The organism is Mycobacterium sp. ITM-2016-00316, from assembly GCF_002968335.2.
GTDB lineage: Bacteria > Actinomycetota > Actinomycetes > Mycobacteriales > Mycobacteriaceae > Mycobacterium.
In genome coordinates this window covers 3,191,954-3,247,330 of sequence record NZ_CP134398.1, presented here as the reverse complement: position 1 = coordinate 3,247,330, position 55,377 = coordinate 3,191,954, and the positions used below count along the sequence as shown (strand labels likewise).

61 protein-coding genes (2 of these 61 only partly in view) are annotated in these 55,377 nt (G+C 66.2%); 32 read left to right on the top strand and 29 right to left on the bottom strand.

Annotated features, from left to right (window positions below):
- The 8 genes from C6A86_RS15700 to C6A86_RS15665 all read left to right on the top strand — a co-directional run.
- Window positions 1–297, top strand: partial view of an iron reductase gene (locus C6A86_RS15700; protein ID WP_105366532.1) — the final stretch only. Its footprint begins 483 nt before the window's first position; the window shows 297 of its 780 coding nt (coding positions 484–780); the start codon falls outside the window, past its left edge; its stop codon occupies window positions 295–297.
- A 154-nt stretch (window positions 298–451) separates the two neighbouring features.
- Window positions 452–853 carry a PaaI family thioesterase gene (locus tag C6A86_RS15695; protein WP_199196453.1) on the top strand — a complete coding sequence of 134 codons (402 nt, stop codon included), beginning with the start codon at window positions 452–454 and terminating at the stop codon, window positions 851–853.
- A gap of 45 nt (window positions 854–898) precedes the next feature.
- On the top strand, window positions 899–1,201 hold the full coding sequence (locus C6A86_RS15690; protein WP_105366470.1) for an urease subunit gamma: 303 nt from the start codon (window positions 899–901) through the stop codon (window positions 1,199–1,201).
- 12 nt (window positions 1,202–1,213) lie between these two features.
- On the top strand, window positions 1,214–1,531 hold the full coding sequence (locus tag C6A86_RS15685; protein WP_105366469.1) for an urease subunit beta: 318 nt from the start codon (window positions 1,214–1,216) through the stop codon (window positions 1,529–1,531).
- Window positions 1,528–3,249 (top strand): urease subunit alpha, encoded by a 1,722-nt coding sequence (locus C6A86_RS15680; RefSeq protein ID WP_105366468.1) that lies wholly within the window; start codon window positions 1,528–1,530, stop codon window positions 3,247–3,249. The genes C6A86_RS15685 and C6A86_RS15680 overlap by 4 nt, the downstream gene beginning before the upstream one ends.
- Window positions 3,249–3,974, top strand: a complete 726-nt coding sequence (locus C6A86_RS15675; protein WP_105366467.1) for an urease accessory protein UreF — start codon at window positions 3,249–3,251, stop codon at window positions 3,972–3,974. Before C6A86_RS15680 ends, C6A86_RS15675 begins: the two co-directional genes overlap by 1 nt.
- A gap of 26 nt (window positions 3,975–4,000) precedes the next feature.
- On the top strand, window positions 4,001–4,681 hold the full coding sequence (gene ureG, locus C6A86_RS15670) for an urease accessory protein UreG (protein WP_105366466.1): 681 nt from the start codon (window positions 4,001–4,003) through the stop codon (window positions 4,679–4,681).
- A gap of 1 nt (window position 4,682) precedes the next feature.
- On the top strand, window positions 4,683–5,315 hold the full coding sequence (locus C6A86_RS15665; RefSeq protein WP_105366465.1) for an urease accessory protein UreD: 633 nt from the start codon (window positions 4,683–4,685) through the stop codon (window positions 5,313–5,315).
- Here C6A86_RS15665 and C6A86_RS15660 read toward each other — a convergent pair.
- From C6A86_RS15660 to C6A86_RS15650, 3 genes are all read right to left on the bottom strand, one after another.
- Complete coding sequence (locus tag C6A86_RS15660) at window positions 5,312–6,697, bottom strand: NAD(P)/FAD-dependent oxidoreductase (protein ID WP_311100751.1); 1,386 nt, start codon at window positions 6,695–6,697, stop codon at window positions 5,312–5,314. The genes C6A86_RS15665 and C6A86_RS15660 overlap by 4 nt on opposite strands.
- A 92-nt stretch (window positions 6,698–6,789) precedes the next feature.
- Window positions 6,790–7,716, bottom strand: a complete 927-nt coding sequence (locus tag C6A86_RS15655; RefSeq protein ID WP_105366463.1) for an LLM class F420-dependent oxidoreductase — start codon at window positions 7,714–7,716, stop codon at window positions 6,790–6,792.
- A 69-nt stretch (window positions 7,717–7,785) separates the two neighbouring features.
- Window positions 7,786–8,457, bottom strand: coding sequence for an SDR family oxidoreductase (locus C6A86_RS15650; protein WP_105366462.1), 672 nt, complete (start codon window positions 8,455–8,457; stop codon window positions 7,786–7,788).
- A 335-nt stretch (window positions 8,458–8,792) separates the two neighbouring features.
- Here C6A86_RS15650 and C6A86_RS15645 point away from each other — a divergent pair, with 335 nt between their 5' ends.
- The 3 genes from C6A86_RS15645 (at window position 8,793) to C6A86_RS15635 (ending at window position 10,542) form a co-directional block, all read left to right on the top strand.
- Entirely contained in the window at window positions 8,793–9,770 is a 978-nt protein-coding gene (locus C6A86_RS15645; RefSeq protein ID WP_311100750.1) for an alanine and proline-rich secreted protein Apa, read from the top strand.
- Between the two features lie 200 nt (window positions 9,771–9,970).
- Entirely contained in the window at window positions 9,971–10,234 is a 264-nt protein-coding gene (locus C6A86_RS15640) for a GlsB/YeaQ/YmgE family stress response membrane protein (protein WP_105362012.1), read from the top strand.
- 5 nt (window positions 10,235–10,239) lie between these two features.
- Complete coding sequence (locus C6A86_RS15635) at window positions 10,240–10,542, top strand: GlsB/YeaQ/YmgE family stress response membrane protein (RefSeq protein WP_105362013.1); 303 nt, start codon at window positions 10,240–10,242, stop codon at window positions 10,540–10,542.
- Between the two features lie 19 nt (window positions 10,543–10,561).
- Here the strand turns inward: C6A86_RS15635 and C6A86_RS15630 are convergent, their stop codons facing one another.
- The gene (locus tag C6A86_RS15630; protein ID WP_105362014.1) at window positions 10,562–11,338 is read right to left on the bottom strand and encodes a CPBP family intramembrane glutamic endopeptidase; all 777 of its coding nucleotides are present in this window, start codon (window positions 11,336–11,338) and stop codon (window positions 10,562–10,564) included.
- An 84-nt stretch (window positions 11,339–11,422) separates the two neighbouring features.
- On the opposite strand from C6A86_RS15630, the gene C6A86_RS15625 reads away from it, so the two are divergent.
- From C6A86_RS15625 to C6A86_RS15615, 3 genes are all read left to right on the top strand, one after another.
- Window positions 11,423–13,804, top strand: coding sequence for a CoA transferase (locus tag C6A86_RS15625; protein WP_105362015.1), 2,382 nt, complete (start codon window positions 11,423–11,425; stop codon window positions 13,802–13,804).
- Window positions 13,801–15,225, top strand: a complete 1,425-nt coding sequence (locus C6A86_RS15620) for an aldehyde dehydrogenase (RefSeq protein ID WP_105362016.1) — start codon at window positions 13,801–13,803, stop codon at window positions 15,223–15,225. Before C6A86_RS15625 ends, C6A86_RS15620 begins: the two co-directional genes overlap by 4 nt.
- Before the next feature lie 82 nt (window positions 15,226–15,307).
- On the top strand, window positions 15,308–16,783 hold the full coding sequence (locus tag C6A86_RS15615; protein ID WP_105362017.1) for an acetyl-CoA acetyltransferase: 1,476 nt from the start codon (window positions 15,308–15,310) through the stop codon (window positions 16,781–16,783).
- Here the strand turns inward: C6A86_RS15615 and C6A86_RS15610 are convergent, their stop codons facing one another.
- From C6A86_RS15610 to C6A86_RS15565, 10 genes are all read right to left on the bottom strand, one after another.
- A complete protein-coding gene (locus C6A86_RS15610; protein WP_105362018.1) occupies window positions 16,784–17,779 on the bottom strand; it encodes a malate dehydrogenase in 996 nt (331 codons plus the stop codon).
- A 23-nt stretch (window positions 17,780–17,802) separates the two neighbouring features.
- The gene (locus C6A86_RS15605; RefSeq protein WP_105362019.1) at window positions 17,803–19,026 is read right to left on the bottom strand and encodes an NAD(P)/FAD-dependent oxidoreductase; all 1,224 of its coding nucleotides are present in this window, start codon (window positions 19,024–19,026) and stop codon (window positions 17,803–17,805) included.
- A 21-nt stretch (window positions 19,027–19,047) separates the two neighbouring features.
- A complete protein-coding gene (locus C6A86_RS15600; RefSeq protein WP_105362020.1) occupies window positions 19,048–19,683 on the bottom strand; it encodes an endonuclease in 636 nt (211 codons plus the stop codon).
- A 39-nt stretch (window positions 19,684–19,722) separates the two neighbouring features.
- Window positions 19,723–20,055, bottom strand: a complete 333-nt coding sequence (locus tag C6A86_RS15595; RefSeq protein WP_311100747.1) for a TfoX/Sxy family protein — start codon at window positions 20,053–20,055, stop codon at window positions 19,723–19,725.
- Between the two features lie 4 nt (window positions 20,056–20,059).
- A complete protein-coding gene (locus tag C6A86_RS15590; RefSeq protein ID WP_311100746.1) occupies window positions 20,060–20,449 on the bottom strand; it encodes a nitroreductase/quinone reductase family protein in 390 nt (129 codons plus the stop codon).
- A gap of 48 nt (window positions 20,450–20,497) precedes the next feature.
- Window positions 20,498–20,974 carry an OsmC family protein gene (locus tag C6A86_RS15585; protein ID WP_105361865.1) on the bottom strand — a complete coding sequence of 159 codons (477 nt, stop codon included), beginning with the start codon at window positions 20,972–20,974 and terminating at the stop codon, window positions 20,498–20,500.
- Window positions 20,975–21,062: 88 nt separating this feature from the next.
- Window positions 21,063–23,387 carry an endopeptidase La gene (gene lon / locus C6A86_RS15580; RefSeq protein WP_105361866.1) on the bottom strand — a complete coding sequence of 775 codons (2,325 nt, stop codon included), beginning with the start codon at window positions 23,385–23,387 and terminating at the stop codon, window positions 21,063–21,065.
- A gap of 99 nt (window positions 23,388–23,486) precedes the next feature.
- Window positions 23,487–24,185 (bottom strand): HAD family hydrolase, encoded by a 699-nt coding sequence (locus C6A86_RS15575; RefSeq protein WP_105361867.1) that lies wholly within the window; start codon window positions 24,183–24,185, stop codon window positions 23,487–23,489.
- Window positions 24,186–24,222: 37 nt separating this feature from the next.
- Complete coding sequence (locus tag C6A86_RS15570) at window positions 24,223–25,149, bottom strand: alpha/beta fold hydrolase (protein ID WP_105361868.1); 927 nt, start codon at window positions 25,147–25,149, stop codon at window positions 24,223–24,225.
- Between the two features lie 162 nt (window positions 25,150–25,311).
- Entirely contained in the window at window positions 25,312–26,304 is a 993-nt protein-coding gene (locus C6A86_RS15565) for an Ig-like domain-containing protein (RefSeq protein ID WP_142406889.1), read from the bottom strand.
- A gap of 25 nt (window positions 26,305–26,329) precedes the next feature.
- On the opposite strand from C6A86_RS15565, the gene C6A86_RS15560 reads away from it, so the two are divergent.
- Together C6A86_RS15560 and C6A86_RS15555 are read left to right on the top strand one after the other, a co-directional pair.
- On the top strand, window positions 26,330–26,560 hold the full coding sequence (locus C6A86_RS15560; protein WP_142406890.1) for a hypothetical protein: 231 nt from the start codon (window positions 26,330–26,332) through the stop codon (window positions 26,558–26,560).
- Between the two features lie 48 nt (window positions 26,561–26,608).
- Window positions 26,609–26,917 (top strand): hypothetical protein, encoded by a 309-nt coding sequence (locus tag C6A86_RS15555; protein ID WP_105361871.1) that lies wholly within the window; start codon window positions 26,609–26,611, stop codon window positions 26,915–26,917.
- Window positions 26,918–27,138: 221 nt separating this feature from the next.
- Here the strand turns inward: C6A86_RS15555 and C6A86_RS15550 are convergent, their stop codons facing one another.
- Together C6A86_RS15550 and C6A86_RS15545 are read right to left on the bottom strand one after the other, a co-directional pair.
- Complete coding sequence (locus tag C6A86_RS15550) at window positions 27,139–27,558, bottom strand: hypothetical protein (RefSeq protein WP_105361872.1); 420 nt, start codon at window positions 27,556–27,558, stop codon at window positions 27,139–27,141.
- A gap of 69 nt (window positions 27,559–27,627) precedes the next feature.
- Window positions 27,628–28,401, bottom strand: coding sequence for an SDR family NAD(P)-dependent oxidoreductase (locus tag C6A86_RS15545; RefSeq protein WP_233212872.1), 774 nt, complete (start codon window positions 28,399–28,401; stop codon window positions 27,628–27,630).
- 262 nt (window positions 28,402–28,663) lie between these two features.
- Here C6A86_RS15545 and C6A86_RS15540 point away from each other — a divergent pair, with 262 nt between their 5' ends.
- The 8 genes from C6A86_RS15540 to C6A86_RS15505 are packed head-to-tail and all read left to right on the top strand — an operon-like array spanning window position 28,664 to window position 37,850.
- Complete coding sequence (locus C6A86_RS15540) at window positions 28,664–29,476, top strand: ABC transporter permease (RefSeq protein ID WP_311101227.1); 813 nt, start codon at window positions 28,664–28,666, stop codon at window positions 29,474–29,476.
- 3 nt (window positions 29,477–29,479) lie between these two features.
- Window positions 29,480–30,328, top strand: coding sequence for an ABC transporter permease (locus C6A86_RS15535; protein WP_105361479.1), 849 nt, complete (start codon window positions 29,480–29,482; stop codon window positions 30,326–30,328).
- 18 nt (window positions 30,329–30,346) lie between these two features.
- Entirely contained in the window at window positions 30,347–31,534 is a 1,188-nt protein-coding gene (locus C6A86_RS15530; RefSeq protein WP_105361481.1) for an MCE family protein, read from the top strand.
- Window positions 31,531–32,562, top strand: coding sequence for an MCE family protein (locus C6A86_RS15525; protein WP_105361480.1), 1,032 nt, complete (start codon window positions 31,531–31,533; stop codon window positions 32,560–32,562). The genes C6A86_RS15530 and C6A86_RS15525 overlap by 4 nt, the downstream gene beginning before the upstream one ends.
- Entirely contained in the window at window positions 32,562–33,644 is a 1,083-nt protein-coding gene (locus C6A86_RS15520; protein ID WP_311100743.1) for an MCE family protein, read from the top strand. Before C6A86_RS15525 ends, C6A86_RS15520 begins: the two co-directional genes overlap by 1 nt.
- Complete coding sequence (locus C6A86_RS15515) at window positions 33,644–35,101, top strand: MCE family protein (protein ID WP_105361921.1); 1,458 nt, start codon at window positions 33,644–33,646, stop codon at window positions 35,099–35,101. The genes C6A86_RS15520 and C6A86_RS15515 overlap by 1 nt, the downstream gene beginning before the upstream one ends.
- Window positions 35,101–36,318, top strand: a complete 1,218-nt coding sequence (locus C6A86_RS15510; protein WP_105361922.1) for an MCE family protein — start codon at window positions 35,101–35,103, stop codon at window positions 36,316–36,318. The genes C6A86_RS15515 and C6A86_RS15510 overlap by 1 nt, the downstream gene beginning before the upstream one ends.
- Window positions 36,318–37,850, top strand: coding sequence for an MCE family protein (locus C6A86_RS15505; RefSeq protein ID WP_105361923.1), 1,533 nt, complete (start codon window positions 36,318–36,320; stop codon window positions 37,848–37,850). Before C6A86_RS15510 ends, C6A86_RS15505 begins: the two co-directional genes overlap by 1 nt.
- 10 nt (window positions 37,851–37,860) lie before the next feature.
- Here the strand turns inward: C6A86_RS15505 and C6A86_RS15500 are convergent, their stop codons facing one another.
- Window positions 37,861–38,373 (bottom strand): hypothetical protein, encoded by a 513-nt coding sequence (locus C6A86_RS15500; RefSeq protein ID WP_105361924.1) that lies wholly within the window; start codon window positions 38,371–38,373, stop codon window positions 37,861–37,863.
- Between the two features lie 144 nt (window positions 38,374–38,517).
- On the opposite strand from C6A86_RS15500, the gene C6A86_RS15495 reads away from it, so the two are divergent.
- The 5 genes from C6A86_RS15495 to C6A86_RS15475 all read left to right on the top strand — a co-directional run bounded on the left by C6A86_RS15495 (window position 38,518) and on the right by C6A86_RS15475 (window position 41,271).
- Window positions 38,518–38,895 carry a hypothetical protein gene (locus C6A86_RS15495; RefSeq protein ID WP_105361927.1) on the top strand — a complete coding sequence of 126 codons (378 nt, stop codon included), beginning with the start codon at window positions 38,518–38,520 and terminating at the stop codon, window positions 38,893–38,895.
- Window positions 38,888–39,295 (top strand): hypothetical protein, encoded by a 408-nt coding sequence (locus C6A86_RS15490; RefSeq protein ID WP_105361928.1) that lies wholly within the window; start codon window positions 38,888–38,890, stop codon window positions 39,293–39,295. Before C6A86_RS15495 ends, C6A86_RS15490 begins: the two co-directional genes overlap by 8 nt.
- Before the next feature lie 78 nt (window positions 39,296–39,373).
- The gene (locus C6A86_RS15485) at window positions 39,374–40,096 is read left to right on the top strand and encodes a hypothetical protein (protein WP_233212878.1); all 723 of its coding nucleotides are present in this window, start codon (window positions 39,374–39,376) and stop codon (window positions 40,094–40,096) included.
- Window positions 40,093–40,698, top strand: coding sequence for a hypothetical protein (locus tag C6A86_RS15480; protein WP_233212879.1), 606 nt, complete (start codon window positions 40,093–40,095; stop codon window positions 40,696–40,698). The genes C6A86_RS15485 and C6A86_RS15480 overlap by 4 nt, the downstream gene beginning before the upstream one ends.
- Window positions 40,699–40,857: 159 nt before the next feature.
- Window positions 40,858–41,271 (top strand): VOC family protein, encoded by a 414-nt coding sequence (locus C6A86_RS15475; protein ID WP_105361925.1) that lies wholly within the window; start codon window positions 40,858–40,860, stop codon window positions 41,269–41,271.
- 44 nt (window positions 41,272–41,315) lie between these two features.
- On the opposite strand, the gene C6A86_RS15470 is transcribed toward C6A86_RS15475, so the two are convergent.
- From C6A86_RS15470 to C6A86_RS15450, 5 genes are read right to left on the bottom strand one after another with little or no spacing between them, the layout of a single operon-like run.
- On the bottom strand, window positions 41,316–42,515 hold the full coding sequence (locus tag C6A86_RS15470) for a lipid-transfer protein (RefSeq protein ID WP_311100740.1): 1,200 nt from the start codon (window positions 42,513–42,515) through the stop codon (window positions 41,316–41,318).
- Window positions 42,515–42,961 (bottom strand): OB-fold domain-containing protein, encoded by a 447-nt coding sequence (locus C6A86_RS15465; RefSeq protein ID WP_311100739.1) that lies wholly within the window; start codon window positions 42,959–42,961, stop codon window positions 42,515–42,517. Before C6A86_RS15465 ends, C6A86_RS15470 begins: the two co-directional genes overlap by 1 nt.
- Complete coding sequence (locus C6A86_RS15460; RefSeq protein ID WP_105361974.1) at window positions 42,958–43,569, bottom strand: PaaI family thioesterase; 612 nt, start codon at window positions 43,567–43,569, stop codon at window positions 42,958–42,960. Before C6A86_RS15460 ends, C6A86_RS15465 begins: the two co-directional genes overlap by 4 nt.
- Window positions 43,566–45,113, bottom strand: coding sequence for an FAD-binding protein (locus C6A86_RS15455; protein WP_105361973.1), 1,548 nt, complete (start codon window positions 45,111–45,113; stop codon window positions 43,566–43,568). Before C6A86_RS15455 ends, C6A86_RS15460 begins: the two co-directional genes overlap by 4 nt.
- Entirely contained in the window at window positions 45,106–45,633 is a 528-nt protein-coding gene (locus C6A86_RS15450) for a flavin reductase family protein (protein WP_105361972.1), read from the bottom strand. Before C6A86_RS15450 ends, C6A86_RS15455 begins: the two co-directional genes overlap by 8 nt.
- A 200-nt stretch (window positions 45,634–45,833) precedes the next feature.
- On the opposite strand from C6A86_RS15450, the gene C6A86_RS15445 reads away from it, so the two are divergent.
- The gene (locus C6A86_RS15445; protein WP_105361971.1) at window positions 45,834–46,460 is read left to right on the top strand and encodes a PadR family transcriptional regulator; all 627 of its coding nucleotides are present in this window, start codon (window positions 45,834–45,836) and stop codon (window positions 46,458–46,460) included.
- Between the two features lie 18 nt (window positions 46,461–46,478).
- On the opposite strand, the gene C6A86_RS15440 is transcribed toward C6A86_RS15445, so the two are convergent.
- Window positions 46,479–48,158 carry a 3-ketosteroid-delta-1-dehydrogenase gene (locus tag C6A86_RS15440; protein WP_105361977.1) on the bottom strand — a complete coding sequence of 560 codons (1,680 nt, stop codon included), beginning with the start codon at window positions 48,156–48,158 and terminating at the stop codon, window positions 46,479–46,481.
- Between the two features lie 134 nt (window positions 48,159–48,292).
- On the opposite strand from C6A86_RS15440, the gene C6A86_RS15435 reads away from it, so the two are divergent.
- Together C6A86_RS15435 and C6A86_RS15430 are read left to right on the top strand one after the other, a co-directional pair.
- Window positions 48,293–49,450, top strand: a complete 1,158-nt coding sequence (locus C6A86_RS15435) for a Rieske 2Fe-2S domain-containing protein (RefSeq protein ID WP_105361970.1) — start codon at window positions 48,293–48,295, stop codon at window positions 49,448–49,450.
- Window positions 49,447–49,725 (top strand): ferredoxin, encoded by a 279-nt coding sequence (locus C6A86_RS15430; RefSeq protein WP_105361969.1) that lies wholly within the window; start codon window positions 49,447–49,449, stop codon window positions 49,723–49,725. The genes C6A86_RS15435 and C6A86_RS15430 overlap by 4 nt, the downstream gene beginning before the upstream one ends.
- Window positions 49,726–49,856: 131 nt before the next feature.
- Here C6A86_RS15430 and C6A86_RS15425 read toward each other — a convergent pair whose 3' ends face one another.
- From C6A86_RS15425 to C6A86_RS15400, 6 genes are all read right to left on the bottom strand, one after another.
- A complete protein-coding gene (locus C6A86_RS15425; protein ID WP_105361976.1) occupies window positions 49,857–50,933 on the bottom strand; it encodes a hypothetical protein in 1,077 nt (358 codons plus the stop codon).
- 120 nt (window positions 50,934–51,053) lie between these two features.
- A complete protein-coding gene (locus C6A86_RS15420; protein ID WP_105361968.1) occupies window positions 51,054–52,028 on the bottom strand; it encodes an alpha/beta hydrolase in 975 nt (324 codons plus the stop codon).
- A gap of 11 nt (window positions 52,029–52,039) precedes the next feature.
- Window positions 52,040–52,930, bottom strand: a complete 891-nt coding sequence (locus C6A86_RS15415; RefSeq protein WP_311100737.1) for an SDR family NAD(P)-dependent oxidoreductase — start codon at window positions 52,928–52,930, stop codon at window positions 52,040–52,042.
- The gene (locus C6A86_RS15410; protein ID WP_311100736.1) at window positions 52,927–53,409 is read right to left on the bottom strand and encodes a polyketide cyclase; all 483 of its coding nucleotides are present in this window, start codon (window positions 53,407–53,409) and stop codon (window positions 52,927–52,929) included. Before C6A86_RS15410 ends, C6A86_RS15415 begins: the two co-directional genes overlap by 4 nt.
- Before the next feature lie 93 nt (window positions 53,410–53,502).
- Window positions 53,503–54,549 carry an acyl-CoA dehydrogenase family protein gene (locus C6A86_RS15405; protein WP_233213016.1) on the bottom strand — a complete coding sequence of 349 codons (1,047 nt, stop codon included), beginning with the start codon at window positions 54,547–54,549 and terminating at the stop codon, window positions 53,503–53,505.
- Window positions 54,546–55,377, bottom strand: the 3' portion of a protein-coding gene (locus tag C6A86_RS15400) for an acyl-CoA dehydrogenase family protein (RefSeq protein ID WP_105363558.1). 335 nt of this gene lie beyond the right edge of the window; only the last 832 of its 1,167 coding nucleotides appear in the window; its start codon lies beyond the right edge, outside the window; the stop codon is at window positions 54,546–54,548. The genes C6A86_RS15405 and C6A86_RS15400 overlap by 4 nt, the downstream gene beginning before the upstream one ends.

Sequence of the window (55,377 nt, the reverse complement as noted above, 5' to 3'; positions counted from 1 at the left end):
GCGCTGCCCAGTGAGGCGGCCCTGACGACCTGGGTGGCCCATCGCAGTCACCGGGCCCTGGCCCCGCTGTTCGCCAAGCTCTATGAGGTCAGTGGCGGCGCCATCTCGATCGCCTCGATGTGGAACATCGTGGGAGCGGCCGTCGTCGGCGCATCGACCCAGGTACCCCTGCTGGCCGGGTCCAGTGAGCTGACGAGCATGTGCCGCGGCCAGGCAATCCTCGACGCCTTGGTCGGGTTCGGCCTGCCGGTGCGCGGCGCCAGTAGAACTGCCGCAGGGAAGGTCTTGCTAAATTAGGGCAGCCTTGCCTATTATTTAGGTGCGAGGCTAACGGACCGAGCCGGAGTCCTGAGGGCTGCAGAGACCCCCGGTCCACTCGAAGGAAGGGCCCCACGCGTTACGCGTGGGGCCCTTCCGCATTCCGTGATCAGACCGTGTAGACACAGATCTCGTGACCGCATCTCTGCCTCCCGGCCTCGGCGCCGGCTTCGACAGCGAATTGGGACTGCAATACCTGGAGGTGACCCCCGACGGCGGACGCGCCCGTCTGGAGATCACCGACAAGGTGAAGCAGCCCTGGGGGATCGTCCACGGCGGCGTCTACTGCGCCATCGTGGAAAGCCTGGCCAGTGTCTCCGGACACGTCTGGCTTGCCGAGCACGGCGGCGGGACCGTCGTGGGTGTGAACAACAACACCGATTTCCTGCGTGCCATCAAATCCGGCACGGTGACGGCGGTTTCGACGCCGATCCACCGGGGCCGGCGGCAGCAGCTGTGGCTGATCACCATCACCGATGAGGATGACCGCACGGTGGCGCGCGGCCAGGTCCGGCTGCAGAACATCGCGGAATGACGTGAGCGCTGCTGATTCGCCCAAGGCGTGGCAGTATCGCGCACTATGCGTTTAACGCCGCATGAACAAGAGCGGTTACTCATCTCCTACGCGGCCGACCTCGCCCGGCGACGGCAGGACCGAGGGCTGCGGCTGAACCATCCCGAAGCCGTCGCGCTCATCACCGACCACATCCTGGAAGGCGCGCGCGACGGACGCACGGTGTCCGAACTGATGGTCAGTGGCCGCGATGTGCTGACCCGTGAGCAGGTCATGGACGGTGTGCCGGAGATGCTCCATGACGTCCAGGTCGAGGCGACCTTCCCGGACGGCACCAAGCTCGTCACCGTCCACCATCCGATTCCGTGACAGGGGTGTGGCATGTACCCAGGTGAGATCGTCTTCGGTGACGGCGATATCGGCCTCAGTCCGGGCGCGCCGCGCACCTCGCTCGACGTGGTCAACACCGGTGACCGGCCGGTGCAGGTGGGCAGTCATGTGCACCTGCCGCAGGCGAACTCGGCTCTGGAATTCGATCGCGACGCCGCGCACGGGCACCGTCTCGACATCCCCGCCGGCACCGCGGTGCGCTTCGAACCCGGCATCGCCCAGCATGTTTCGCTGGTTCCGTTGACCGGGACGCGTGAGGTGTACGGGCTTTCGCTGAATCCACCGGGCAGATTGGATGCGCCACAGTGACCTACCTCTCCCGCGACCGTTACGCCGCCCTGTACGGTCCCACCGCCGGCGACCGGATCAGGCTGGCCGATACCGACCTGTTCATCGAGATCACCGAGGACCGCAGCGGCGGACCGGAATTGGCCGGTGACGAGGCGGTGTTCGGTGGCGGCAAGGTGCTGCGCGAATCGATGGGCCAGAGCCGGGCAACCCGGGCCGACGGTGCGCCGGACACCGTCATCACCGGTGCGGTGATCCTCGACTACTGGGGAATCATCAAGGCCGATATCGGGATCCGCGATGGCCGCATCGTGGCGATCGGCAAGGCGGGCAACCCCGACATCATGTCCGGGGTGCACCCCGACCTGGTGGTCGGCCCGTCCACCGAAATCATCTCCGGCAACGGCCGCATCGTCACCGCGGGTGCGATCGACTGCCACGTCCACCTGATCTGTCCGCAGATCATGGAGGAGGCCCTCGGCGGCGGCATCACCACCATCGTCGCCGGCGGGACCGGGCCGGCGGAGGGCAGCAAGGCCACCACCGTGACGCCCGGCTCCTGGCACCTGGCACGCATGCTGGAAGCGTTGGATACCTGGCCGCTCAACATCGCGCTGTTGGGCAAGGGCAACACCGTCAGCCATGAGGCGATGTGGGAGCAATTACGCGGTGGTGCAGCCGGATTCAAGCTGCACGAGGACTGGGGCACCACGCCCGCCGCGATCGACGCCTGCCTGACCGTGTCCGAGGCCGCCGGCGTGCAGGCCAATATCCACACCGACACGCTCAACGAGATGGGGTTCGTGGAGGACACCCTGGCTGCGGTGAAGGGCCGATCCATCCACGCGTACCACACCGAGGGCGCGGGCGGCGGGCACGCACCAGACATCATCACGGTCGCCGGTGAACCCAACGTGCTGCCGAGTTCGACGAACCCGACCCGCCCGCACACCGTCAACACGCTCGACGAACATCTGGACATGTTGATGGTGTGCCACCACCTCAACCCGCGGATCCCCGAAGATCTCGCGTTCGCGGAAAGCCGGATCCGCCCCTCGACCATCGCCGCAGAGGATCTGCTGCACGATATCGGCGCGATCTCGATGATCGGCAGCGATGCCCAGGCCATGGGGCGTATCGGCGAAGTGGTGCTGCGCACCTGGCAGACCGCGCATGTCATGAAGCGCCGCAGGGGATTCCTGGAAGGCGACGTGCGGGCAGACAACAACCGGGCCCGTCGCTATGTCGCGAAATACACCATCTGCCCGGCGGTGGCGCACGGCATGGATCACGAGATCGGTTCGGTGGAGGTCGGCAAACTGGCCGATCTGGTGTTGTGGGAGCCGGCCTTCTTCGGTGTCCGCCCGCACGCCGTCATCAAGGGCGGCATGATCGCCTGGGCGGCGATGGGTGATGCCAATGCCTCCATTCCGACCCCGCAACCGGTGCTGCCCCGGCCGATGTTCGGCGCCGCGCCCGCGGCCGCAGCGGCAACGTCGGTGCATTTCGTGGCACCGCAAGCGCTCGAGGACGGTCTGGCCGACCGGCTCGACGTCAAGCGAAGGTTGCTGGCGGTGGGCAACGTACGGCAGGTGGGCAAGGCCCAGATGCCGCTCAACGACGCCTTGCCGCGGATCGAGGTCGACTCCGATACTTTCACCGTCCGCATCGACGGCGAGGTATGGCAGGAGCAGCCCGCCACCGAACTGCCGATGGCGCAGCGTTACTTCTTGTTCTGATGCTTGCCAATTCCCCGTCGCTTCGCTCGCCCGAGCCGATTCCCCCGTCGCTTCGCTCGCCTGAGCCGATCTCCCCGTCGCTTCGCTCGCCCTCGTCCCTGGCGACACTTCTCACGCTGGCCGATTCCCGGCTACCCACCGGCGGTCACGTGCACTCCGGCGGCATCGAAGAGGCGATCACGGCGGGGCGGGTCACCGGCGTCAGCACGCTGCGGGCCTACCTCTGCCGCCGGATCCGCAGTCAGGGCCTGGTGAGTGCGTCCCTGGCGGCCGCGGTACACACCGGCAGTCTGGCGGTCGACGCCGCCGACACCGAAACCGATGCCCGCACACCGTCTCCGGCATCGCGGGCGGCATCGCGGGCGCAGGGGCGTGGGCTGGTGCGGCTGGCGAAACGGGTGTGGCCCGAACACGATTGGCAGCCCGTCGGCATCAAACCTCACCTCGCGGTGGCGGCGGGCGCGGTCGGTATCGCCGGCGGGATGGCGCCCGAACACACGGCGCTGTCGATCGTGTACACCACGATGACCGGGTCGGCCACGGCGGCGCAACGGCTGCTGGCGCTCGATCCCGCCGATGTCGCGGCACTGACTTTCGAGTTGTCCGCGCTGTGTGAGCAGACCGCCGCGCTGGCCGTCACGGAACTCGCCGACCTGTCCGATCCGTTGCTCGATGTGTTGGCCGAGGCCCACGCAGTGCGCGAGCGTCCCCTTTTTGTGTCCTGAATTCCGAGAGCTGATGAGGTCCAGACATGCCACCACATTTCATCGACGGCGAACCGCACACCCATGCCGACCGGCCCAAGCGGGTGCGTCAGCCGGGGGAGCCGCTACGCATCGGCGTGGGCGGCCCGGTGGGGTCCGGAAAGACGGCCCTGGTGGCCGCGCTGTGCCGTCAGCTGCGCGATGAGATCTCGCTGGCCGTGCTGACCAACGACATCTACACCACCGAGGACGCCGACTTCCTGCGCAGGCATGCCGTGCTGCCCGACGAGCGCATCGCCGCGGTGCAGACCGGAGGCTGCCCGCACACCGCCATCCGCGATGACATCACCGCCAATCTGGATGCCATCGACGACCTGATCGCCGCCAATCCCGGTCTGGACCTGATCCTCGTCGAGTCCGGCGGCGACAACCTGACCGCCACGTTCTCCTCCGGCCTCATCGACGTGCAGATCTTCGTCGTCGACGTGGCCGGCGGTGACAAGGTGCCGCGCAAGGGCGGGCCCGGGGTGACCTTCTCGGATCTGTTGGTGATCAACAAGACCGACCTGGCGCCCATGGTCGGTGCCGATCTGGACGTGATGCGCCGGGATTCCGCCCAGGTGCGGGGAGACCGTCCCTTTGTGCTCATCTCCCTCACCGACGACCCGACCGCCGGCCCGGTGCTGCAGTGGGTGCACGAGCAGCTACGGGTACCGGTCGCGGGCTGAGATGCGTTCCGACGTCTTGTTGGTGGCCCGGCCCGGCCGCGGCCCGCACATCGAATGCGCGGGCGGGCTCGCCGCGCGTCGCACCGAGCCCGACGCCGTACACCTGCTGTCGGCCGCGGCGACACCGCTGGGCGGGGATGTCATCTCGGTGCGGATCGTCGTGGAGGCCGGCGCGCGGCTGCGGGTGCGCAGTGTCGCGGCCAGCGTCGCGCTCCCGGGTGCGGGAAGCGTGGTGTCGCACAGCTTCTGGGATCTGGAGGTGGCAGGTGAGCTCGACCTCGATCCCCAGCCCACTGTCGTGGCGGGCGGCGCGCGCCACCACACCAGCACCCGGTTGCGGGTGGGCGGGACCGCGACGGCACGGGTGCGCGAGAGCGTGCAGATCGGCAGAACCGGTGAGGACCAAGGGTTCTGGACCTCGGCGCTGCATGCCGATGCAGACGGCACGCCGCTGCTACGGCACCGGGTGGAGCTGGGCGCGGGATCGGTGGCCGACGACGAGCTGGGCACACCGCTGGCGTGTGTCAGCGAACTGCGTTATCCGGAAACCGGATTCGACAGCCCCGGCACCGTCCTGGAGCTGGCCGGTGGCGGCAGTCTGTCGACGTGGCAGGGACAGCGATTGGGCGGCTAGCTGGCCGCCTTCTCGCGTTCCTGTACCGAGGCGGCGATCTCCTTGAGTTCCTCGATCCTGGTGCGGGCGTAGGCCTGCTGCTCGGTGATGGTCAGCTGACCACGCTGGCGGCTCAGGAACGTCACCGCCCAGGAGAGCAGGGTGGCGATCTTGGTCTTGAAGCCGACCAGGTAGATCAGGTGCAGCCCCAGCCACGCGAGCCAGGCGATGAAGCCGCCGAACTCGAGCTTGCCGACCTTGGCCACGGCGTTCCACTTCGACACGGTGGCCATCGAGCCCTTGTCGAAGTACTTGAACGGCACCCGGGGCTTGGGCTTGGTGCCGTGGGCACGCGCAGCGGCCTCGTTCTTGATGATCGCGGCGACGTACTTGGCGCCCTGGATGGCGCCCTGCGCCATACCCGGTACACCGTCGACGAACGCCATATCGCCGACCACGAACACGTTGGGGTGTCCGGGGATCGACAGGTCGGGGTTGACCTTGACGCGGCCTGCGCGATCGATCTCGGTCTCGGACTGGGCGGCCAGATCCCTGCCCAGCGGGCTGGCCTGCACACCGGCCGACCACACCTTGGACGCCGACTCGATCCGGCGGATGGTGCCGTCCTTGTCCTTGACGGTGATGCCGTTGCGATCGACGTCGGTGACCATGGCGTTGAGTTGGATCTCGACGCCCATCTTCTCAAGTCGCTCCTTGGCCTTGAGGCCGAGCTTCTCGCCCATCGGGGGCAGGACTGCGGGGGCGGCGTCGAGCAGGATGACGTGCGCCTCGGTGGGATCGATATGCCGGAAGCTGCCCTTGAGCGTCTGGTCCGCCAGTTCCTGGATCTGGCCGGCCATCTCCACACCGGTCGGCCCGGCACCGATGACGACGAACGTCAGCAGCTTCTTGCGGCGCTCCGGGTCGCTCGACCGCTCGGCCTGCTCGAAGGCGCCCAGGATGCGGCCGCGCAACTCCAGTGCGTCATCGATCGTCTTCATGCCGGGGGCGAACTCGGCGAAATGATCGTTGCCGAAGTACGACTGACCGGCACCGGCGGCAAGGACCAGCGTGTCGTAGGGCGTGCGGTAGGTATGACCCAGCAGAACAGAGTCGATCGTCTGGTTCTCCAGGTCGACGTGGGTGACGTCACCGAGCAACACCTGGGCGTTCTCCTGCTTGCGCAGGATCAACCGGGTCGGCGGCGCGATCTCGCCCTCGGAGATGATTCCGGTGGCCACTTGATACAGCAGCGGCTGGAACAGGTGGTGGGTGGTACGGGCGATCAACTTGATATCGACATCGGCACGCTTGAGTGCCTGTGCGGTGTTCAATCCACCGAAACCCGAACCGACGATGACGACCTTGTGCCGATCCGATGCCGTAGCTCCCGGGTGGCTCATCTCTGCTCCTAGCGAAGTACTTTGTCAATACAACCCTAGGGTAGTCGGTGGCCATCCCACCAGCGCGGTGAGATGGCGCACCGACCAAGATTTCACCCGCCGATCACCGGCTTCAATGCCTCGGCCACCGCAGTGACGCCACCTGGTACATAACCGCCCATCGTCACCGGGCTGAGGATCACCCCGTCGACACCGGCGTCGTAGACCTTCTCCTTGACCTGCTCGGCGACCTGCTCGGGGGTGCCGAAGACCGCCTGCTGTTTGAAGTCGTCGGGGATCATGTCCGCGGTGAACTGCTCGCCGATCAAGGCCACCACCAGCATGCTGGTCTCCAGCGTGGCGGGGTCGCGGTCGATCTTCTCGCAGTTCTCCTTGACGACGGCCAGCTTGCGGGGCAGCTCGTCGAAACCGGCGATGATGTTGAGGTGGTCGAAGTGCCGCGCGGCCAGTGGGATGGTCTTCTTCTCGCCGCTGCCGCCGATCATCAGCGGAATGTGCTCGCGGAAGCGGGGATTGGCAAAGGCTTCCTGAGTCTTGTAGTACGCGCCGTCAACCGTCACGCGCTCGCCCTTGAGCATCGGCACGATGATCTGCAGGGCCTCGTCGAGCTTCTTGAAGCGGTCGGTGAAGGTGCCGAACTCGAAGCCCAGGCTGTCGTGCTCCAGCTCGAACCAGCCGGTGCCGATGCCGAGGATGGCACGGCCCTGGCTGATCACGTCCAGCGTGGTGATGGCCTTGGCCAGCACCGTGGGGTTGCGGTAGGTGTTACCGGTGACCAAGGTTCCCAGTTGGACCCGCTCGGTGGCGGTGGCCAGTGCGCCGAGTGCCGTGTAGGCCTCCAGCATCGGCTCCTCGGGCGCGCCGAGGCCGGGCAGTTGATAGAAGTGGTCCATCACGAAAACCGAGTCGAAGCCGGCATTCTCGGCTTCCTGCGCCTGCGCGACGACGGTGGGGAACAGTTCGGAGACGCTGGTGCCGTAGGAGAAGTTGGGAATCTGGAGTCCGAGTCGAATCGCCATGGGACTCACGTAACCACAACTAAGCGGAGCGGTCACCCCGTTTTAGCTCGGGGCGAACATGGGAATATCTCAGCCGAAGTTGGCGAGCGCGCCCTGGCTGACGTGCAGCGTCTCGCCGGTGATGTGCCTGGCCGCCGGGGTGGTGAGAAACAGTGCCAGACGGGTGATTTCGTCGGCGGTCGTGGTGGGGGAGCCGCCGAGGCCGTCGTAGCCGGGGTCGACGCCACGGCCGGCGGCGACGAGGTTGATCGTGATGCCGCGGACGCCGAAGTGGGCGGCTTGGCCGGAGGTCCAGTTCGACAGCGCCGCCTTGATGGCGGCATCGGCGCTGCCGTCGGCGGGATTCGACGCCACCACGTTGACGATCGAGCCGCCCGAACTCAGCTGGTCGCCCAAAATCGACACCGTCAGGACCGCGGACAAGACCGTGGTGTCCAGCGCGTGGCGCCAGGCCGACGCACGGTCGGTCAGCGTGTGGGTGCGGGGGTCGCCGGCGTCCCAGCGCGGGGCGGGCACATTGATGATGCCGTCGAGGTGCTGCGGGAAGGCGCCGCGGGCGGCTTCGAGGCTGGCTGGATCGTTGTTGTCGAAGACCACATAGTCGACATCGAGTTCCTTGGCCGCCACTTCGAGCTCGGCGCGCTGCGCACCGGCGATCACCACGTTGTGGCCCTCGTCGCGGAACCCGCTTGCGATGACACGGCCCAGTTCGGTATCGCCACCGGTGACGAGCAACTCCATGGGATCTCCTTGGTTCAGCGCTGAAGCCAGCGAGTGACGGTCATGTTACTGGACAGTAGCTAGGTGGGGGAAATCAGACGCGCCGGGCGTGCGGGTGGCCGGCAACGTCGCGTAACGGAACGCGGGGCGGCGGCGACGTACGGAGTGAGAACCCCACCGGGGCGCGGACGGCACACCCGAGCGCCATCGGTGGACTCCGTCGCGGGCTCGTAAATTCAGCAACGCTGCGCACCGGCGTCTGCGTAGGCTTTAAAGGTTCGCAGCAACATCTCAGCTTGGCAGTCAATGAGCAACTCACACTTGCGTCACGGCCGTAACACGGTAGTTTCTTCACCATGGATCAGTCGGACGTGAATTCCTCACACCGCAAGCGGCTCGGCAAGAGGCTTACGGTCGCTGTAGCGGTTGCGTCCGCGGCGGCCCTGACCCTTCCGGTCGCGGTGTCGCACGCGGAACCGGTGCCACCCGCGCCGGCCCCCGCCCCCGCTGAACCGACGCCGCCGCCCCCGCCGGCCGATCCCAACGCTCCGCCGCCGCCCGCTGCACCTCTGCCGCCGGGCGTGCCGCCCCCGCCGCCCGATCCGAACGCACCGCCCGTCGACCCCAACGCTCCGCCCCCGCCGCCGGAGCCGGAGCCGGGCCGCGTCAACAACGCTCCCGGTGGTTTCAGCTATCTCCTGCCCGAGGGCTGGAAGGTGGCCGACGCCACCCAGTTGTCCTACGGGCAGGCGCTGCTGACCAAGATCCCGCCGCCCGGTACCGAGCAGCCGCCGAACGACACCAGCGTGCTGCTGGGCCGCCTCGACATGAAGCTGTTCGCCGGTTCCGAGGCCGACAACGCCAAGGCGGCAGCCCGACTGGCCTCCGACATGGGCGAGTTCTTCATGCCGTTCCCGGGGACCCGGCTCGGCCAAGAGACCGTGCCGCTGACGGCTGGTGATCTCACCGGCACCGCCTCCTACTACGAGGTGAAATTCACCGACACCAGCAAGCCGACCGGACAGATCTGGGCCGGTGTGGTCGGTGCCCCCACCGCGGCTGCCCGCGGTCAGCGCGCACCCGAGCGCTGGTTCGTGGTGTGGCTCGGTACGGCCAACAACCCGGTGGACAAGGGTGCCGCGGTGACGCTGGCCCAGTCGATCCGGCCGTGGAGCCCGCCGCCACCGCCGCCACCGCCGGACCCGAACGCGCCTCCGCCGCCGCCGGATCCGAACGCGCCCCCGCCCGATCCCAACGCGCCGCCGCCGCGTCCCGGCGTCGGTGTCCCGGTGCCCGTCGATCCGAACAGCGCCCCCGGGATGCTGCCGGCGTAATTGCGCTGACCATCGCAATGTCGCTCTGAGGGCCGCGGCGCGGATATACATCCGCAGCGGCCTCCTCGGGGCGACATTGCGTTGCGTGTTCACTGCGGCGATGGGAGATCGTGCCCGTTTCGCGGGCATGATCGTTACCTTGAGTCGGTAATCCATAGATATGGGCCTGGCGGCCATGTCGGGCCCGGGGAGGATGTCTCATGGGCACCATCATCGGAACCATCATCTTTGGCGCAGTGATCGGCGTGCTGGCGCGTCTGGTCATTCCTGGCAAGCAGTCGATCGGGTGGGTGATCACCATCGTCCTCGGCGTCGCCGGTGCCCTCATTGGTTATTGGGCCTGGGGCCTAATCGCTAGCGAGGGGAACGCCAATACCGGCGGTATCGACTGGATCAGGTGGGCAATCAGCATCGCTGCTGCCGCGGTTCTTACCTTGGGCTACACCGCGGCGACCAAGAAATAGCCAGAATGAGTATCTTTGCCGCCCAAGAGTATTTGGCTTTTGCGCCGCCGACGGCTGTGAGCTGGCTGAGCTACATCGTCATCGGCGGGATCGCGGGTTGGTTGGCTGGCAAGATCGTGCGCGGCGGTGGTCAAGGCATCGTGCTGAACATCGTTGTCGGCATTATCGGCGGTTTCTTGGGTGGATTCCTGCTGGAAAGACTCGGCGTCGATGTCATTGAGGGCCGCCGCTGGTTCACCTTTTTCACCTCGCTACTTGGTGCAGTGCTGCTGTTGTGGATCGTCGGTCTCATCCGCAAAAAGTCCTGATCAGGCGCGGGTGCCGCGCTCAGGTGGACGCGTGCCACACGAGCGCGGCGGCCAGTGCGCCCATCCCGTTCAGTGACCAGTGCAGTGCGATCGGCGCGATCAGACTGCCACTGCGCCGGCGCAGCCAGGTGAACACGAAACCGGCCGCTGCGGTCGCGATCACCGCACCGACGACGCCGGCCACCATGCCGAACACGCCGCCACCGAGGATGCGGGAAAACCCGACATTGCCGCTGGTGAGTCCGAATGAGCTGGCGATGTGCCAGAGGCCGAACAACAGCGATCCGGCGGCGGCCACTCCGCGGACGCCCCAGGCGCGGTCCAGCGCACCGTGCAGCACACCGCGAAAGGCCAATTCCTCGGGGATGACGGTCTGCAGCGGGATGATCACCATCGACGCCAGCAGCGCGCCGGACAGCGTCGCGTAGTGGTTGTTCATGAACATCGGACGCGTCCACGGCAGCAGGGCGCCGATCGCGATAACCAGCAGCACGATCCCCACGACAGCGGCGGCGTAGCCGGCACCCGAGCGCCACTGCTCGCGGCCCAGGCCGAGCTCGGACCAGTCGAGACCGCGCGAGCGCACCAGGATGACCAGACCGACCGCGGCGGCGGGCACGATCACGACATTGGCCCACGGCGTGGTGAAATGCGCCACGAGATTGGTGAGGGCGAGCACCACCACGACGACACCCACATCGACGTAGACCCGGAAATGGTGCAGCGCCGACAGCTGCCCAACCAGCGGATGGGCAGGCATTTCGATCGGTGAAGCCACCGCGCCGGCGTCAGACATTGGTTGTAAGTGTACGTGCCGTGGTTGTCTACCTAAGTTAGCGAACTGACACGCTATGGTGTCGAGCGTGCTGAGGATGACGCGGTGACGGCGCAGGGGCCACTGCTGGGCGGCGTGCGGGTGCTCGACCTCGCAGGCGCCGATGCCGCGGCAGTCACCCGGCTACTGGCCGATCTGGGTGCCGACGTGCTCAAGATCGCACTGCCCGGCGACGACCGCGACCGGAGTGCCGCACCGTTGGTGGGTGACACCAGCGTGCCGTTCGCCCTCAACAACGCCAACAAGCGCTGCACGACGCTGGATCCCGCCGAGGAGTCGGACCGGCGCCGATTCGACGAACTGGTCGCAGGCGCGGACATCCTTGTCGCCGCCGGCAGCCACCTGACCGGTGCCTTCGGCGCTTCCTGCGCCGAGCTCGCCGACCGCCATCCCGATCTGGTGGCGCTGTCGGTCACCGATTTCGGGGCCGACGGGCCCTACCGGTCCTGGGTGGGCACCGACGCGGTGTTCTACGCGATGTCGACCGCGCTGTCGCGTTCCGGCCCGGCCACCGGGACACCGGTGCTGCCGCCGATCGGCATCGCGTCGGCGACGGCGGCGGCGCAGGCGGCGTGGGCGGTACTGGCCGCCTACTACCACCGGCTGCGCCACGGTGGCGGCGACTACATCGACTTCTCCCGCTTCGAGGCCGTGGTGCAGGCACTCGACCCGCCGTTCGGCTCGCAGGGGCAGGCGGCGTCCGGTCTGAAGCGCTCCGGCGGCTGGCGCGGCCGGCCCCGCAACCAGCAGATCTATCCGACGTTCCCGTGTCGCGACGGGTACGTCCGGATCTGTCTGCTCTCGGCGCGGCAATGGCGCGGTATGCGGGCCTGGCTCGGTGAACCCGAGGAGTTCAGTGGGCCCGAATTCGATTCGATCGCGGCGCGATTCGCCGCGTCCGTACCGCTGAATGCGGCGATAGCGGCTTTGTTCGCGCCCGAGACCATGGCCGATCTGGTGGCGCAGGGGCAGTCGCGGGGCGTGCCGATCGCCGCGGTGCAGACGCCGGCCGAGGCGCTGGCCTCCGAGCATTTCCGTGCCGTCGGTGCCCTGGCGCCGCTGCCGGTGGCCGGCGGCACCGTGGCGGTGCCGGTCGGCCCGTTCGTCGTCGACGGCACCCACCGCGGTCTGAACGCATCGGTGGCCGAGGACGCGGTGCCCGAGTGGTTGGGCCCGACCAACACTCTCGGCCGGCCGCGCAAGAGCGGGAAACGTCCGTTCGACGGACTGCGGATTCTGGATCTGGGGGTGATCGTCGCCGGCGGTGAACTCGGCCGGTTGTTCGCCGACCTGGGAGCCCGGGTGGTCAAGGTGGAGAGTGCGGCCTACCCCGACGGGTTGCGTCAGACCGCGCCGGGGCAGGCGATGAGTTCGTCGTGGGCGTTGACCCACCGCAACGAACTGAGCTTCGGGGTGGACCTGCGCCGACCGGAAGGTGCCGAGATCTTTGGCAGGCTGGTCGGGCGCACCGACGCCGTATTCGCCAACTTCAAACCGGGAACTCTTGCGGCACTGGGGTTCTCCTTCGAAGCCCTGCGCGCGCTGAACCCCACGGTGGTGCTGGCCGAGAGCAGCGCGTTCGGCGACACCGGGCCGTGGAGCGACCGGATGGGCTACGGCCCGTTGGTGCGCGCCACCACCGGTGTCACGCGGCTGTGGCGGGGTGCGGGTTCGCGGGCCGATCAGTTCTTCGATGCGACCACGATCTTCCCCGATCACGTGGCGGCCAGGATCACCGCGATCGCCACCCTGGCCGCACTGATCCACCGGGAACGCACCGGAAGCGGTGCGCACGTGCATATCTCGCAGGCCGAGGTGGCGGTCAACCAACTGGCCGTGGCATACGTCGCCGAGGCCGCTGCGCAGGCCGGGCTGCCGCTCACCGAGGACCCCGCCGTACACGCGGTGTGCCCGTGCGCCGGGGAGGACGAATGGTGCGTCATCTCGGTGCGCGACGAGCACGACCGCGCAACCCTGGCGGCCCTCATCGGTATCGACCTGCCCGCCGACGCCGCCGCGCTGAGCGCCATTCTCGGTGCGTACACCGTCAGCCGGGACAAGCACGTCCTCACCGAGGAACTGCAGGGCGCCGGCCTCCCGGCCGGGCCGATGAACCGGCCGGGTGATGTGCTCGACGATGTACAGCTGCAGTTCCGGTCGCTCTACACCGATCTGGAGCATCCGCTTTTCGACGAGCCGATGCCCAGCGAGACCGGACCCGCGCCGTTCCGCACGATTCCGCGCGGCGAACTGCGCCCGGCACCGGTGGCCGGGGAGCACACCCGCGATATCGCCCACCGGGCACTCGGCTTGGACAACGACGAGATCGACCGGCTCATCGCCGACAAGGTTCTGTTCGAAAGCGAAGGACCGTTCGAACCTCGCGTGCCTTCCGAGAGCACCACCGACCAGAGGAGCACACCATGAGTTCCGCGTCAGTTTTCATCGCTGGACAGTTCCGCACCGCATCCGAGCACGTCGCCGTGATCGAGGCGGCCACCGAGGAGCGGCTCGGGCTGGGCGCGGCGGCAACAGAATCCGAGATCAACGACGCCGTGACGGCGGCTCGCACGGCACTGCCGGGATGGGCGACCACCCCGGCCGGTGAGCGGGCCGGCGTGCTGCGGTTGATGGCCGATGCGCTGCAGAAAAGGGCCGCAGCCACCCTGGAACTGTGCTCGCGCGAGAACGGGATGCCGATCCGGCTGTCCAAGGGCGCCAACGGCATGTTCCCGGCGGTGCTGCTGCGCTACTACGCCGACCTGCTGGACACGACCGGGCAGGAGGAGGTGCGTCCCGCCGCGATCGGGCACACCATCGTGCGCCGCGAGCCCGTCGGCGTCGTCGCCGCGATCACCCCGTGGAACTACCCGCAGGCGCTGGCCATCATGAAGATCGCGCCGGCACTGGCCGCAGGATGCACCATGGTGCTCAAGGCGGCGCCCGAAACTGCCTTGGATGCCTTGGTTTTCGCCGAGGCAGCGGACGAGGCCGGATTGCCGGCCGGTGTGCTGAACATCATCGCGGGCGGCGCGCAATCGGGCGCCCACCTGGTGTCGCACCCCGGGGTCGACAAGGTGGCCTTCACCGGGTCGACGGTCGCCGGACGCATCATCGCCGAGACCTGCGGTCGGCTGCTGCGGCCGGTCACGCTGGAACTCGGTGGTAAATCGGCCGCGATCATCCTCGATGACGCGGATCTGGACGCCACCGTCAAGGGGCTGAAGTCGGCTTCGTTCGTCAACAACGGGCAGACCTGTCACCTGAGCTCCCGGATCCTGGCGCCGCGGTCGCGCTACGCCGAGGTGGTCGACGCGGTCGCGGCACTGGCCGACGGGCTGGTGGTGGGCGACCCGCTGCAGAAGTCCACCGATATCGGGCCCCTGGTCAGCCGCCGCCAGCAGGAACGCGTGCTCGAATACATCGAAGTCGGTAGGTCCGAGGCCACACTCGTTGCCGGCGGCGCGATCCCGGCCGATCAGCCGCGCGGCTGGTTCGTCTCGCCGACGGTGTTCGCCGATGTCGACAACTCGTCGCGCATCGCCCAGGAAGAGATCTTCGGCCCGGTCCTGACGGTGATTCCCTACGGCTCCGATCAGGAGGCCATCGACATCGCCAACGACAGCGAGTTCGGCCTGGGCGGCACGGTGTGGTCTCCCGATGTGGACCGGGCCACCGATATCGCCCGCGGGGTGCGTACCGGCACCATCGGCGTCAACGAATACCAGTTGGACGTCAACGCCCCGTTCGGCGGCGTCAAGGCCAGCGGACTGGGCCGCGAACTCGGACCCGAGGGGCTGGCCGCCTATCAGACGCTGAAATCGATCTACCGGGTCGGACCGGCCTGATTCGGCGCCAGCGTGCGTGTCCGTTGCCAGACACGCCGCGCGCGACACCAAGTTTCCGCACGCTCGTGGAGAGGACCACACAGTGACGATCGACCCCAGAACCCCGGTGCTCGTCGGGTACGGCCAGGTCAACCAGCGCGACGAGAGTTCGACGACCGAACCTGTCGACCTGATGGAGGCCGCCGCCCGCGCCGCCGCCGACCCCCGGGTGCTCGCCGCCGTCGACTCGGTGCGCGTGGTCAACCTGCTGTCCTGGCGCTACCGCGATCCCGGCCTGCTCCTCGCGCAACGTATCGGTGCCCAGAACGCGGCCACCCGGTACACGCCGATCGGCGGCAACGTGCCGCAGTCACTGGTGAACCAGGCCTGCCTGGACATCCAGCAGGGCCGCAACGATGTGGTGCTCATCAGCGGCGGCGAGACCTGGCGCTCGCGGACCCGGCTACGGGCCCGCGGTGAGAAACTGGTCGGCACCAAGCAGGACGAATCGGTGGCGCCGGCGCCCGGTTCCGATGACGAATTCCAGCTGGCCGGACCCGGTGAACTGCGCATCCATCTGGACCGACCGGCGTTCGTATACCCCATGTTCGAGCAGGCGCTCCGGATCGCGGCGGGTGTCAGCCCGCAGGAACACCAGCAGCGCATCGGTGAACTGTGGTCACGATTCAGCGCGGTGGCCGCCGGCAATCCGCACGCCTGGAGCCGGGAGGCGCTCAGCGCCGAGGAGATCGCCCAACCCGGGCCGAAGAACCGGATGATCAGCGCCCCCTACACCAAGCTGATGAACTCCAACAACATGGTCGATCAAGGCGCCGCCCTGATCCTGATGTCCGCGGAGAAGGCGACCTATCTGCAGATCCCGCAGCAACGATGGGTGTTCCCGTACGCGGGCACCGACGCGCACGACACCTATGAGATCAGCCACCGAGCCGAGTTCCACGGATCGCCGGCCATCCGCATCGGCGGGAAGCGGGCACTGGAACTCGCCGGACTGAGCGTCGATGACATCGCCCTCGTGGACGTCTACTCGTGCTTCCCGTCCGCGGTGCAGGTCGCGGCCAACGAACTCGGCCTTGGTCTCGACGATCCACAGCGGCCGCTGACCGTGACCGGCGGACTGACATTCGCCGGTGGGCCATGGAACAACTATGTGACACATTCCATCGCCACCATGGCCGAGCGGTTGACCGCCACACCCGGAGCGGTCGGCCTGATCACCGCCAACGGTGGCTACCTCACCAAGCACAGTTTCGGGGTCTACGGCACCCAGCCACCCAGCGACGGATTCCGTTGGGAGGATGTGCAATCCGACGTCGATGCCGAGCCCATCCGGGGCGCCGAGGTCGAATGGGAAGGCGTCGGCACCGTCGAAACCTGGACCACACCGTTCGACCGCGAAGGCGTGCCGGAGAAGGCGTACCTGGCTGTCCGGACACCGGCGGACACCCGGACGCTGGCGGTTCTCAACGATCGCTCCGAGGCAGCGGCCAGCGTCGCCGAGGACATCGCGGGTGCCAAGGTCACCGTGCGGGCCGACGGCACCGCCACACTGGGCTGACTACAGCAGGCCCAGTGCCGCGACGGCGTCGCGTTCCGCGCGCAGCTCGGCGACCGACGCGTCGATCCGGGCGCGGGAGAACGCGTTGATGTCAAGGTTTTCCACGATCTCCCAGCGGCCCTCGCGCGATCGGCACGGGAACGAACACACCAGGCCCTCCTCGATGCCGTAGACACCGGGGGAGGGCAGCGCCACCGATGTCCAGTCGCCGTCGGGCGTGCCGTGCACCCAGTCGTCGATATGGTCGATGGCGCCGTTGGCCGCCGACGCCGCCGAACTCGCGCCCCGCGCCTCGATGATGGCCGTTCCGCGGCGCGCCACCGTCGGGATGAAATCGTCGGCGAGCCAACGGGTATCGGCGGCGAAATCGGCACCGGAGCGGCCGCCTACGATCGCGTGGAAGATGTCCGGGTACTGCGTCGGCGAGTGATTCCCCCAGATGCTCATCCGGCTGATCTCGGTGACCGGCGCGCCGGTGTGCCGCGCCAGCGCCGCCACCGCGCGGTTGTGATCGAGACGGGTCAGTGCGGTGAATCGCTCGCGCGGAATGTCCGGGGCGTGCGCCGAGGCCACCAGCGCGTTGGTGTTGGCCGGGTTTCCGACGACGAGCACCCGGACGCCGGGCGACGCTCCGGCGTTGAGCGCCTCGCCCGCGGTCGCGAAGATCTGCGCGTTGGCGCCGAGCAGGTCGGCGCGCTCCATACCCTTGGTGCGCGGCCGCGACCCGATCAGCAGGGCGACGTCGACACCGTCGAATGCCCGCACCGGGTCGTCGTGGATCTCGGCGCCGGCCAGCAGTGGGAAGGCCCCGTCGTCGAGTTCCATCACCACGCCCTCGGCGGCACGGACGGCGCCCGGCAATTCCAGGAGCCGCAGTCGGACCGGGGTGTCGTGGCCGAGCATCGCTCCGGCCGCGATGCGGAAGAGTGCGGCATAACCGATCTGGCCTGCGGCACCGGTGACGACGACATTGATCGGTGATGGGGTCGGGGACATGGACCGACCCTAGTCAACGACTCCTAGACCAGTTCGGACAGCGGGACTTTCGGGTCGGCCAGTCGATCGGTGTCGATCTTCGCACCGGCGCGGATGATCGCCTTGATGTCATCGAGGCCTTCCCAGATGTTCACGTTCATCCCGGCAAGTACCCGCTTCTTCTTGTCCAGCCAGAACACGGTGAACTCGCGTTTGTCGACGTCACCCCGGAACACCACCGCGTCGTACTTCGGTGCGTGGCCGACGTATTCCATGCCGAGGTCGTACTGGTCGGTGAAGAAGTACGGCAGCTCGTCATAGCTGTCCGGGTTTCCGAGCATCCCGCTCACCGCGACGGCAGGTTGTTTGAGCGCGTTGGCCCAGTGCTCGGTGCGGATGCGCTCACCGAAGAGCGGATGCTGCGCGGCAGCGATGTCACCGACGGCGTACACGTCGTCGTCGCTGGTCTTGAGCGACTCGTCGACGGCCACACCGCCGTCGGCCAGCGTGAGGCCGGCTTTCTCGGCGAGTGCGATATTGGGTTCCGCGCCGACGGCGATCAGAACCAGGTCTGCCGGCACGGTCGACCCATCTCCGAGTCGGAGTCCACTCGCGGCGCCGTCGGCAGTGGTGGTGACCGCGTCGACCGTCGTGTTCAGCCGCAGATCCACACCGTGGTCGGTGTGCAGCGCGGCGAACACCTGCGCGACCTCGGGTCCGAGGGCCCCCAGCAGGGGCAGTTCTGCGTTTTCCACGACGGTGACCTGTGCGCCACGGGTTCGGGCCACGGCGGCGACCTCCAGCCCGATCCAGCCCCCGCCGACGATGGCGAGCCTGCTGCGCTCGGTCAGCACCGACAGCAGCGCGGACGCATCGTCGGCGGTGCGCAGTACGTGCACGCCGGCGGCGTCGGCGCCCAGCAGGTCCAGGCGGCGCGCCCGGGAGCCGGTCGCGAGCAGCAGCTTGTCGTAGTGCTCATGGCGGCCGTCGTCGAAACCGACGCTGTGGCCGCCCGTGTCGATGACCTGCACGCCGGTGCCCAGGCGCAGGTCCACATCATGCTCGCCGTACCACTCGGTGGGGTGCACGGTGAAATCCGCCAGTGACTTGTCGCCGGCGAGGTAGTCCTTGGACAATGGCGGCCGCTCGTAGGGCAGTTGATCTTCGTCCCCGAACAAGATGATCTTGCCTTCGAAGCCGTTGTCGCGCAGTCCTTCCGCGGCCTTGGCTCCGGCCAGTCCGGCACCGACGATGACGTATGTGGGCATGGTGTTCTCCTTTGATCAGGGCTATGCGGACAGCCGCTCGCGCAGCTCTTGGTCGAGCGATACGCGCACCAAGGCGGCGGCCAGCTCGGCGGGCCTGCCCTCGGACAGTTCGAGCAAGTGTTCGGGATCGCCGGGCAGTCCCAGGTCGCGGGCCGTCCTCAGTGCGCGGTCGTCGAAATAGGGCTGGGCCCACGGCCACACGTTCTGCACTTCGCGCAGGTAAATATCGGCTCCGGTGGGACCGATGCCGTCGAATTCCTGCAGGGCCGCAGCGGCGGCTCGGGTGTTCTGCCCGGCCTCCTCGGCCAGTTTGCGGAGGTCACCGGAGTAGCGGTCCTGCACGGCGGTGGCGAGTTCGGTGAGCCGGGTCGCAGAACTCTCGTCGTAGCGGGCGTAACCTGCGCGGCCGAAGGCGTTGATCATGGTCGGCCGGTCGGTGCGCAGCACGTCCGCCGGTGTGCGGAGCTTGGTACGGAACAGTTCCCTTGCTGCGGCGACCGCGACCGAGGCGGCGATGGGCTTGCTGGCCAGCATCGTCAGCGTCAGCAGCTGGAACAGCGGTTTGGGTGTGTTGCGCAGCGTGATGCCGGCCTCGTCGGCGTAGGTGGTGCCCGCCTGCTTGAGCAGGCGGCTGATCGAGGTGGGGGAGCCTGCCATGGGGGAGACATACCCCGGGGCTCCGGGGGCTAACCGGGCCTACTTGGGCGGCAGGCTCGAGGCGTGTTCGACACCGCGGGTCACCCACGGTTGCAACTGCCGTTTCGTGGTCAGGCCGACCGCCGCCACGCGGATCCAGCCCCGAGTTTCCCTGCCCGCCATCACCATCCGTGTGACGTGTGCGCGGGTGAGCAGTGTAGCGGTGTCCTCGGCCGGTACCCGCACCATCAGGCCCCCGGAGCCGGACACGCAGACGGCCATATGGCCGTGCACGAGGAAGGCCAGGCCACCGAACATACGTTTCTCGTCGACGCCGGCGGTGGTCGCCAGCAGTTCCCGGATGCGCTCGGCGAGGTCCTCGTCGTAGGCCATCGTGCTAGTCCAGGTCGATGCGGACAGTGAGGAGGTCGCTGCCCATCACCCGGACCATCGAGCTGTTGAGCTGGGGCAGGTGGGCCAGCCGGGCAATCGGGTCATCGGAGGGCAGCAGGTGCGCGGTGCCGGTGCGCCACCGCCCTCGGATACGCACCCGGACAGCAGGATTGGCTTTGATGTTCAGCACGTAGTGCGAATGCTCCCCGTGCTCGGACACCATCCAGAACTGGTCGTCGATGACCCGGCCGCCGACGGCGGTGCGCCGGGGCAGACCGGATGTGCGCCCGATCGTCTCCAGCATGGTGACGGGTAGCCTGCGCCCGATCGGGTTGACGACACGGCGCTGAACCGCGTGCACGACGCGGCGTTTGGTGGTGTTGAAATCGGCCATCGGGCTCCCCGAGTCGCTGGTCAGCCGAGTCTATGCGGTGGCCGGACCTCACACCTGGACAACGACACGCGGCTGGCAGCCGACGTCGAAATTCACCGAGTTGGCGATGAAACAGAGTTCGTGTGCGCGCTCGTGGATGTCGGTGAGGGTCTCGGCCTGGTGCGCATCGGTGATGTGCACGGTCGGACGCAGCACGACGTCGGTGAAATACCCGCCACCGTCGGCGGTCTGGGCCATGGTGCCCGACGGGTGGTCGGTGTAGCCGGTCACCGTGACACCGGCTTGGGCGCACAACGCCAGCACCCACAGCATGTGGCACTGCGACAGCGACGCCACCAGGAGTTCCTCGGGGTTCCAGCGCTCGGGCACACCGCAGAACGCCGGGTCGGCGGTGCCGGCGATGGTGGGTTTCCCCGGTGCGCTGATGTCGTGGGCTCGTTCGTAATCGCGGTAGCCGCTGGTGCCCGAACCGGTGTTTCCGGTCCAGGTGATGTCGAGCTCGTAGTGATGTGTCTTGTCGGCCATCGGGTCACCCTAGCGGCGCGAGCAGTCACAAATGGCCCACAGATCCGTCGGATCTGGGGCCATTTGTGACTGCTCGCGGGGGCAAGGGTCAGGCAGCCTGGGTGGCCGCCTCGGTCACCGGCTCCAGCGCCAGCGCGACGATCTCGGCGACATCGGTCATCGGCCTGACCTCCAGCGCCTGCAACACCTCGGCCGGGACCTCGTCGAGATCCGGCTCGTTGCGCTGCGGAATGAAGACCGTCTTCAGCCCCGCTCGTTGCGCGGCCAGCAACTTCTGCTTGACGCCGCCGATCGGCAGCACCCGGCCGTTCAGCGTGACCTCACCGGTCATGCCGACGTCACCGCGGACCTGCCGGCCGGTGGCCATCGAGACCAGCGCCGTCACCATGGTGACACCCGCCGACGGGCCGTCCTTGGGCACCGCGCCGGCGGGCACGTGCACATGGATCTGGCGATCCAGGGCCTTCGGGTCGACGCCCAACTGTGCGGCGTGGGCCCGCACGTAGGACAGCGCGATCTGCGCCGATTCCTTCATGACGTCACCCAGCTGTCCGGTCAGCTTCAAGCCCGGTTCGGCATCCACGGCGCCGGCCTCGATGTAGAGCACATCGCCACCCAGGCCGGTGACGGCCAGCCCGGTCGCCACACCGGGCACAGCGGTGCGTTCGTCGGAGTCCGGCGTGAACCGCGGACGGCCCAGGTACTCGACGAGATCCGGCTCATCGACGATGAGGTTGGTGATTCCTCCAGGTGCCAGCTTCGTGGTGACCTTGCGCAATGCCTTGGCCAGCAACCGCTCGAACTGCCGCACCCCCGGTTCGCGGGTGTAGTCCGCGGCGATCTTGCGCAGCGCCGCATCGGTGAGTGTGACCTCATCGGAGGTCAGCGCGGCCCGTTCGGCCTGTCGGGGCAGCAGGTAATCCCGCGCGATGGCCACCTTGTCGTCCTCGGTGTAGCCGTCGATCTGGATCAGCTCCATGCGGTCCAGCAGCGCCGACGGGATGTTCTCGATGACGTTGGCCGTCGCCAGGAACACCACATCGCTCAGGTCCAGATCCAGCTCCAGGTAGTGGTCGCGGAACGTGTGGTTCTGCGCCGGATCCAGCACCTCGAGCAGGGCCGACGACGGGTCGCCGCGGTAATCCGAGCCGACCTTGTCGATCTCGTCGAGCAGCACCACGGGGTTCATCGAACCGGCCTCGCCGATGGCGCGGACGATACGGCCGGGCAGCGCGCCGACGTAGGTGCGCCGGTGGCCGCGGATCTCCGCCTCGTCGCGCACGCCGCCGAGCGCGACCCGAACGAACTTGCGGCCCAACGCCCGTGCCACGGATTCGCCCAGTGAGGTCTTGCCGACACCGGGAGGGCCGGCCAGCACCATGACGGCACCGGAGCCGCGGCCACCGACGACCGACATGTTGCGCTGCGCGCGGCGGGCCCGCACGGCCAGGTACTCGACGATGCGGTCCTTGACGTCGTCGAGGCCGTGGTGGTCGGCATCCAGGATCTCGCGGGCCGACTTCAGGTCGGTCGAATCCTCGGTCGTGACACTCCAGGGCAGGTCCAGGACGGTGTCCAGCCAGGCGCGGATCCAGCCGCCTTCGGGGCTCTGGTCGCTGGAGCGTTCCAGCTTGCCCACCTCGCGCAGCGCGGCCTCGCGGACCTTCTCCGGCAGATCGGCGGCCTCGACACGGGCCCGGTAATCGTCTGAGCCTTCCGGTTCGCCCTCACCCAATTCCTTGCGGATGGCGGCGAGCTGCTGGCGCAGCAGGAATTCCTTCTGCTGCTTGTCCATCCCGGACCGGACGTCCTCGGCGATCTTGTCGTTGACCTCGACCTCGGCCAGGTGTTCACCCGTCCACTCGATGAGTTGACGCAGCCGCTGCGAGACATCCTCGGTCTCCAGCAGTTCACGTTTTTGCACATCGGTCAGGTACGACGCGTAGCCGGCCGTATCGGCCATGGCGGCCGGATCGGTGATCTTGTTGACCACGTCGACGATCTGCCACGCCTCGCGCCGCTGCAGCATCGCCAGCAGCAGCTTTTTGTACTCGGCGGCCAGCGCGCGGGTCTCCTCGGTGGCCTCGGCGTCGGCCACTTCGGTGACTTCCACCCACAGCGCCGCGCCCGGTCCGGTGGTCCCGGTGCCGATGTGGGCACGTCGTTCGCCCTTGACGACGGCAGCGGCACCGCCGCCGGGAATGCGCCCGACCTGCACGATCGAGGCCAGCACACCGTAGGTGGGGTAGCGGTCATCCAGACGCGGGGCGATCAACAGCTGTCCGGAGTCGCTGGACTGGGCGGCGTCGACCGCGGCCCGGGCGGCGTCGTCGAGCTCGATGGGCACCACCATTCCTGGCAGCAGGATGGGCTCACGGACGAACACGACCGGGACGGAGATGGGTTCAGACATCAATCCTCCAAAGTTGATTCTGTTGCACTCAACTCAGCGGCGGTTCGGATTGTTCCCGCGTCGGTCCAGCGGGTCATGCGCTCAGGCGCGCAAGAACCGTCAGCGGAGGTCGAGCAGGCGTTGCACGGGGCTGTCGCCGAGATGGGTGAAGAGGTCGAGTGCGTCGTCGAACACCACCTCGGCGCCGGCTTGCTCAAGCTCGCCGCGTGAGACACCCCCGCTGAGAACGCCGATGCAGGCCACCCCGGCAGCGACGCTGGCCTTTGCATCCCATACGGCGTCGCCGACGAATACGGCGCGCTGCGGACCGACCTGCGCGCGTTCCAGAGCGATCTGGACGATATCGGGCTCGGGCTTTGCCGTCTCGACATCCTGCGCTGAGGTCGCGGTGGAGATCAGGTCGTCACGGTCGAGCACGGCGCGTAGCGTGGCGAACTCATCTTCGGGAGCGGAGGTGGCCAACACGACTTGTAGTCCCAGAGAATCGATACGGTCCAGGATGTCGCGTGCACCAGGCAACGGAGACAGCAGGGATGCCGTCTCCTGGTAGTACAGCTTGTGGAGCTCTTTGAGCCGGTTGCGCGAATCTTCTTCTGCTCCAGCGGCCAACGTGTCCAGCAGCTTCTCGCCGTCCATGCCGATGGAACGGTGAATCTGCCAGCTCTGCACCGGAATTCGCAGATCGGTGAACGCACGGTGCCACGCGTGGACGTGCAGATAGTTCGAATCGATCAAGGTGCCGTCGACATCGAACAACACGGCAGGGGGATGTACGTCGTCAGGCACGCCTGCAGGCATGCCCACTCGGCGCACCGTCAAACCTCGTCCCGCCGATCTACGTGATGGACCAGAACTCGAGCAGGGTACGGATGGTCGCCACCAGCGGGAGCGGTTGGTCCAGCATCGGGTGATGCCCCGCCTCGGCGAGTTCGACGAACGGACCCCGCAATTGCAGCAGGGAACGGATCTGGTCGGCCATCGGCGGTGGCACCAGACCGTTCTCACACCGTAAATACCCTATCCGGCAGGGAATTCGGGCGAAGACGTTCTCCAGGATCTCCTCGTCGGCCGGCGTCTCCTCCAACCGCAGGCCGCCGAAGATCTCGGGGTCGAACTTCCACACCCATCCGCTGTCGGCCTTGCGCACCGACTGTGCGGCGATATGGCGTTCGATGAACGGCAGTGTCACCGCTTGGGTGGGCACCGCTCGGAAGCGGGCCAGGATCTCTGCCTCGGTGCGGTATCCGGGACTGTCACGGCGACGGTTGGCCAACCGCGACTCCTCGGGAACGCGGTCGCGCAGCGGTGAATCGATGACCAGCACGCTGTCAATCTGCTTCCCGTACCGGGTGGCGGCCGCCGCACCAACCCATCCGCCCATGCTGTGCCCCACGACAGCGGGCCGAGCCGACGACCCGGATGCCTCCGCCGCGGCGAGAACCTCGCGCGCCCACATCGACATGGAGTACTGCGGGCGCGTGCCGCTGTCACCGTGCCCGCTCAGGTCGAGAGCCACGATCCGGTGGGTGGCGGTGAACAGGGGAGCGAGGTGATCCCACCATCCGGAGTGTGCGCCGCCACCGTGGACGAAGACCAGCGGTGGTTTATCGGGATCGCCCCACATGCGCAGCTGGATGCGGCACCCGCGGACGTCGATCGCGGAATGCACCGGCCGGACAGCCAGGGCGGCACTGAACCACTCCGGCACGTCGACCACCGGTTCCGGGTCCGACGGGTTTCCGCGTCGGAACTTGAGACTCATCGTGACGAGTCTGTCTCATCGCCTGACCTGCCCGATATCCGGCCTGCGGGTCGCGGGTCGCCATCGTGTTCGCGCCTGTCTGGACACTGCGGTGTCTGTCGGTCCGGTACGCGAACGCCGTCGCGTACCGAGGCACGCGACGGCGTTCGGCAACAAAACACGTCAAACCGAGGTGCTGATGACGTTCAGGGTGATCGTCTTCACCGGATCGCCGTTGAAAGGCTTGAACAGCTTCAGGACGTTGAACCTGTTATCGGTCGCCACCACCTTGAACGAATCCGCACCGCCCTTTGCGGCTAACTCGGGATCGGGTGTGTAGGTGAAGGCCCCGGTGAGTTCGTCCACGGTGACCGTGCCGTGCGAGGGAGTTCCGACCACGACGTAGCGCACCTCCGGGCGGACCACCGTGCCGGTGAGGACGCCGTTGAGCGAGCCGTCCGGGTTGAAACTGCTCACGCTGGTTACGGTTCCGGTCACGCCTCTGAGGTCGCCGGTCCCGAGTTCGGGCACCAATGTCGCGAACGACTGCTCGCTGGCGCCACCTTCCAGCAGCGTTCCGTCGAACTTGAGGACGACATGACCGGTTCCGAGGCCGTCGATGGTCACCTCACCTGTTTCGGTTCCGCGGTAGAAGGCGACGCTGTAGTCCTCGGGGTTCAGGTAGGCGCAGGTGTTGTCCACCGCCGCCGGAGCATGCCAATTGTCGCCCGGCGCTCCTCCGAGAATGGCCGGGTTGGTGAACGACAGTCCGATCAAACCTGGCTCCGGGGCGCACCCGCAGTCGGTCGGCACCGCTGCGCCGGCATACACGCTGGAGCGAATCTGGACGGTCTTGCCGAGCTCGTCGGGGTCGACCGCGTCGATGTTGCCGGTGATGACGCCCGTGGAGCTCTGCGCGCCGATCTGTACCGATGAAATGACCGGTGACTGGTTGAAAAAGCCCCGCCGCACGAACGCCAGCAAGGCCCACGCGAACGGCGATTGCCCGGAGGGTGTCGGCGACGACCCGATGACGGGGCCCAGGACCGCATTGAAGAATCCGGTCACCACCTTGTTGATGAAGGCCAGCGGCCCGGTTGTCGGGAGTGCCGCGGGCAACGCGAGTTTCTGTGTTGTCGCTACGGCCAGCGCGGCGGGTGCTGCGGACTGGGTCACGGGCAACCCCGACGATGTCTCGACCGTGGCGGTGGCGGTGCTGCTGCTGATCGGTGCCGAAGGGGTAGGAACCGCGGCCAGGTGCCGGCCAGCGCGGCCAGAGGCGGCGGTCACAGTGGCCGTGATCGGCGCCGAGGTCGCCGTCATCGCCGACCGCCGCGATGCGGTGGGCCCCTTCCTGCCGGCGAGCGGTGCGGGCGGCGCGGTGACCGGACCGTCGGCGGACGTCACGGGTGCCACCGTGCCGGGAGCGTGATGCGGATCGATCTGTGCCTCGCTGTCGGTCGGCTCTTCCGTTGCCGCAGTGTCTGTTTCCGGCGAGGTACTCGATGACGGTGAACCCGCCGTGGCCGACCTGGGCTGTGTCTTTGGCGTCGAGGCCGTCATCGGCCGCTTCGGTCCGCTCCGCTGGGTGGGGCCGGACCCCGATGGCGATGTCTCGGTGGTCGCGGACGTCGACGTACCACCTGAGGATGTCGTCGCCGATGCCGCGTCGTCCGCGGCGGCCACACCGTGTCCGGTGGCGACCGCGGTCACGAGCCATGCGGACACCGCGATGCCGCCATATCGGCCGGCCCGAGCGGTGGTCTTGATATTGCGTGACATCCGTTGAGGGGGAGTGCTTCTGGGCGATCTTTTGGCCGACGATTGCGCGGCTGCGGCTGGTTGCATGATCCGGGACCCTTCGGTGAGAGATGTGATCGTCCACACAATGAAGGGTGAAAGCGAGTTATTGCACAAGGTGTTCTGGTGAGTGGACGTCGTTCGCGCAGGCGGAACCTGTTGGTTCACAAGGGTGAATGCTCATTTTGGGGGTACGTCCAGCGTGGTCGGTTACAGCCGTACGAGCGAGAACGGATAGGTGAAGGTGCCGCTGGGTGTGCCACCGCAACCGGCGGCGAAGGACGACGAGAGGGTGCCCTGCAGTGTCACGGCATCCCAGGAATAGATGTCCCGGGTGGGGATGACCGGGCCGTAATAGATGTTGTCGCAACGTAAACCATCGGGAACATCGACCGTCAGCGTGTACCGGCCATCCGCGAGATGGGCTTCTCCGGTGTATTCGAACGCCTTGGCCACCGGCATCGGGATCGCGCTGATGTGCGCGCAGTCAGCTGCAGCCGGGATGCAATGCGAGACTGCCCATGTCCAGGTGTGAAAGTCGTACCGATCCGGGATCAGCATCTGATAGTTGGCGAAGAACGGCTCTGCCTGGCTCATCGGTGCCGCCCCCAGGCCGGTCGTTGTCAGCATGGACAACGCCGCCAGCAGTCTCGTGAACCTCACTTCTGACTCCTTGTCTCGGGCCCGGACCGGGCGCGCCTACATGTGTGATCCACCGTCGATCCGAACCTCGGTGCCGGTGATGAAGTAGGCGTCGTTGCTGCCGAGCATCGCCACTACTCCGGCGACCGCATCCGGCTTGGCGAAGATCGCGCCGTCGGCCAGCGGCAGCATGGGTGCGACCTTGCCGAACAGTCCGAAGTCGGCATCCGCGGGCAGGCCGGGGCCGACGCTCTGCCGCGCCGACCCGGAGCCATCGGTCATTCCGGACGAAATCGAGCCGGGCTGAACGCAATTGAACCGGATTCCGGCCTTCGCGAACTCCATTGCCCAGGCGTGCGTCATGGACAGCACGCCGCCCTTGGATGCCGCGTAGGCCGCCATGTACGGGTGCGCGAAATGAGCGGAGGTGGAGCTGAAGTTGACCACCGACGGGCCGTTGCCATCATGCAGGGCGGCGATGGCTTCCCGGGTGACTAAAAAGGTCCCGACGAGGTTGATGCGGAGCACCTGCTCGAAGTCCGCCAGTGTGGTGTCTGCCAGGTGCGACGAGCGAAGGATGCCGGCCGCGTTGACGAGGGTGTCGAGGCCGCCGAGCGCTGCGACGGCTTCCGCGATGCCGGTACGCACCGACGCCTCGTCGCTGATGTCCATCACGAGAGTGGTGAGGCGTCCGGCGACCTCGCCTGCCTTGGCGGCGGTGTCCGCGAGGCCCTCCGGGCTGATGTCTGCTGCCACCACCTGACCACCCTCGGCCAGGATCCGCAGCACACAGGCTTGTCCGATACCGGAACCGCCGCCGGTGATCAGCACCCGTCGGTCGTCGTAGCGCGGGAGGGTGGGCCCGGAGTGGGCGGATACAGACACAGCGCAGCTCCTCATCAGGTGGTGAACTCTCGTTCTTCTCGACGGGACGCCAGGTTCCCGCCTGACCACCTTGCCGCGGTGTGACGCTTCCCGGTGGATGGGACGCAGTGTGCCGCAGATCATGCCCGGCTGTCACCGTTCTGGGGTCAGCGTGCCGACAGGCCGGTTGTGAGGTTCGGCGAAACCAGTCGTGGAGGTTCTTCGGTACATGGTCAGCAAGGCGCAGGACCGTTGGTCCTCGGGACTGCCGATCTTCCGATCGGGCGGATCGGGACCGATGCGAGCCATCGGCGGTCTGTTGGCCATGTCCGCCGATGCCGTCAAGTTCCTCTTTCAGCGTCCGTTCCAGGGCCGAGAGTTTCTGGAGCAGTCCTGGTTCGTGGCCCGGGTGTCGCTGATGCCGACGATCCTCGTCGCGGTTCCGTTCACCGTGCTGGTCAGCTTCACCTTGAACATCCTGCTGCGTGAACTGGGTGCGGCCGATCTGTCCGGTGCCGGTGCGGCGTTCGGCGCGGTCACCCAGGTCGGCCCGATGGTGACGGTGCTGATCGTGGCCGGTGCCGGTGCGACCGCGATGTGCGCGGACCTCGGGTCCCGGACGGTTCGCGAGGAGATCGACGCGATGGAGGTACTCGGCATCAACCCTGTTCAGCGGTTGGTGACGCCGCGGATGCTCGCTTCCGGACTGGTCGCCCTGCTGCTCAACAGCCTGGTGGTGATCATCGGGATCCTGGGCGGCTATGTGTTCTCCATCTTCATCCAGGGCGTCAATCCCGGCGCCTTCGCGGCCGGCATCACGCTTCTGACGGGTGTGCCCGAGGTGATCATCTCGTGCGTCAAGGCCGGGCTGTTCGGCCTGATCGCCGGGCTGGTGGCCTGCTATCGCGGTCTGATGATCAGCGGTGGCGGAGCGAAAGCGGTCGGCAACGCGGTCAACGAGACGGTGGTCTACGCCTTCATGGCACTGTTCGTGGTCAACGTCCTGGTCACCGCCATCGGCATCCAGATGACATCGGACTAGGCGATGACCCCTACACGAGCGCTTCGCCCGCACTTGGCGCGGGAACTGAACAGGCCGGTCAGCTCTCTCGGGCGGATCGGTGACCACACGATGTTCTATGGCCGTTCGCTGGCCGGTGTGCCCCATGCGGTAATCCACTACCGGCGTGAGGTCATCCGCCTGGTCGCCGAGATCAGCATGGGTGCAGGCACGTTGGCGATGATCGGCGGGACGGTGGTAATCGTCGGGTTCCTCACCCTCGCTGCCGGCGGCACCCTGGCCGTGCAGGGCTACAGCTCGTTGGGCGACATCGGGATCGAAGCGCTGACCGGATTTCTGGCGGCATTCATCAACGTCAGGATATCGGCCCCCGTCGTAGCGGGCATCGGGCTGGCCGCCACCTTCGGCGCCGGTGTCACGGCGCAATTGGGCGCGATGCGGATCAACGAAGAGATCGACGCGCTGGACGCCATGGCGATCCGTCCCGTCGAGTACCTGGTCAGCACCCGCATCATCGCCGGCATGATCGCCATCACGCCGCTCTACTCGATCGCGGTGATCCTGTCGTTCGTGGCCAGCAAGCTGATCACCGTGGGGCTATTCGGCCAGTCCGCGGGCCTGTACAACCACTATTTCTCGACGTTCCTCAACCCGGTGGATCTGTTGTGGTCGTTCCTGCAGGCGATTCTGATGGCGATCGCGGTTCTCCTGGTCCACACCTACTTCGGGTACTTCGCCAGTGGCGGTCCCTCCGGTGTCGGGGTCGCAGTGGGTAATGCGGTGCGCGCCTCCCTCATCGTCGTGATCTCGGTGACGTTGCTGGTGTCGCTGTCGATCTACGGCTCCAACGGCAACTTCAACCTGTCGGGATAGGGCGGAGCGCAGATGGCGATGAGTTCGAATGTCAGACGTCCCCTTGTGGGCCTGGTGACCGTGGGCGCGGGCGTCGCTGTCGTGGCGCTCTCGGTCGGGTTGTTCCGGGGGAGCTTCACCGAGACCGTTCCGGTCACCGTGCTGTCCGAACGTGCGGGCCTGGTGATGAACGCCGATGCCAAGGTCAAACTGAATGGCGCGCAGGTAGGTTCGGTTCAATCGATCGAATCTCTCGACGACGGTCGTGCCGCACTGCACCTGGCCATGGATCCGTCATATATGGAGATCATCCCCGCCAACGTCCGGGTGGACATTGCGTCCACCACGGTCTTCGGCTCGAAGTTCGTGGAATTGGTGTCTCCGCCCAACCCGTCGGCGCAGGCACTGCGGCCCGGACAGGTGCTCGACGCCGGCCACGTCACCGTCGAGATCAACACGGTCTTCGAACAGCTGTCGACGGTGTTGAAGAAGATCGAGCCCACCAAACTCAACGAGACCCTGGGTGCATTGGCCACGGCGATGGACGGCCGAGGCGACCAGATCGGCCAGATGCTGGTGGATTTCGACGAATTCCTCGCAAAGATCGATCCGAGCCTGCCGACCATGGAGCACGAAATCACCATTGCACCCGAGGTCACCGCGGCCTACGCGGATGCGTCGGCTGACCTGATCACGACCGTCGATGCCGCAACACGGATGAGCGAGACACTGGTCGACGAACGACAAAACCTCGACGCCCTGCTGGTGAGCGTCATCGGCCTGGCCGATACCGGCACCGAAGTGGTCGGTGTCAACCGGGAGGCGATCACCGACGTCATGCACCTGCTCGTCCCGACAACCGATTTGACCAACCAGTACAACCCGGCGTTGACCTGCGGGCTCGGCGGTGCGGTGCAGTTGGCCAAAGCCCCGGGCACGCCACTGCCCGGTGGAGTGCTCCTCCAGTCGATCGTCCTCGGGCAGGAGCGCTACCGCTATCCGCAGAACCTGCCCAAGGTGGCGGCCACCGGCGGACCGCAGTGCACCGACCTCCCCAAGGTGCCCTTCCAGAAGAGCCCGCCGTTCGTGATCGCCGATGTCAATGCCAACCCTGCCCAGTACGGCAATGAGGGGATCTTGCTCAACTCCGACGGCCTCAAACAGGCACTGTTCGGCCCGATCGACGGGCCGCCCCGCAACTCCGCCCAGGTGGGGCAGCCCGGATGAGCGCGCTTGCCAGGACGGCGATCAAGTTCGGAGCATTCGCCCTCACGATGGTCGTGCTGACCGCGGGGTTGTTCGCCATCTTCAGTCAGTACCGGTCGGGATCCACCGTGGGCTACTCGGCACTGTTCCGGGATGCATCTAGTCTGAAATCCGGTGACTCGGTCAGGGTTTCCGGTATCCGGGTGGGCACGGTCCAGGATGTGGAACTGCAATCGGACAACACTGTCCTGGTCGCGTTCGACGCCGATGACAACATCCGCCTCACCGAGAACACCAAGGTGGCCGTGCGCTATCTGAACTTGGTCGGGGACCGCTATCTCGAACTCCTCGATCAACCCGGATCGACGAGAATCCGGCCACCCGGATCGCTCTTCGGGGTCGATCAGACCGAGCCTGCGTTGAACCTCGACCTTCTGCTCGGCGGTCTCAAGCCGGTCATCCAGGGACTCAACCCCGACGATGTCAACGCCCTGACCGGTTCGCTGATCCAGATTCTGCAGGGCCAGGGTGGTGACCTGGAGTCGTTGTTCGCTCGGACATCGTCATTCACCAACGCGCTGGCCGACAACGGGCAGACCGTGGAGAGCCTCATCGACAATCTCAACGACACACTGGCCGTGTTGTCCAAGGACGGGGAGCAGTTCTCCGGTGTGGTGGACGGGCTGGAGCGTCTGGTCACGGGTCTCGCACAGGAGCGCGACCCGATCGGCGAGGCCATCACCGCACTGGACAACGGGACAGCCTCGCTGGCCGGCCTGCTCACCGAGGCGCGCCCGCCGTTGTCGGGAACGGTGGACCAGCTCACTCGACTCGCGCCGCTGCTGGCCAATGACACCGACCTGGCCCGTCTTGACCTCGTGCTGCAGAAGACCCCGCAGAATTACCGGAAACTGGTCCGGCTCGGCTCCTATGGGAGCTGGCTCAATCTCTATCTCTGTGGAATCTCGATTCGGGTGTCCGATCTGCAGGGACGTACAGCCCACTTCCCATGGGTCATCCAGAACACCGGAAGGTGCGGGGAACCCTGATGCTCAAATACCGTCAATCATCCCTGGTGCGTTCAGGATTCATCGGACTGGTGCTGATCGTGCTGATCATCGCTGTCGGGTTGCAACCCCAACAGTTGGTGGCGATGGCCACCTCGGTCCGGTACCAGGCCGTCTTTGCCGAAGCGGGCGGACTCACCGCCGGTAACAACGTCAAGATCTCCGGCGTCACGGTGGGCGCCGTGTCCGATGTCGAACTCGACAAGGGTACGGCGCTGGTGACCTTCGCTGTCAACAGCAAGATCCGCCTCGGCACCGACACCATCGCGCAAATCGGAATCGGCACACTTCTCGGCGAGCGGGTCCTGGTGGTCGAACCGCGTGGTAACGACCGCATGCGGGCCCTCGGAGTGATTCCGTTGGCGCGCACGTCGTCCCCTTACTCGTTGACCGAAGCGCTCAATGAGTTCACCGCCAACACCGCCCAGACGGATACTGCGGCCATCAACCAATCGCTGGATGTGTTGTCCGACACAATTGAACGGCTTGCGCCCCAGCTGGGCCCGACGTTCGACGGTGTGAGCCGGCTGTCGAAATCGCTGAACAGCCGCAACGAGTCGTTGAGCGGTCTGCTCTCGGCCGCCGCCGATGTCACCGGAATACTCTCGGAGCGAAGCCAACAGGTGAACAGCCTGCTACTGAACGCCAACGACCTGCTCGGCGTGCTGCAGGATCGTCGGTATGCGATCGTCAATTTGCTCGCCAACACAACAGCGGTAGCTCAGCAGTTGTCCGCCCTGGTGGATGAGAACGAGCAGGAACTCGCGCCCACCCTCGAACAACTCAACCGTGTCTCCGAGGTGCTCGAACGCAATCGGGACAATCTGACCAAATCGCTCAACGGGCTGGCCAAATACCAGCTGACTCAGGGTGAAGCGGTCAACAACGGGTTCTACTACTACGGTTTTGCATCGAACCTGTTGCCCGGACCTGCTGTTCAACCGTTCCTCGACTACGCACTCGGGTTCCGTCGCGGTGTCGACGCGGGGCAGCCGCCGGACAACGCCGGCCCCCGCGCGGAATTCCCGTTCCCCTACAACGGCATCCCCGGAGGTTCGCGATGATGGCTCTCGGTCCGCGGGCCAGAAAGGTGACCGTCCTCGCGATCGTCGCGATCCTGGTGACCGGCCTCGGCTTCGTTGCCTACCGGCAGTTCCTGAGCCCGAAGACGATCACGGCCTACTTCACGTCCGCGACTGCCATCTATCCCGGCGATGAGGTGCGTGTCGTAGGCGTCCGCGTCGGCACCATCGACGAGATCGAACCGCTGGGCACCCGAACCAGGGTCACGTTGAAGGTCGACCGCGATGTGCCGGTGCCGGCCGATGCCAAGGCCATCATCGTGGCTCCCAACCTCGTCTCCGCACGCTATGTGCAGCTGACACCCGCGTACGGCGTGTCACCGGAGTCCAGCGGTGCCACCATGGCAGACGGTGCCGAGATCGGCGAGGACCGCACGGCGATCCCGGTCGAGTGGGACGATATCAAGGAGCAACTGACCCGGCTCGCAGCCGAACTCGGCCCGGCTAGTGGCATATCGGGCACCTCCTTGGGCCGCTTCATCGACAGCACTGCAGATGCCATGGCCGGCAACGGAGACCGGCTGCGCGAGACCATCACCCAGCTGTCAGATGTCGGCAGAGTCCTCGGTGCGGGCAGCGGAGACATCGTCGATGTCATCAAGAACCTCCAGGTGTTCGTCACCGCCTTGCGCGACAGCAACACTCAGATCGTGCAGTTTCAGGATCGTCTCGCCGACGTGACCAGTGTCGTGGACGGCAGTCGAAGCGATCTGGATTCGGCCATCACAGAGCTGTCCATGGCCGTCGGCAAGGTCCAGCGCTTCGTTGCCGGATCACGTGACCAGACCGCAGAGCAGATCGAGCGTCTCGCGAATGTGACGCAGGTGCTCTCCGACAACAGCATGGCGGTCAAGAACATTTTGCACGCGGCACCGAACGCTCTGGTCAACGGCTACAACATCTACAACCCCGATTCCGGCGGCCCTCGTGGATCGTTCGCGATGAACAACTTCTCCAACCCAGTCGCAACGGTCTGCTCGGCGATCGCGGCCGTCGAGAACGTCACCGCCGCCGAGTCCGGAAAGGCCTGCGCGCAGTATCTGGGGCCTGCGCTGCGACTGATGAATTTCAACCATCTGCCGTTGCCGTTCAACGCTTATCTGGGGCCGGCGCCGAAGAATGTGATCTATTCCGATCCGAACCTGGCACCTGGCGGCGCCGGTGCAGCCCCCCTCCCGGCCGAGATAGCGCCTGCCGTATCGGCCTATACCGGTGCGGGCGACATGCCGCCACCGCCAGGCTGGACCGATCCGCCCCAGCCGCCGGGTGCGTATGCCCCGAACGGACTACCTGCCGCCCGCACGCCGGCGCTCTATCCGGGTGCGCCCATCCCGCCCGGTGCGCCCGCGCCGCCGGCCCCTGCTGCGTCCAATCTGACGGAGCTGCTGCTCCCCGCCGAGGCCGGTGCCGCGGCACCATCTCCAGGAGGCACCCCGTGATGGCACCCAAGGCAGCGCGCAGGTCGGCCGCGATCGCCTGTTGCGCGGTGCTGGTGTTGTCCGGGTGCTCGTTCAACGGCATCAACTCGCTGCCGTTGCCTGGCACGGTGGGGACCGCGTCGGACGCGACGACCTACCGGGTCCAGATCGCCAATGTGGCTACCCTCGAATCCAATTCGCCCGTCATGGTCGACGATGTCGTCATCGGAACGGTCCGCAGGATGACGGTGGACAACTGGAGCGCCGACGTCGAGATCTCTGTCAAGCCCGGCGCGTCGGTCCCGGCGAATGCCGTCGCCACCGTGGGCCAGACCAGTCTGCTCGGGTCCATGCATCTGGCGCTCGATCCGCCGTTGGGCGAGGAGCCGGCGGGCCGGCTGGAACCGGGCGCCACGATTCCCCTCAACAGGGCGTCGACCTACCCCTCGACCGAAGAGACGCTGTCCTCCCTCTCGGTGGTGGCCAATGGTGGTGGACTTACTCAGATCGGTGACATCGTCAGAAGTTTCAACGCTGCACTCGACGGCCGTCAGGTCCAGATCCGCGACCTGCTCACCCGGATGAACACGGTGATCGGTCTGCTGGACAGGCAGCAGGACAACATCATCGAGACCATCTCGGCGCTGAACCGACTCGCCGGGACGTTTGCCGGTCAACGCGGTGTGCTCACCAGCGCACTGAACCGTATCCCGGCGGCACTGGATGTACTCAACGAGCAGCGACCCCGAATCACCAGTGCATTGACGAAACTGGGCACCTTCAGCGATACCGCGTCACAACTCATCAACGAGTCGCAGGCCGATATCGTGCGCAATCTCCAGAACCTCGAACCGACGGTGCGCGCGCTGGCCGATGTGGGCCCCGACCTGGCGACGGCACTGACCTACCTGCCGACCTACCCCTACACGCAGGAATTCATCGATCGAGGCATCCGCGGCGACTACATGAATCAATTCATCGTGTTCGATTTCACGATTCCGCGACTGAAAAAGGGAATGCTCCTCGGCACCAGGTGGGGAGACCCTGATGCGTCGTTGGTTCCGGCCCCCGGCGATCCCTGGTATTCGACCTATACCCGCGATCCGCTGACGGCGCCCTTCACACCGATTCCGAACGAGGTGGCCGCCATTCCGCCGCTCATCGACGCCCCGCCAACAGATCCGGTTCAGTCCGCGCCGGTCGACCATGCCATGGCGCCGGCCGAAGGAGGCAACTGATGTTGACGCGTTTTGTCCGCAACCAGCTGATCATCTTCACGATCGCCTCGGTGATCGGTGTCGGCACAATGATTTTCGTCTACCTGCAGGTTCCCATGCTGCTCGGCCTCGGCCGGATCGAGATCACGCTGCAGGTTCCCGCGACGGGCGGCCTCTACCAGTTCTCGAACGTGACCTATCGGGGTGTCGAGGTCGGAAAGGTCACCGCGATCAGGCCGACTCGCGGCGGCGCCGAGGTGACGATGTCGCTGCAGCGATCACCGAAGATCCCCGCCGATCTTGCGGCCAATGTCCGCAGTGTGTCGGCGGTCGGCGAGCAGTATGTGGACCTGGTGCCACGCACCGAAGACGGGCCCTACCTGGAAGACGGCTCGGTCATCACCGCGGAGAATGCATCGCTGCCCCAAGCCGTCGGGCCCATGCTCGATCAGATGAGTGCGTTGGTCGACAGCATCCCGACGGGAAAGCTCGGCGATCTGCTCGATGAATCATTCAGCGCGCTCAACGGAACCGGCGATGATCTCGGCGCCCTGTTCGATGCCTCCGGCCAACTGGCGGCCGGGCTCAACGGTGCGGCGGACAACGCCCGCGACCTGGTCGAGGACGGCCGCCCGCTGTTGGACGGCCAGGCCGAGAAAGTCGATTCGATCCGGTTGTGGGCAAGGAGCCTGGCCGGGATCACCGGACAGATCGCAGACCGGGATCAGGATGTACGCACGATCCTGCACACCGGGGCGGGTGCCGCCAATGAGGCTTCGCGGCTGCTCAACCAGATCAAGCCGACGCTGCCGGTGCTGCTCGCCAATCTCACCACCGTCGGTCAGATCGGCCTCACCTACCATCCCTCGATCGAGCAACTCCTCGTGCTGCTGCCGCCGTATCTGGCAGCCACCCAGTCCTATGGGTCATCCCTGCAGAATCCGACCGGAATGGCACTGTCGGAGTTCACCTTGACCCTCGGCGATCCTCCGGCCTGTTCGGTGGGTTTCCTGCCACCTTCGTCCTGGCGGTCACCGTCGGACCTGACTGATGTGGACACTCCGGAGGGGCTGTACTGCAAGCTTCCGCAGGATTCTCCGATCGGCGTGCGCGGGGCGCGGAACTTCCCGTGCATGGCCAAGCCTGGAAAGCGCGCGCCGACCGTCGAGATCTGTGAGAGTGACCGACCCTACGAGCCGCTGGCGATGCGCCAGCACGCCACCGGCCCGTACCCGATCGACCCCAACCTCATCGCCCAGGGTGTGCCGATCGATGATCGGATCACCTTCGAGGACCAGATCCACGGTCCGATGGAGGGCACCCCCATGCCGCCACCGGATGCAGCCGAAGTCGTGACACCGCCTGCTGAGGGAGGTGCCGTGCCGGCGGTTCCCAGTGGCGCGCACTCCTCGACAGAGGGGGGACCCGCGGTGGCCTTCGCGACCTACAACCCTGCGACCGGACAATATGCGGCCCCGGATGGCAAGGTCTACACCCAGCCAAATCTGGTGCAACCGGCCCCGCAGAGCTGGGAAGAGCTGATGCCCAGGTGATTTGCCCGGCTCAGTTGATCTTGACCAGCTTGAACGGCATGTTGATGTACACCGGTTTGTTCACCCCGCACGCTCCACTGGGGCCGGTGGTGACATCCTCGCCGACCAGAGTGTTCGAGTTCGGATCGACGGTGGCGCCTTCCGGCGTCATCGGCTTGAACCGGAAAACCTGGAGCCCGGGTGCCGCGCTGCCGTCGGGGCAGGGGATCCACCCCTCGACCGTGTGCTTGACGTACCAGACCCCGCTCTTCTGATAGATCGGCGCGGTCCAGCCGAAATCGCTGACGACGGTGCCCGTGCATTCTCCGGGGTAGCTGCACTGTGCCTCGACCGTCCAGGTGCTGCGCAGGCTCGCCTGGTCGTAGAAGACCTCGTTCTTGCGTGCCCATTCGCCATTCGACGTGGCGGTGTAGGTGCCGTTGAGACCCCAGTCCGAGGTGTCCGCCCCGGCTGATGTGCTCGTCGCGAGGCCGGTCAGGGCCACGGCGGCCGTGAAGGTCACGATTACGGGTACACGCGGCATCGCCTGCTCCTCGAACTGGGTCCGCTGCCGGGAAACATGCAGCGTGCAAAGTAAACACCTGACGGCATGGCGCCGCCGATAACGTGTCCGCTCAGTGGGTCATGGCCGTCACCGCACGTGAGCGGGGTGACAGAGTCCCGAAGCGTGAAGCTTCGTGCGGTTCTCGCGACGGCCGCTGTGGCCGGGGCGTTGTTGAGTTCAGCTCCCGCACAGGCCGACCCGCCCTTGTGTGACGGACCGGCGTGTACGCCGGGCATCGCTGCAGGAGTCGTCCTGGGGGCGTACTGCCCCGACACCGCGTACTACGTGTTCGGCACGACATCCTGGGGGCGGATGGTCTTCTGCGGCTCGCCACGTCGATACGAGCCCCGGTACTTCCGATCGCCGTCGATGGCCGGCGTGAAGGAGCTCGATACCAGTTGCGCGGGCTACGAGAACTGGGTCGCGCAGGCGCCCGACGGACTCTTCCTCAGCTGTCAATCCAAGGATGGCGGACCTCTGTGGAGTCGTGGCGATGCCTAGACTCGTGCTGTCAGCGCTGTGTGTCGGCGCCGCAGCGTTCACGACCCCCGTTGCGGCGCAGGCGGAGCCGCCACCGACTCGCCACATCACCTACACCGTGACCACAGAGACTCCGGTGTCGGCCGACATCTACTACCGCGAAGCAGATCCGCCGACCTGGGCGGACTACAGCCACAATCCGTACATCTTCAGTCCGAAGGTCAGCGTCGAGCTCGGTCCCGGCCGGCCGTGGGTTCTGCACACGAGCTTGGTGGACCCGGACAGGTGGGCGATGGTCTCTGCCAGTAGTGGACGGACGCCGGGTGATCCGATATTCCATTGCGAACTGGCGGTTGACGGTGTCGTGGTCGCGAAGGCACACGGGCCGAAAGGCGCGCTCTGCGCGATCCGGCACTGGTGACCGATCGGCCGATGTGACGCCGCCCACTGGGTGGGAAGCGCTCCTGGCGGGACCGGCTGTTCGCCATACCGTGCCGGTATGTCGAGAACCGAGACGTTGCCCGATTGCGGGGCTGAGGGCGCAGCGCGCGGCGGTGAGCACGACCTTGCCGACCTGACCGCGCAGGAGTTGTCAGAGCTGGCGCACCAGGCCGAGACCGATGCCACCGAAGCCGAGAATCTGGCGGCTGCGGCCAGGGCCCGCGCCCAAAGACTGCGACAGGGGCAATCCGGGGTCGCCGGTGCCGTGCCGCGCCGGCTCGTGTCGAGACGTCTGCGGCTGGGTCGACGGCGAATCGTGGCGCTGGCTGCGTTGCTGTGTGCGGCCGCGTTGCTGGCAGTCAGCGGGTATATGGTCAAGACACAGCAGGACATCCAGGCCGACCAGCGCAACAGGGCCGAATTCGTCGCTGCGGCAAAGCAGGTCGTGGTGACCCTGATGTCCATCGACTTCAATGATCCGCAGGAGAGCGTGCAGCAGATCGTCGACAATTCGACCGATCCTTTCCGTGCGGAGTTTCAGGGCGCGGCAGACGATTTCATCAAGGTCGCCAAGGACGCCAAGGTGACCACCAAGGCGGCCGCGAACGCCGCCGCCGTTGCGTCGGTCACCGCAGACTCCGCGGTGGTGTTGGTTTCCGCGTCGTCGACGGTCACCAACGAGGCGGGTGTCAACGAGGAGCCGCGGCATTGGCGTCTCACCGTCGATCTGAAACGCGAAGGAGACCAGATCAAGATGGCGAAAGTGGAGTTCGTTCCGTGAGCCTGCATGAACCGTCGACGGGTTCGCCGGTCGAGAATGAGAAGCCCGAGCTGGAAATGGCCGAGCAGACCTCTGAATCGGGCTCAGCGGCCGTCGGCGGCGCACGGTGGTCGAAGGTGGCCGTGCGGTGGAAGGGCATCGCGCTCACCGTGCTCGTGCTGGCCACGGCGGCGTTGGCGTCGGTACTGTACGTCACCGAGTACCGACCCAGTCAGCAGACGGACCCAGCGGCGCAGCAGACGGTGATCGACGCAGCATCGACGGCCACGGTGGTGTTGCTGTCGTATGCGCCCGAGACACTTGACCGCGATTTGGATCGCGCTCGGACATTGATGTTCGGCGACTTCCTGACGTACTACGGGAAGTTTTCCAGCGAGGTTGTCGCCCCAGCCGTGCGGGACAAGGGAATCAAGGCCAGCGCCCAGGTGGTGAACGCCGCACTGATGGAGATGTCGACCGATACCGCGAAGGTGTTGCTCTTCCTCAACCAGGAGACCATGAGCCGGGACAGGCCGGAGCCGGCACTCACCGCCAGCAGTGTGGTGGTGACCTTGGACAAGGTCGACGGACACTGGCTCATCGCGGCCCTGGACCCTGTCTGACGGTGGCCAGGAAGCTGTCACTGCCGCTCAATTCCAGTTCGACCTTGCACGAGTTCAGCGGTTTCCACCCACCGACCGCGATGGTCGCGCTTCACTGATCTGACAAAGGGCGAAGCGTTGTCCGACAGGACGGCCGGCCCGATCAGCGAGGAGTAGCGAATGGCCATCGATCTCTTGTCCGAGAACGTCGAGATCGGTGTCGTGACCACGAATATGGGCCCCATGGTGGAGTTCTACGAGAACTTCCTGGGTCTCCCGCCGCAGGGGGAACTGGCGTTCTCGCATGGCATTCAACGACGGTATGCGCTGGGTCAGGGCGTCTTGAAGCTGGTGGCCTACGACGAGGCGCCCGCTGAGCGTGCCGTCGCAGGTGGTGGCCGGGCGCAGGAGGGCATTCGCTACTTCACCCTGTTCGTCAAGGACATCGCCGCCGTCGCCGTCCTTATCGAGGAATCGCCGTATGAACTCGTCGAACCGCTGACCGAATTCGCTCCCGTGCCGGGGTGGTCCTGGTTGTTCGTGGCAGATCCCGACGGCAATTGGATCGAACTGGTTGGGCCACAGGAGCCGTAGCCCGGCTGGTGGACCTGCCGAGCGAGGGCGCCTGTGGCAGAACGCTATCGGGCGACGATGACTGAGGAGCCGTGGCCGAAGAGGCCTTGGTTGGCGGTGACGCCGACGGTGGCGTTTTCGACTTGGCGGCCGGTGGCTTGGCCTTTGAGTTGCCAGGACAGTTCGCAGACTTGGGCGATGGCTTGGGCGGGGATGGCTTCGCCGAAGGAGGCCAGTCCGCCGGAGGCGTTGACCGGGATGCGGCCGCCGATGGTGGTGGCCCCGGAGCGCAGCAGCTGTTCGGCCTCGCCTTTGGCGCACAGGCCCAGGTGCTCATACCAGTCGAGTTCCAGGGCGGTGGACAGGTCGTAGACCTCGGCCAGGGACAGGTCTTGGGGGCCGATGCCGGCTTCGGCGTAGGCGGCATCGAGGATCTGGTCTTTGAACACGCGTTCGGGGCCGGGCACCACGGCGGTGGAGTCGGTGGCGATATCGGGCAGTTCGGGCAGATGCTGGGGGTACTGCGGTGATTGCAGACTCACCGCCCGCACCGAGGGGACCCCGGCGACGCTGCCGAGGTGCTTTTCGGCGAAGGCTTTGGAGGCGACGATGAGGGCGGCGGCGCCGTCGGAGGTGGCGCAGATGTCGAGCAGGCGTAGTGGGTCGGAGACCACGGGGGAGGCCAGGACGTCTTCGACGGTGGCTTCTTTGCGGTAGCGGGCGTTGGGGTTGTTGAGGCCGTGGCGGGCGTTTTTGACTTTGACGTGGGCGAAGTCGTCGACGGTGGCGCCGTAGAGGTCCATGCGTCGGCGGGCCAGGAGGGCGAAGTAGACGGTGTTGGTGGCGCCGATGAGGTGGAAGCGTTGCCAGTCGGGGTCGTTTTTGCGTTCTCCGCCGACGGGGGCGAAGAAGCCTTTGGGGGTGGTGTCGGCGCCGATGACGAGGGCGACGTCGCAGAATCCGGCCAGGATTTGGGCGCGTGCTGATTGCAGGGCTTGGGAGCCGGAGGCGCAGGCGGCGTAGCTGGAGGTGACGGGTACGCCGTTCCAGCCGAGTTTTTGGGCGAAGGTGGCTCCGGCGACGAAGCCGGGGTAGCCGTTGCGGATGGTGTCGGCGCCGGCGACGAGTTGGATTTGGCGCCAGTCCAGTCCGGCTTCGGCCAGGGCGGCGCGGGCGGCGACGACGCCGTATTCGGTGAAGTCGCGGCCCCATTTGCCCCAGGGGTGCATGCCCGCGCCGAGAATGTAAACGGGTTCCGGCGACATCAGGGGATCCTCCAGGCGTGGGTGGTGCGGATGACGCCGGCGTCGTCGGTGTAGAGGGCCATGGTGGTCAGTTCCATTTCCATGCCGACGGTCAGGTCGGCGGCCAGGGTGCCTTCGACGACTTTGCCGAGCACGATGAGGCCCTCGTCGGCCAGTTGCACGGCGGCGACGGCGAAGGGTTCGAAGGGCTCTGGTGAGGGGTAGGGCGGGGGTGGGGCGTAGCGGTTTTCGGTGTAGCTCCACACGGTGCCGCGTCGTGAGAGGGGGACCAACGCGAGGGTGTCGCTGTCACAGGCCGGGTTGGGGCAGTTGGTTTCCCGGGGCGGGAAGACATAGGTGGCACACGCGGTGCACTTGCCGCCGATCAGATGGGTGTCGCCGTCGTCATCGGTGGCGAACCACCCCTCGAACCCGGGCTCTGTGGGTGGTGGTGTCTCAACGGTCATGACTTCCCTCTCGGTCTGATGAATATGCCTTCGGCCTGGACTGTCACAACCCCGTCGGGGTCGGTGATCTGGCCGACGGCAATGGTTTTCGATTCGCTTTCACTCTCTACCCACGCATTCACCCGAAGATCGCCGAGTCGGGTGGGCGCCACGTAGCGCAATGTCAGTGTCCCGGTGAACGCAGGCTTGCCTGGACGGTGCGCGGTAGCGCCGAGTATGTGGTCCAAGAGCAGCGCGCATACTCCGCCATGCACGTGGCCGGGCGGTCCCTCATAGGGCGCCCCCAGTGTCACATCGGCTGCGGCACTGCCGTCCTCCCCATGTACCACCTGCAACGGGGGAGCTATTGCGTTTCGCATACCGATCGCCACATTCCCCCAGGTGAGGATGCCGCCATCGGTGGTGGTGCGCACACCGAACGGTTCGGAATCGACCTGTGAGCCCAAAAGGTGCGCTGCCTGTTCGATCAAGTCGTGCGCCTGTCTGACATTCTCGTCATCGGCCTCGCTGCGGATGACGAGGTCGATGAGGTTGCGCACGGATTGCGTGAGCGGGGAATACAGGCTTTCGAGGTGGCGAGCTTCGTCGGCATCGACCGGCTGGTTCACCGGACGGCTTCCCTGGCAGCCATGTCCAGCGCCGCGAGGTGGCTGAACAGCATCGAGGCCCCGATGGGGTTGCCGCCACCGGGATACGTGGTGCCCGAGACCGCTGCCATGGTGTTACCCGCGGCGTACAGCCCGGCGATCGGTGCACCGTCGGGGCTCAACACCCGAGCGTGGGTGTCTGTGCGAAGTCCGCCCTTGGTCCCCAGATCCGAAAGGCCGAAGGCAGCAGCGTGATACGGCGGGGTATCGATGGGAACCAGCGGTGACTGGCCGTCGGTGAACACCCGGTCGTAGGCCTCGTCGCCGCGGCCGAAGTCCTCGTCGACACCTGATGCAGCGAATCTGTTGAACCGTTCGACGGTAGCTTCCAATTCTGCTGCCGGCGCCCCGATTTCGCCCGCCAGCTCGGCGATGGTGTTCGCGGTGTGCCAGAGACCGGCGTTGCGGTACTGCCCCGAATCGACCATGGACACGTTTGTGGCGTTGACCGGTGGGACGTCACCGGCCCGGTTGTCATACACCATCCAGAACGGCAATGTGGAGCTGCCCTCGTCGATCTGGCGGATCACATCACGGCCCAAACGGTCGTAGGGTGCCGATTCGTTGACGAATCGGCGGCCGTCCTGATTGATGAAGATGCCGCCGGTGAACCAGAGCGCGAATGCGGATCGGCCGTCGGGGTGTGTCATCCCCGGGGACCACCACGCCTGGTCCATCAGGTCGAAGTCGGCTCCCGCGGCGATGGCCGCGCGGTGGGCTCTCCCGGTGTTGCCCGGTGCGCCCATCGTGTCGTGAGCATCACCGGGCACGCCGTATTCGGTGCGCATGGCGGCGTTCTGCTCGAAACCGCCGCTGGCCAGCAGGACACCGCGGCGTGCCTGTACGCGCACCGTGGCACCGTCGTGATCGACCACCGCGCCGATGACGTTTCCGTCCGCCATGATCAGCTCCAGCAGCGGGGTGTTGCGCCAGCATGTGACGGTGGGCAACTTGTCGAGCGCGGCGAGGAATCTGCCGATCAAGGCGCGACCACCGACGAGCAGATCGGGAGCCGGTGTGCCAAGCCGTTCGGTGTCCAGGGGCCCGCGCACTGTTCCCGCGTAGCGGCCGAGGTCGGCGTCCGGCAGCGGAAGCGGGACGATATGGCGGTTTCCGTCGTGACGAGCGCCGGGTGCCGAACCGTAGTAATCCGGCCAGGGGAACGCGGTGAACGCGAACCCGGCATCCCGCTCCAGGTATTCGATGAACGAAGAACCACCCCGAACATAGGTGTCCTGTAGCGCGCGGGGCGTTCGGTCACCCACGACCGAGTGGAAGTAGCTGAGCGCCGCCTCCATCGTGTCGTCGCTTCCCGCCCGTGTCAGCACGGGGTTGCACGGGTACCACATGCCTCCGCCGCCCGAATACGCCGTGGTTCCGCCGAACTTGTCGGTGGCTTCGACGACAAGCACCGAAAGTCCCTCCCGGCCGGCGGTGTATGCGCCGGCCAGACCGCCGCCGGTTCCGGCGACCACCACGTCAAATGCGGCGTCCACGTCAGGCATGAGCTGCTCCGTCGAACCCGCCGTAGGCGCCGCGGTAGAACAGCAGGGGTTCGCGATCGGGAGCTGCCCGCAGTCCCGTCACCCGGGCGACGACGATCGAATGGTCTCCTGCGGTGTGCTCGAACTCGATATCCGCCTCGACCGAGGCCAGGGTCCCCTCCAAGGTGGGGGCGCCGTTGGCGCCCGGACGCCAGTCGACGCCGGCGAACCTGTCTTCGACGCGGGCCGCAAACCGCGCACACATGTCCTTCTGGCCGGCGGCAAGGACGTTGACGCACACGGTCCCGACGTCGCGGATCAGCGGCCAACTGGTCGACGAACTCGAGGGGCAGAACGAGATGTAGGGCGGGTCGAGCGAGACCGAGGTGACCGATTGACAGGTGAAGCCGATCGGTCGGATACCGTCATGCGCGCTGATCACCGCTATGCCGGTGCAGAAGTGGCCCAGCACGCGGCGCATCTCGGACGACTGCGGCGTGATCGCGCCACCGCGACGGGACGCGGTCAACTCCTCGGTCATACGGCTCCTCTGCATTCGTGGTCGACCAGACTTCCGCTACTGTCCACTTCCCGTGCCGACCGAGGCAACGCGTTCTCCCGGTGAGCGGTGCTTGCACCGCTGCCGGTAGTTCGCATTGTTAACCTTGGCGGGTGACAGACGATGTCGGAACCGGACCTCGCGGGTTGAATGTGTCGCCCACCGGGTGGGCACTACTCGGGATGCTCTCCGGCGGTGCCGAACTGTCCGGATACGACATCAAAAAGTGGATCAACTGGGCGATTCGGTTCTTCTATTCGAGTCCGGCGTACAGCCAGATCTATTCGGAACTCAAACGGTTGGAAAAACTCGGTCTACTGAGCTCACGGGTCGATGCAGGCATCCGCAGCCGCCGGATGTACCGGATCACCGATGCCGGGTTGGTGGCTGTCACCCGCTGGGTCAACGAAGAGCCGGTCGAACCCCCGACACTCAAGCACAATCCGATGCTGAGGGTGATGCTCGGCCATCTGCTCAACCCCGGACGGCTGCGAGAGATCTTGACCGAGCACGCGGCATACGCCGAACAGTTACAGCAGGCCGCGGCCACCGAGGTGCGCTGGACCAGCGAGCAACCCGCGTGGTCCTACGCACGACTGGCGCTGAAGTGGTCAGAGCAGTACTACGCCGCCGAACGCGAACTGGCGGCGCAGATCATCAAGGATCTGGATGCCGCCGAGGAGACGTTCGGCGTGAACGGACCAGAAGGCGTGCAGTTCCCGGTGCGCGAGTACTGGTATGAGGTCGAGCGTCGCATCGCGGCAGAGAATGCCGACGGCGGCCCCGAAACCGGGGATGCGACGGACTGAGCAGGTGTTCGGGGCGGCTCAGGCGAGCAGACCTGCCGCGTGGCGCGCGGCGATGTAGCCGTACACCAGGCCCTGCCCGATCGTCGCACCCGCACCCGGGTAGCTGGCGCCGAAGGAATTGGCGGCCGTATTGCCGATCGCATACAGGCCTTCGATCACCGATCCATCTTCGCGCAGCACTCTGCCCCGGGTGTCCGCGCGTAAACCGCCGCACGTGCCCAGATCGCTCAAGACGACCTTGACGGCATAGTAGGGCCCGTCGTCCAACGGGCGCAGATTCGGGTTCGGTGCGATCGTCGGATCACCGTAGTAGCGATCGTAGGCGCTTGCGCCACGCCCGAAATCGCCGTCCACTCCCGTGCCCGCCTGCATGTTGAATCGATCCATCGTCGCGCCCAAGGCTGTCGGGTCGACGTCGATGGCGCGGGCCAGTGCCGACAGGTTCTCGGCGCGGTGCGCGATGCCCGCGTCGTACCAGGCCTTGGGAATAGGCATCCGGGGAAACAGTTCCGCGGCAAGCAGATAGCTGTTGCGGTATCGCTGATCGAAAATCATCCACATGACGTCGATGGGATCGCCCGCCTGCTCACGTTCGTGCACCTTCTGGCCGAACGACATGTAGTCGATCGCTTCGTTGACGAATCGTCGGCCGGACTGATCCACGAGTAGGCATCCTGGCAGTGAACGCTCGGCGAGCATCACCGTCGGCTCGCCGCCGGGTAGGGGAGCAAAGGCCGGAAACCACCAGGCCTGATCCATCAGGCCGGTTCCGGCTCGGCAGGTGTCCTGGGCCAGGCGAATCGCATCGCCGGTGTTCCCCTCGGCGCCCAGACTCGCGTGCTCGCCCAGCCTCTCGGACTGAAACTTGTGCCGCCACGCCATGAGGTGATCGAATCCGCCTGCGGCCAGCACGACACCGCGCCTGGCGTTGATCCGGACCTCCGTGCCTTCTCTGGACACCACAGCTCCGGTGACCCGATCCCCGTCGATGATCAGTTCGGTGACAGGCGACTCGGTCCACACCGGAATGCCGGCCCGCAGAACTCCGGCGAACATGCCGGCCGCGAGAGCCTGGCCACCCGCCGCGTAGCGTCTGCGCAGCGCCAACCCGCCGATGCCTTGGAAGGCCCGCAGCATGATGCGCGGCAGAGCTTTTCGTGGGGCCCGTGCCACGAGGTTCAGCCAGCGGTAGTCGGCACCGGTGACCGGCATGGGGAACGACGACTTCATGACACCGGGGCGAAGTCGGGTCAGTTCGGGCCCCAGCACAGCGGTGTTGAACGGGCGGCACTCGCAGGTGCGTCCGACGGCGCTGCCGCCCGGTTTCTCCGGGTGATAGTCCGAATATCCCTTGGCCCATTGAAATTTCATCGGAGTGGTGCGGCGCAACATCTCGACTGTCGCGGCCCCGTGTTCAACGAACGCATGGGCGCGGTCCGATGGCGCGGTGCTACCCACTACCGAATCGAGATAGGTGCGCCCCGCGTCGAGGGTGTCTGTGGAGCCCGCTTCGCGAAGAATGGGGTTGGCCGGCATCCAGAATGCGCCACCAGAACGCGCGGTCGAGCCACCCACGTAGGCGGTCTTCTCGACGATCAACGTCGAGAGACCCAACTCGTGGGCGGTCAGGGCTGACGCCATACCGGTTCCAGAGCCGACGACGAGAAAATCGACGGTGATGTTCTGTTGATCGGTCACCCGTCGATTGTGGGCATCACTGTGCCGATACGCCGCCGGCATGCCCGGTGAGTGGAACACCGGACCCATCCGTGAGTGTGACGGTGTTACAACGGAACCGTACCTGCAATCACTGAACAGCGAGGATGACCCAAATGACATCGTTGCAGCCCGACGGCGTCGGAGAGGTTCGTCAGATCGAGGCTCAGGCCGCGCCCACTCGGTTCGCGCGAGGCTGGCATTGCCTGGGCCTGCTCCGAGATCTCGGCGACGGAAAGCCGCACGCGATCAACGCATTCGGCGGCAAGCTGGTGGCTTTCCGCGGTGAGGACGGTGCGATCAATGTGCTCGACGCCTTCTGCCGACACATGGGCGGGGATCTCTCCGACGGAGAGGTCAAAGGCAATGAGATCGCTTGCCCCTTCCACGATTGGCGTTGGGGCGGTGACGGTCGTTGCAAGCAGATTCCGTACAGCCGCCGGGTCCCCAAGCTCGCTCGCACCGCGACATGGCCGACCATGGAGCAGGACGGCATGCTTTTCGTGTGGAACGACCCGGAGAAGAAGGCGCCGCCGGCCGATGTGACGATTCCGCGCATCGAAGGGGTGGGCGGCGACACGTGGACCGATTGGCACTGGTACACCACGACCGTCAACACGAATTGTCGCGAAATCATCGACAATGTCGTCGATATGGCGCACTTTTTCTATATTCACGGCGGCTTGCCGACCGGTTTCAAGAACATCTTCGAAGGTCACACCGCGACGCAGTACTACAAGAGCGTCGGGCGCCCGGATCTCGGGTCCGGTGAGGGAGCAAAGATCAACGGCACCACGTCGGTGGCCTCCTACCACGGGCCGTCGTTCATGATCGACGACCTCACCTACCACTACGACCATGGCGATCAACGCACGGTACTGCTGAACTGCCACTACCCGATCGACGAGAATTCCTTTGTTCTGCAATACGGAATCACCGTGGAGAAGTCGGAGCAGGTGCCAGAGGATGTTGCGATGCACATGGCCGTGGCCCTTGGCGACTTCGTGAAGATGGGTTTCGAACAGGATGTGACCATCTGGCGACGCAAAGCACGGATCGACAACCCGTTGCTGTGTGAAGAGGACGGCCCGGTTTACCAGTTGCGTCGATGGTACGAGCAGTTCTACGTCGACGTCGCCGACGTCACGCCGGACATGGTGGACCGATTCGAATTCGAGATCGATACGACCCGGCCACGGGAAGCGTGGATGAAAGAGGTCGAGGCCAACCTCGCGGCGAATCGCAAGCCGCGACTGGTGGGCATGACGACATGACCGTGCGCCCCGACAACAGGCTGAATGACGCACCGATGATGCCGGTGGCCTGCGGGTCGTGCGGGGCGCGGGTCCTGGCTCGAAAGAGCAGCTGGGAGCAGACCAGCGTGCAGTGGGACGCGGACTCCATGAGGCAATGCATGCGACGCGACGAGATTGCCGATACCGCCGGAATTCGTGCGCGGACCCATTTCCTGCAGGGGTGCCCGGAACTGCGTGACTCGATCGAATCCGCCGTTCAGCAAGGCTTGTTGTCCGTCTTCGGCGAAGCCTAGCGCCGCGGCGGGTCGCTGATTCACCCATCTGCTCTCCCGCCTGGGCGTTCCTACCGCAGCCGATCATGAAAAGCGCCGGCCCCGGGTACCTTTCGGAACCCGGGGCCGTATCGACGGACTGTCGCCGATGCTCAGCTGAACTGGAAGGCGCTCACCGGGGCTTCCTGCGGGTAGATCGCGGGCCCACCGAGGTCGTAGCCCGCATTCAACGCGCCGATGAAGGCGGCGTCGTGCAAGGGAGCGCTGGGGATGTCGATTTTGACGCCCTTCTTGCCCAAGTCATCGACCATCATGTCGATCGCCTTGTCGATGGTCAGATCATCGCTGTGGTCCATGTTCTTCTTCAGCTCGTCATAGTCCTGGAAGACTTCCGCCGACCAGTGGACCAGGAAGCGGAGTTCGTCGGTGTGATGACGCGCGATGATCTTGTCGTCGGTGCGAAGCACCCAGTGGTCGCGCGAATCCGGGTCACCGGCGAAGACGGTGTGGAAGTCCAGGCCGGCGGGGACCTGCTGCTCGATAGGTCCGTTGGCTTCGCCCCGGTGCATCAGCATTTCGTTCTGCACCACGACACCGCGGTTGTAGACCGGTGGGACAAGGCGCCGCGGATGCTTGAGCGGGCCATCGGGCCAGTAGGTGAACCCGCTGCCCTCGTCGTGCGAGAACCAGGTGATGACCTGAGCCATCTTGATCAGATAGTCCTGGAACAGGCCCGATTTCCCCATCACGCTGACCAGCCAGGTGGGTGCGTTCTCGTAGCGCACACCGCGGAAGCTGGGGGAGTCCAGGTGGCCGGGGTCGCGATTCGCGCACGGGCCATTGATGTTGAACAGCATCATTTGGGGTTTGGCGTATTCCGCCCCCCAGTACGATTTGGCCTGCTCGAGAAACCCCGCGTTGTAGAAGCAGTCGTGGAGCTCGGGATAGAGCACGGTGCCGTAGTTGGCGAGAAAACCGCGGAACGTCGGTGTCAGGAACAGATCCAGGGTGGGGGTGAACCCTTCGGGGAACTTGCCGCTCATGGTGGCAATCAGTTCTTCGGGCGACGAAAAGTGCTGGGCGATGATGAGATTCCACGGTGCATCCCTGCGCACCACCTCCAGCAGGCGGTCGCGCTGGTCATCGGTATAGACGTTGTCGACCTCGCGCGGCGGCGACGCGGGACGCAGGATCTCCGAGAGCTCCATTCGCCGTTCGTCAGTGAGTATCACAGGCACTCCTTTTCTCAGTTCCGGCGGTTCTGCGCGCCATTGCTGTGATCGATTGTTACGGGCGTCAGGGATTTCCGAACGCTCGATGTCCGGCCATCGGGACGTCTTTCGGGCGTTTTAGCGCAGTTTCGTACCCGAAAAGGGCAGCGGATTGGCGAATTTCGCGCGCAGCAGGGCGCCCGTCTCGGCCATCGCCAAACGCCCTCGTGCAGTCGATTCGGAGCGCATGAGAAAGCCGTGGTAGATGCCGGGATAGCGGGTGAGGGTGGTCTGCACGCCGGCATCGCGCAGGCGGCCGGCGTATCGCTCACCCCAGTCATAGATCGGATCGAGCTCCCCGGTCACCACGATCGCCTGCGGCAACCCGGTGAGGTCTGCGGCGTACGCGGGAACTCGGCGGATATCGTGCGGGTGGCCGGCCCCGGCGTCGGCCAACTCGTGGAGATACACGATGTCGTCATGAATCAACAAGGGGGCATCCGGGTTCGAGATGAGCGATGGCGCGCCCATATCGCGGTCCACGCCCGGGTACAGCAGCACTTGAGCGAAGAGGTGAGGGCCGCGGTCGTCGCGGGCGGCCAGCGCGACGGCTGCCGCGATGCCACCACCGGCGCTGTCACCACAGATGACGATCTTGGTGGGATCGAAGCCCCGGGATGTCGCCTCGGCCGCGGCCCACCTGGTGGTCGCCATCGCGTCCTCGAACTGGGCCGGCGGAGGGTGCTCCGGGGCCAGTCGGTACTCGACGGCGACGACCACGGCGTTACTGGCCGCCGCAAGCGCCCGCGACATCGGTTCGAATGAGTGATTCGAGCCCATCACGAGGCCACCACCGTGCAGGTGAACGATCACCGGAGCCGGGTCGTCGACCGTTTCCGGGCGGTAGATCCGTACCGGTATCGGACCCGCAGGTCCTGTCACGGCGGTGTCGTATATGTCGGCCATCGCCGGCATATCGATGGGCAGCGGGGCTGATTCGATGGACTCACGTATTGCTTGCAGCCCGCGCTCTCGGAATGGTATCGGCGGGCCGAAGGTCGCCAGGCGGGTAGCCGCGTCGGGGTCCAGGGTCGGTCGGTAGGGATTGGCCATCGCTCGGTGCCTCAGTGTTCGGTCGGGTCGAAACGTTGCGTCCGACGAAGCTGTGGGGGAGCCAAGGTCGTCAAGACTTCGGCGCGCTCGGCCATTGCCGACCCGACATACTCCGGCTGTGTCAGCAGATAGAACGCGCCTTGTGCCGCTTGGTCGAACACCACTTCGGCAGCTTCGACGGGATCCATTGCGGCAGCTTTGATATCGAGCATCGCCTCGCGCTGCGACTCGGCCGCCGCGGCGTCGGTTCCCGCTTGGCCGGCGTCGACTCCGCCGGCGGCTTCGAAGATATTGGACTTCACCGCGCCCGGCAGCACCGCCTGCACGTGGATGAAGTGGCCATGGCCTGCCAGCTCGACCTCCAGGCGCAGGCACTCGGTGAGCGCCAGCACCGCGTGCTTGCTCACAATGTAGGGAGCTTGCAGGGGAACGGCGGCCACTCCGCCGATGGACGACAGGTTCCACACCCAGGCCGGCGTGGCGGCGGCGATCATCTTCGGCAGAAACGCCCGTACGCCGTGAAATACACCGCTGACGTTGATATCCATGACCCGTTGCCAGTTGGCCACGGGGGTGTCCCACAGGTAGCCGAATTGCTCCACGCCGGCGTTGTTGACCAGCAGCCGCACCGGGCCGATATCGCGGTACACCCGCTCGGCCAGTTCGGCCATGGCTTCGGGGTCGCGGACGTCACACACCTTCACGTGGGCGGTGCCGCCATCGGCCACCAGTTCGTTGCGCAGTGCGCTCGCGGCACGCTCATCCACGTCGACAAGAACAACGGTCATGCCAAGGCTGTGTGCGTGACGGGCCAGGCCGGCACCGATACCCGCGCCCGCACCGGTGATGACGGCAATTCCACCACCGAAGGTCTCGCGGGCGTCTGCGGTGCGCACGGTCACGCGTTCGACGACGTGAGCTTCGCCCGATGTTCCGCAAACGGAATCGAATCCTCGGCGTCGAGCACGACGGTCATCGAGGTGAGCACCAGATTGTGGCCGGCACGCCGGATTCCGACATCCACAACTCCCGAGGACACATCGAAGGGCACGTTGTTGGTGACTTGGTTGACGTACAGGTAGAACCGCACATTGGTGACATCGCCATCGGTCCCGGTGCGGAACACGTTGGTGGCATGATGGCGCAGCGGATAGGGGTTCTCGTCGCGGTGCTTGCTCAACCACGCCAACGTTTCTGCGCCACCGTGCAATTCGGCCGCCAACAGATCCTCGAACGGGCAGTTTCCGGAGTCCGAGCGGCTCAGATACTCCATCTCGCCGGCGATGTAGGTCGCCAGGACATCGAACTGGCCCTGATCGTAGTGGTACCAGAAACGGGCGATGAACTCCTGGACTTCAGGCAGTGCGATCTCGTTGCTCATGCTGAGGATTCAACCGGTGAAGGGTGATCGCCGACACCGTGCTGACCGGTCAGTGGAACACCGCAGCGGCCGATCAGCCGGACGAAGCCATCGCTATACACTGTCGGCGATCAATCGCCACAATCCGGCACCGCCGGCATCGACCGCGGCGCGCATGACGCGCTCATCCCAGGACTGCACCGAGCCGAACTCCGAACGCCATGCGAGCGCCGGGCGGGTGTACTCGTGGAGTCGGTGCTCCAGCGTGGTGCCGATGGCGCCGAATGCCTGGTGCGCGTTCCGCACGACCACCGTTGCGGCGTGTCCGGTGCACGACCGCGACACCGCGATCAGGAACTCCAGGCTGTCGGCCGACCAGTCGCTGGTGATCGCGGCCGTGAGCGCCGACTCCGTTGTCGCCTGGGCCAGCGTGATTTCCGCGGCGGCATCGGACATCAGGTGTTGCATTGCTTGGAACTTCGACAGTGTTCGACCGAACTGAGTGCGGGAGGAGGTGTGTTCGATGGCGAGGTTGACGATCTCTTGCAGTGCCGCGCACACCTGGATGGAGCGCACCAAAGCCGATTTCAGATGCAGCTGCCCGACGAGTGCCGGTGTTGTCTCAGTGCCCTTCAGGGTGGACAGGTCGATGCTCACCCGGTCTCGGGGTTCGCCGATCAGGTTGGTGCCAGGACTGATGCGTGCCTGTTCCGATGCGATTTCTGCAACTCGGTGGCCACCGTCGACGGGCCAGACCGCCACGAGGGAACTCGCTGCCGATGCCCACGGCACGCCGGCGGCTTGTCCCGCACCATCCAGCACACAGATGGTGCGTACACCGTTGGTGGTGGGCAGACCCGCTGCTCCGAGCATCCAGCCGGCGAGCAGATCATGTTCGGGCAACGGGATACGGGCCCCGTGGCGCACTGCGGCCGACATCAGTTCGGCGGCCTCGGCCCAGCCGGCGCCGCTTCCACCGGTGGTTTCGGACTCCGTGAGCCGCACCAATCCGAGTTCATCGAGTTTGTGCCACAACTCAGCGTCGAATCCCGGCGCGGAGTCCGCCGGACGGGATTCGCGGTGATCGGCGAACACGGTGTCGATCATGCTGACCAAATCGGTGTCGACGGCGGTCACGTGGTGTGTGTCGGAGGTCGTCATCGCATTCCCAATCCGCGCGCGATCACACCGCGCAGCACTTCGTTTGTCCCGCCGCGCAGCGTGAAGCCCGGGCGCTGATCCACGGCAAGGGCGACGGCGTCGCGCAGCGACGAGTCCACCGGGCTGTCGTCGCCGATCCGGAGATCGACGAAATCGGCGATATCGCCTTCGGTGCTGGTACCGAGCACCTTCACCACTGCTGCTGGGACATCGGCGGTCTCATGCCGCTGGAGCGCGCCGGCGACCGCGGTCGACATCTGGTGCAGTCCGACGACGCGGGCAATGATCTGGCCCAATTCGGGATCCAGCGGGATGCGGCCCGCCGCGACTTCTTCCGTGCACCCCACCAGGACCGGGAAAGTGGACAGGAACCGCTCAGGACCGCTGCGCTCGAAGCTGAGCTCTGACGTCACCTGTTGCCAGCCATCGCCGATGGTGCCGAAGACCATGGTGTCCGGGACGAACACGTCGTCGAGGATCACCTCGTTGAAATGGTGTGCACCGTTCATGGACACAATCGGGCGGATGTCGACTCCGGGTGCGTCGAGCCTGACGATGAACTGACTCAGGCCGTCGTGCCGGTGCGCCGGATCCGTCGGGGCGGTGCGCGCCAGCACGATGAAAGCGTGCGCGTGATGCGCGCCGGACGTCCAGACCTTGGTTCCGGTGATGGACCAGCCGCCGGCGGCCGGTACGGCGCGTGTACGTACGCTGGCGAGATCCGATCCAGAGTCGGGCTCACTCATGCCGATGCCGAAGAAGCACTCGCCCCGAACGATCTTGGGTAAGAACTCGGCCTTCTGCAGCTCGGTGCCGTACTTGAGCAGG

Excerpts from the sequence above, each read along its gene's own strand:
- C6A86_RS15675 (WP_105366467.1), top strand. The coding sequence starts at position 3,249 with ATGCTTGCCAATTCCCCGTCGCTTCGCTCGCCCGAGCCGATTCCCCCG.
- C6A86_RS15520 (WP_311100743.1), top strand. The coding sequence starts at position 32,562 with ATGCTCAAATACCGTCAATCATCCCTGGTGCGTTCAGGATTCATCGGA.
- C6A86_RS15475 (WP_105361925.1), top strand. The coding sequence starts at position 40,858 with ATGGCCATCGATCTCTTGTCCGAGAACGTCGAGATCGGTGTCGTGACC.
- C6A86_RS15620 (WP_105362016.1), top strand. The coding sequence starts at position 13,801 with ATGAGTTCCGCGTCAGTTTTCATCGCTGGACAGTTCCGCACCGCATCC.
- C6A86_RS15585 (WP_105361865.1), bottom strand. The coding sequence starts at position 20,974 with ATGGCCGACAAGACACATCACTACGAGCTCGACATCACCTGGACCGGA.
- C6A86_RS15530 (WP_105361481.1), top strand. The coding sequence starts at position 30,347 with ATGAGTTCGAATGTCAGACGTCCCCTTGTGGGCCTGGTGACCGTGGGC.
- C6A86_RS15650 (WP_105366462.1), bottom strand. The coding sequence starts at position 8,457 with ATGGAGTTGCTCGTCACCGGTGGCGATACCGAACTGGGCCGTGTCATC.
- C6A86_RS15410 (WP_311100736.1), bottom strand. The coding sequence starts at position 53,409 with ATGAGCAACGAGATCGCACTGCCTGAAGTCCAGGAGTTCATCGCCCGT.
- C6A86_RS15515 (WP_105361921.1), top strand. The coding sequence starts at position 33,644 with ATGGCTCTCGGTCCGCGGGCCAGAAAGGTGACCGTCCTCGCGATCGTC.
- C6A86_RS15640 (WP_105362012.1), top strand. The coding sequence starts at position 9,971 with ATGGGCACCATCATCGGAACCATCATCTTTGGCGCAGTGATCGGCGTG.
- ureG (WP_105366466.1), top strand. The coding sequence starts at position 4,001 with ATGCCACCACATTTCATCGACGGCGAACCGCACACCCATGCCGACCGG.
- C6A86_RS15445 (WP_105361971.1), top strand. The coding sequence starts at position 45,834 with ATGCTCTCCGGCGGTGCCGAACTGTCCGGATACGACATCAAAAAGTGG.
- C6A86_RS15450 (WP_105361972.1), bottom strand. The coding sequence starts at position 45,633 with ATGACCGAGGAGTTGACCGCGTCCCGTCGCGGTGGCGCGATCACGCCG.
- C6A86_RS15535 (WP_105361479.1), top strand. The coding sequence starts at position 29,480 with ATGACCCCTACACGAGCGCTTCGCCCGCACTTGGCGCGGGAACTGAAC.
- C6A86_RS15525 (WP_105361480.1), top strand. The coding sequence starts at position 31,531 with ATGAGCGCGCTTGCCAGGACGGCGATCAAGTTCGGAGCATTCGCCCTC.
- C6A86_RS15605 (WP_105362019.1), bottom strand. The coding sequence starts at position 19,026 with ATGCCCACATACGTCATCGTCGGTGCCGGACTGGCCGGAGCCAAGGCC.
- C6A86_RS15540 (WP_311101227.1), top strand. The coding sequence starts at position 28,664 with ATGGTCAGCAAGGCGCAGGACCGTTGGTCCTCGGGACTGCCGATCTTC.
- C6A86_RS15590 (WP_311100746.1), bottom strand. The coding sequence starts at position 20,449 with ATGGCCGATTTCAACACCACCAAACGCCGCGTCGTGCACGCGGTTCAG.
- C6A86_RS15505 (WP_105361923.1), top strand. The coding sequence starts at position 36,318 with ATGTTGACGCGTTTTGTCCGCAACCAGCTGATCATCTTCACGATCGCC.
- C6A86_RS15465 (WP_311100739.1), bottom strand. The coding sequence starts at position 42,961 with ATGACCGTTGAGACACCACCACCCACAGAGCCCGGGTTCGAGGGGTGG.
- lon (WP_105361866.1), bottom strand. The coding sequence starts at position 23,387 with ATGTCTGAACCCATCTCCGTCCCGGTCGTGTTCGTCCGTGAGCCCATC.
- C6A86_RS15455 (WP_105361973.1), bottom strand. The coding sequence starts at position 45,113 with ATGCCTGACGTGGACGCCGCATTTGACGTGGTGGTCGCCGGAACCGGC.
- C6A86_RS15630 (WP_105362014.1), bottom strand. The coding sequence starts at position 11,338 with ATGTCTGACGCCGGCGCGGTGGCTTCACCGATCGAAATGCCTGCCCAT.
- C6A86_RS15510 (WP_105361922.1), top strand. The coding sequence starts at position 35,101 with ATGGCACCCAAGGCAGCGCGCAGGTCGGCCGCGATCGCCTGTTGCGCG.
- C6A86_RS15600 (WP_105362020.1), bottom strand. The coding sequence starts at position 19,683 with ATGGCAGGCTCCCCCACCTCGATCAGCCGCCTGCTCAAGCAGGCGGGC.
- C6A86_RS15665 (WP_105366465.1), top strand. The coding sequence starts at position 4,683 with ATGCGTTCCGACGTCTTGTTGGTGGCCCGGCCCGGCCGCGGCCCGCAC.
- C6A86_RS15685 (WP_105366469.1), top strand. The coding sequence starts at position 1,214 with ATGTACCCAGGTGAGATCGTCTTCGGTGACGGCGATATCGGCCTCAGT.
- C6A86_RS15595 (WP_311100747.1), bottom strand. The coding sequence starts at position 20,055 with ATGGCCTACGACGAGGACCTCGCCGAGCGCATCCGGGAACTGCTGGCG.
- C6A86_RS15405 (WP_233213016.1), bottom strand. The coding sequence starts at position 54,549 with ATGACGACCTCCGACACACACCACGTGACCGCCGTCGACACCGATTTG.
- C6A86_RS15430 (WP_105361969.1), top strand. The coding sequence starts at position 49,447 with ATGACCGTGCGCCCCGACAACAGGCTGAATGACGCACCGATGATGCCG.
- C6A86_RS15660 (WP_311100751.1), bottom strand. The coding sequence starts at position 6,697 with ATGAGCCACCCGGGAGCTACGGCATCGGATCGGCACAAGGTCGTCATC.
- C6A86_RS15490 (WP_105361928.1), top strand. The coding sequence starts at position 38,888 with ATGCCTAGACTCGTGCTGTCAGCGCTGTGTGTCGGCGCCGCAGCGTTC.
- C6A86_RS15655 (WP_105366463.1), bottom strand. The coding sequence starts at position 7,716 with ATGGCGATTCGACTCGGACTCCAGATTCCCAACTTCTCCTACGGCACC.
- C6A86_RS15485 (WP_233212878.1), top strand. The coding sequence starts at position 39,374 with ATGTCGAGAACCGAGACGTTGCCCGATTGCGGGGCTGAGGGCGCAGCG.
- C6A86_RS15420 (WP_105361968.1), bottom strand. The coding sequence starts at position 52,028 with ATGGCCAATCCCTACCGACCGACCCTGGACCCCGACGCGGCTACCCGC.
- C6A86_RS15635 (WP_105362013.1), top strand. The coding sequence starts at position 10,240 with ATGAGTATCTTTGCCGCCCAAGAGTATTTGGCTTTTGCGCCGCCGACG.
- C6A86_RS15470 (WP_311100740.1), bottom strand. The coding sequence starts at position 42,515 with ATGTCGCCGGAACCCGTTTACATTCTCGGCGCGGGCATGCACCCCTGG.
- C6A86_RS15435 (WP_105361970.1), top strand. The coding sequence starts at position 48,293 with ATGACATCGTTGCAGCCCGACGGCGTCGGAGAGGTTCGTCAGATCGAG.
- C6A86_RS15570 (WP_105361868.1), bottom strand. The coding sequence starts at position 25,149 with ATGAGTCTCAAGTTCCGACGCGGAAACCCGTCGGACCCGGAACCGGTG.
- C6A86_RS15500 (WP_105361924.1), bottom strand. The coding sequence starts at position 38,373 with ATGCCGCGTGTACCCGTAATCGTGACCTTCACGGCCGCCGTGGCCCTG.
- C6A86_RS15690 (WP_105366470.1), top strand. The coding sequence starts at position 899 with ATGCGTTTAACGCCGCATGAACAAGAGCGGTTACTCATCTCCTACGCG.
- C6A86_RS15575 (WP_105361867.1), bottom strand. The coding sequence starts at position 24,185 with ATGCCTGCAGGCGTGCCTGACGACGTACATCCCCCTGCCGTGTTGTTC.
- C6A86_RS15610 (WP_105362018.1), bottom strand. The coding sequence starts at position 17,779 with ATGTCCCCGACCCCATCACCGATCAATGTCGTCGTCACCGGTGCCGCA.
- C6A86_RS15550 (WP_105361872.1), bottom strand. The coding sequence starts at position 27,558 with ATGCTGACAACGACCGGCCTGGGGGCGGCACCGATGAGCCAGGCAGAG.
- C6A86_RS15645 (WP_311100750.1), top strand. The coding sequence starts at position 8,793 with ATGGATCAGTCGGACGTGAATTCCTCACACCGCAAGCGGCTCGGCAAG.